Below are 47294 nucleotides of genomic sequence, written 5' to 3' on the forward strand. Positions count from 1 at the left end.
GTCCGGCCGCCACCGCCGGCCGGTCCCCGGCCACGCCCTCCCGCCCCCAGGCCGCCCCACCCCGCTCCCGCGCCACCTCCAAGAGCGCGCGTCCCCGCCCCCTTCCGCGCTCCCGCGCCACCCGCCTCGCCATCCCGTACCTCGGCATCGACGCCCCGATCATGGACCTGCGCCTGGACGCCGAACGGCGGCTGCCCGCACCCCCGGAGGACGATCCGAAGCTGGTCGGCTGGTACGCGGAGGGCCCGACGCCCGGCGAGCAGGGAACCGCCGTAGCCGTCGGCCACCTCGACACCGACACCGGACCGGCCGTCTTCGCGCCCCTGTCCGAACTCGAACGCGGCCGCCAGGTGGAGGTCCGCCGCGCCGACGGGCGGATCGCCGTCTACACCGTCGACGCCATCAAGACCTACGACAAGGCGCACTTCCCCGACCGCGAGGTGTACGGCCCCCGGGGCCGCCCGGAGCTGCGGCTCATCACGTGCGGCGGCACCTTCGACCGCGAGAAGGGATACACCGGCAACCTCGTCGTCTTCGCCCACCTCACGAAGCTCCGCGCACCGCACACCCACTGAACGGCGCCGGCCGCGCCCCCGCCTCGACGCCGAGGTGACTCCCGCCGAGCCGAGGGCCGGCGCCACGGAACCTGCCCCCCTCCGGCGCTGAGGCACACCGCCTGAGGCACATCCCCCTGAACCGGGCCGTCCGCCCTCTCGGCTCCACCCGCCCAGGGTCCGATCCGGTCCGCTCTCTTCCCCGGCCGGGCACAGTCCGTTAACTTCCGTGACCCATCCACCCCGTGCGACGCGCGGGGGACGGCCGACCGCGGAGCACCAGCGCCCTAGTGAGCCCCCGGGGACACTCTCATGACACGCGCCATCTCCCTGCACGACGTGAGCAAGGTCCACGACAGAGGCGCCCGCGTGGTGGACCGGCTGTCGCTGGACATCGCGCCCGGCGAGTTCCTGGTGCTGCTCGGGCCCTCGGGCTGCGGCAAGTCCACCGTGCTCAGGATGATCGCCGGCCTGGAGCACATCACCGAGGGGGAGCTGCGGCTCGACGGCGTGTACGCCAACGAGCTGCCGCCCTCGGAACGGGACATCGCGATGGTCTTCCAGAACTTCGCGCTCTACCCGACGATGACCAGCCGCGACAACATCGGTTTCCCCCTGCGCATCGAGTCGCCCGGCACCGATCCGCGTTCGCGGGTGGACGCCACCGCCCGCATGCTCGGCATCGAGGACCTCCTCGACCGTTTCCCCGCCCAGCTCTCCGGCGGGGAGCGTCAGCGCGTCGCCATGGGCCGGGCCATCGCCCGCCACCCCTCCGCCTTCCTGATGGACGAGCCGCTGTCCAACCTGGACGCCAAGCTCCGCAACCGCCTGCGCGCCGAGATAGCGGGCCTGACCCGGGGACTGGGCGTCACCACGGTGTACGTCACGCACGACCAGGCCGAGGCCATGTCCCTGGGCGACCGGGTCGCCGTGCTGCGCGGCGGTGTCCTCCAGCAACTCGACAGCCCGCGCGCGGTCTACGCGCTGCCCCGCAACGTCTTCGTCGCCGCGTTCATCGGCACCCCGCGCATCAACCTCCTGCGCGGCCTGGTCCGCGCCCCGCTCGACGGAGCGATGACGATCAGCCTCGGCAAGCAGGCCCTGCGCCTGCCCGAACCCCTCTCCCCGGACCACAAGTTGCTGCGCGTGCAGCAGGGCCGGGAGGTGATTGTCGGCCTGCGCTCCGAGGCCGTCCGCGTCGGCCGGCTCGCCGACGCGCGTCCCGGCGAGACCCACATCACGGGGCTGGTGGAGCACGTGGAGTTCCAGGGCCACGAAGCGCTCGTCCACTTCAACACCGGTTCGCGTCCCGCCGTCGTACCGGAGCTGGAGGCGCCGCGTCCGCTGCCCCGGCCGCCCCGGCGCCGCCGCCGGGAGAGCGGGGTCCTCGACCGCCTGTGGGGGAGGGCGGGGAAGGCGGGCGGTCTGCGGGCCGGGCCGGTGGTGGTGCTGGACGAGCAGCCCGAGCCGGGCCCCGCCGTGACCTCGCCGGAGGGCAGGCTGCCCGGCGACCTCGTCGTGCGCACCACCCCCGACTTCGACCTGCGGCACGGCATGCAGGTGCCCCTCCTCGTCGACCTCGCCCACCTGTTCGTCTTCGACCGGCACGGTGAACGGATCTGCCCCGCGCCGGCCCGCCTGCCGGACCTCGACGCGTGACACGCCGGGCGTCTCGGCTCCCGGGAAGTGACACCGCCGGGCGTCGCGGCCCCTGGGGGTGACACCGCCGGGTGTCCCGGCTCCCGGGAAGTGACACCGCCGGGCTCCGGTGCCACCGTGAGGCGTCGCACGGAGGGCACCCCTGGTGCCCAAAAACTATCGACGCTAGTTTAGGGCGCGGACGACGAGGACCGCCCGGAGGGAACACGATGAAGGCACACGACGGCATCTACCTCGACGGCGCCTGGCGCCCCGCCGCCGGCCAGGACGTGATCGAGGTCGTCAACCCGGTGGACGAGCAGGTCATCGGCCGGGTTCCGGCCGGCGGCGCCGCGGACGTCGACGCCGCGGTACGGGCCGCCCGCGCCGCCCTCCCGGCCTGGGCCGCGACCCCGCCGGGCGAGCGGGCCGCGCGCCTCTCCGCCCTCCGGGACGTACTGGAGGCCCGCAAGGACGAGATCGCCGAGACCGTCACCGCCGAACTCGGCTCCCCGCTGCCCTTCTCACAGGCGGTCCACGCGGCCGTCCCGATCGCCGTGGCCGGCTCCTACGCCGAACTGGCCGCCACCCACTCCTTCGAGGAGAAGGTCGGCAACTCCACCGTCCTCCACGAGCCGATCGGCGTGGTCGGCGCCATCACGCCCTGGAACTACCCGCTGCACCAGATCGTCGCGAAGGTCGCCCCGGCCCTGGCCGCGGGCTGCACGGTGGTCCTGAAGCCCGCCGAGGACACCCCGCTGACCGCCCAGCTCTTCGCCGAGGCGGTCCACGAGGCGGGCGTCCCGGCCGGCGTGTTCCACCTCGTCACCGGCCTCGGCCCGGTCGCCGGACAGGCCCTCGCCGAACACCCCGGCGTCGACCTGGTCTCCTTCACCGGCTCCACGGCCGTGGGCAAGCGGATCGCCGCGACGGCCGGCGCCGCGGTCAAGAAGGTGGCCCTGGAGCTCGGCGGCAAGTCCGCCAACGTCATCCTCCCGAGCGCCGACCTCGCCCGGGCCGTCAACGTCGGCGTCGCCAACGTGATGTCCAACTCCGGCCAGACGTGCAGCGCCTGGACCCGGATGCTGGTGCACGCGTCCCGGTACGACGAGGCCGTCGAGCTGGCCGCGGCGGCCGCCGCGAAGTACGGCGACCGCATCGGACCCGTCGTCAGCGCCCGGCAGCAGGCACGGGTGCGCGGCTACATCGAGAAGGGCGTGGCCGAGGGCGCCCGGCTGGTCGCGGGCGGCCCCGAGGCGCCGCGTGAGCGGGGCTGGTTCGTCAGCCCGACCGTCTTCGCCGACGTGACCCCGCAGATGACGATCGCCCAGGAGGAGATCTTCGGCCCCGTCCTGTCGATCCTGCGCTACCAGGACGAGGAGGACGCCCTGCGCATCGCCAACGGCACGGTCTACGGCCTGGCCGGAGCGGTCTGGGCCGGCGACGAGGCGGAGGCGGTGGCCTTCGCCCGCCGGATGGACACCGGCCAGGTCGACATCAACGGCGGCCGCTTCAACCCCCTCGCCCCCTTCGGCGGTTACAAGCAGTCGGGCGTCGGCCGGGAACTCGGCGCGCACGGCCTCGCCGAGTACCTCCAGACCAAGTCCCTGCAGTTCTGAGGAGCCTCCCGTGGTCCGTGCCGCCGTCCTGCCCGCCGTGGGCGCCCCTCTGGAGATCACCGAGATCCACCTGCCCGACCCCGGCCCCGGCCAGGTCCGGGTCCGGCTGACCGCCGCCGGGGTCTGCCACTCCGACCTGTCCCTGTCCAACGGCACCATGCGCGTACCGGTTCCGGCCGTCCTCGGCCACGAGGGCGCCGGCACCGTCGTGGCCGTCGGCGAGGGCGTCACCCACCTCGCACCCGGCGACGGCGTCGTCCTGAACTGGGCGCCGTCCTGCGGTCGTTGCCATGCCTGCGGGCTGGGCGAGGTGTGGCTGTGCGCCAACGCCCTCAGCGGGTCCGCCGACGTGTACGCCCGCGGCGCCGACGGCACCGACCTCCACCCCGGTCTGAACGTCGCCGCGTTCGCCGAGGAGACCGTCGTCCCCGTCTCCTGCGTGCTGCCCCTGCCGGAGGGCATCCCCCTCGTCGACGCGGCCCTGCTCGGCTGTGCCGTCCTCACCGGCTACGGCGCCGTCCACTACTCCGCCCGGGTCCGCGGCGGCGAGACGGTGGCCGTGTTCGGGGTCGGCGGAGTCGGCCTGGCGACCCTCCAGGCGGCCCGGATCGCCGGCGCGTCCACGATCGTCGCCGTCGACGTCTCCCCGGAGAAGGAGGACCTGGCCCGCGCGGCGGGCGCCACCGACTACCTCGTCGCCTCGGAGAACACCGCCCGCGAGATCCGCGCGCTCACCGGCAAGCAGGGCGTCGACGTCGCCGTGGAGTGCGTGGGCCGGGCGGTCACCATCCGCACGGCCTGGGAGTCGACCCGCCGCGGCGGCCGCACCACGGTCGTCGGCATCGGCGGCAAGGACCAGCAGGTCACCTTCAACGCCCTGGAGCTCTTCCACTGGGGCCGCACCCTCTCCGGCTGCGTCTACGGCAACTGCGACCCGGCCCGCGACCTCCCGGTCCTCGCCGACCACGTCCGGGCGGGCCGCCTGGACCTGGGCTCCCTGGTGACCGAGCGCATCGCCCTGGAGGGCATCCCGGCGGCGTTCGAGAACATGCTGGCGGGGAAGGGAGGACGGGCGCTGGTCGTCTTCTGACCCCCGCCCCGCCCGCCGCGGCGACGCCCGCCCCGCCCGCCGCGGCGACGCCCGCCCCGCCCGTCGCGGCGGCCCCCATCCCGCCTGGTCGCTTCGCCCCGCGCCGCCCCACCCCTCGCGCAGAAGACTGCTCTCCCACAAGCCTCGTGCACGACCGTTGACCCCATACCGTCCGGTCAGTATGTTCCCGGGAACGTCCCCAACGCACCCACCGGAGTGTGCACGTATGGACACGGTCCCCTCCGCTCACCCCGTCCCCACCACCGCGCCGGCGGCTCCCCACCGCCGGCGCGTGGCCACCGCCGCCGCCCTCGCCTCGGCGGTGGAGTGGTACGACTACTTCGTCTTCGGCATCGCCGCGGCCCTCGTCCTCGGCGACCTGTACTTCCCGGCGGGCAGCTCCACCGCCGGTGTCCTCGCCGCCTTCGCGACCTTCGCCGTCGGGTTCCTCGCCCGTCCGCTCGGCGGCATCGTCGCCGGGCACCTCGGCGACAAGCGCGGCCGCAAGCCGATGCTGGTGCTGGCGCTCACCCTCATGGGCGTGGCCACGACCGGCATCGGCCTGCTGCCGACGTACGACACCATCGGTGTCGCCGCCCCGGTGCTGCTCGTCGTCCTGCGGGTCGTCCAGGGCGTCGCCGTCGGCGCCCAGTGGGGCGGGGCGATGCTGCTGGCCACCGAGTACGCCCCCGAGGGCAGGCGCGGCCTCTACGGCAGCGTCGTGCAACTCGGCGTCCCCATCGGGGTGGTCACCGCCAACACCGTCTTCCTGCTGGCCGGCGCCTTCACCACCGACGGCGCGTTCACGGCCTGGGGCTGGCGCGTGCCGTTCCTCATCGGTCTGTTCGTGCTCGTCCTCGCCTGGTACATCCACACCCGCGTCGAGGAGACCCCCGCGTTCCGGGAGGCGGAGCGGGCGCTGGCCGAGAAGGAGAAGGCCGAGCAGGGCTCACCGCTGCGCACGATCCTCCGTGACCACCTCGGCACCGTGCTGCTGGCCGGCGGCTCCTTCGCCGTGAACACCGCGACCTTCTACATCCTCATCACCGGCGTCCTCGACTACACCACCCGCGAACTCGACATGGAGCGCGGCGCCGTCCTCACCGTCTCCCTCTGCGTCAGCCTCACCCAGCTCGTCCTGATACCGGCCGCCGCCGCCCTCTCCGACCGGGTCGGCCGCATCCGGATCTACGCCCTCGGCGCGGCCGGCATCGCCCTGTGGGCCGTCCCGCTGTTCCTGCTGATCGACACCGGCTCGCTGCTGTGGCTCGCCGTCGGCACCTTCGTCGCCAGCTGCTTCCTCAGCATCATGTACGGCCCCCAGGCGGCCCTGTTCGCCGAGCTGTTCACGCCCGAGATGCGCTACACGGGCGCCTCCCTCGGCTACCAGATCGCGGCCGTGGGCGGCGGCGGCCTCGCGCCGTTCGTGATGGTGCTGCTGCTGGAGACGACCGGCACGTCGATGGCGGTGTCCGCCTACATCATCGGTCTCTCCGTGATCGCGCTCGCCTCCATCAAGGTGCTGGCGGACCGGGCGCGTAACCGCTGACGGCCCTCACGGCGTCGACCGCCGGGTCTGCCCGGGCCGTCGCTCCCCCGCGACGACCCGGGCCGCCCGCGTCCGCGAGCGGGACACCGCCACGCCCGCCAGGCACAGCGCCCCACCCACCAGCGTGAGCAGTCCCGGCACCTCGCCCAGCGCAAGCCACGACATCAGCACGACCAGCGCGGGCACTGCGTACGTCGTCGCCCCCATCCGGCTCGCGGTCGTCCGGGCCAGGGCGTACGCCCAGGTCGTGAAGGCGAGCGCGGTCGGGAACACGCCCAGATAGACCATGTTGAGCGTCGCCAACACCGGCGCGTCGGCGGCCTCGCGCACCAACTGCCCGGCGAAGGGCAGACACACCACCGCCCCGACCAGACACCCGAACGTCGTCACCTGCAACGCGCTCGCCCGGGCCAGGGCGGGCTTCTGCGCCACCACCCCACCCGCGTACGCGACCGCCGCCAGCAGGCACAGCACCACCCCGAGGACCGAGGAACCACCCCCGCCCGACATGGACAGCCCCACCGTCACCGCGCCCGCGAACGACACCGCCATCCCCGCCAGCAGCCGCGGCGGCATCGCGTCCCCGAGCAGCCGCGCGCCGAGCAGGGCGATGAGGAGCGGCCCGATGTTCACCACCAGGGCCGCCGTGCCCGCGTCGACCTGCTGCTCACCCCAGTTCAGGACCACCATGTAGAAGCCGAACCACAGCAGCCCGGACACCGCGATCCCGCGCCAGGCCGGCCGCGGCGGCCACCCCTCCCGCCGTACGAGACAGATCACCCCCAGTGTCAGGGCCCCGGCCAGCAGCCGGCCGAGGGCCAGCGCACCCGGGGAGTACACGGAACCGGCGCTGCGGATGGAGACGAAGGCGGAGGCCCACAACACGACCGTGACCGTGGCCGCGCCCGCGGCGAGCAGCTCCGTGCGACGGGGGGAGTTCATCATGCTCCTGAGGTTGGGTAGGAACCGGAACGAGGGCTCGCGGATTTCGGACGGGGGAGTGGGGGCGCGCTCTACCGCAGCGCCGCTCCGTCGATCCCCAGCAGTTCGGCCAGCGCGCGCTCGCCGAGCGCGGTGACCCGCACCGCACGCTCGGAGCCGATGCGCACGCACCACCCCGCGCCGAGGGCGTGCCGGCACAGGGCCGCGCCCGCGACCCCCGCGAGATGGGGACGGCGTTCGGTCCAGTCGAGGCAGGCGCGGGCCAGCGGGCGCCGCCCCCCGCGGTCGAGGCCGATACCGGCGTCCGCGAACCACCGCACCCCGGCCTCCGTCAGCGCGAACCCGGTGTCCTGGACCAGTAGCCCGCGCCTGGTCAGCGCGTCGGTGACGGTGATGCCGAGCCGTCCGGCGAGATGGTCGTAGCAGGTGCGCCCCCGGGCCATCGCCGACCCGGCGCTCGACTCACGCAGGTTCCGCGGCGGCCGTACGACCTCCACCGGCCCGACCTGGGCGGCGAGGTCCTCCACCAGCTGCGCGACCCGGGCGTCGGCGAGCCGTACGTAACGGTGCCGTCCCTGCCGTTCCTCGGCCAGCACCCCGCCCGCGACGAGCTTGCCGAGGTGCTCGCTCAGCGTCGACGCGGCGACACCCGCGTGCCGGGCCAGCTCGCCGGCGGTCCACGCCCGTCCGTCGAGCAGGGCGAGCAGACAGGCGGCGCGCGTCTCGTCGGCGATCAGTCCGGCGAGACGGGCCAGCAGGGGTGCCCGGGGATCCTTGGCCGTCATGCCTCCCAGCATGGGACAGCGACGGTTCGGCGCGGACCGAACCGTCCCGGCGGGCCGTCCCGCGCACCCCGACGCGGGCCCTCTCACCCGTCCTGCACCGGCGGCGCCCCGGCCCGCCGCGCACCAGCGCCCCGACCCGCCACGCCCTGCGCGGGCCGCCTCACCTGCTCGTACTGCTGCGCCAGTCCGTCCAGCAGTGCCGCGAGCCCCGTCTCGAAGGCGCGCTCGTCGACCTTCTCCTGCTGTTCGGCGAGCAGATGGGCCTGGCCGAGGTGCGGGTAGTCGGCGGGGTCGTACGCGCTCGCGTCGCCCACGAAACCGCCCGCGAACGAGCCGAGGGCGGAGCCCATGATGAAGTACCGCATCAGCGCGCCGATCGAGGTGGCCTGCGCGGGCGGCCAGCCGGCGTCGACCATCGCCCCGTACACCGCGTCCGCGAGCCGCAGCGCGGCCGGGCGACGGCCGGGGCCGCGCGCGAGGACCGGGACGATGTTCGGGTGGTCGCGCAGGGCGGCCCGGTAGGAGACGGCCCAGTCGTGCAGCGCGGTCCGCCAGGGGCGGCCGTCCTCGAACATCGACAGGTCGACCTGGGCGCTCACCGAGTCGGCGACGGCCTCCAGGATCTCGTCCTTGGTCCGGAAGTGGTTGTACAGCGAGGGCCCGCTCACCCCCAGCTCGGCGGCGAGCCTGCGCGTCGACACCGCCGCCAGACCCTCCGCGTCCACGAGGGCGCGGGCCGTCTCGACGATGCGGTCGGTGCTCAGGAGGGGCTTGCGCGGTCGGGCCATGGCGCACATAGTAGGGCTGCGCCAGAGAAACTAGCAGTGCTAATTTAACGGGTGCCCAAGGAGTGCGGCGTCCGCGGTCCGCTCGGCCGTGCTCTTCGTTCCGCTTCGTTCTTCTTCGTTCTCTTCGTCTTCTGTGGGGTGACGCGTCATGCATCTGGGGCTCAGTGACGAGCAGGAGGCCGTGCGCCGGCTCGCCCGGGACTTCGTGGACCGCGAGATCACCCCGCACGCCGTCGCCTGGGACCGCGCCGAGGAGGTCGACCGGGGCATCGTCAAGAAGCTCGGGGAGATCGGCTTCCTCGGCCTGACGATCGACGAGGAGTACGGCGGCTCCGGCGGTGACCACCTCGCGTACTGCCTGGTCACCGAGGAACTGGGCCGCGGGGACTCGTCCGTGCGCGGCATCGTCTCGGTCTCCCTCGGCCTGGTCGCCAAGACCGTCGCGGCCTGGGGCGACGAGGAGCAGAAGCGGCGCTGGCTGCCGGGGCTCACCTCCGGCGCGTACGTCGGCTGCTTCGGCCTCACGGAGCCCGGCACCGGCTCCGACGCGGGCAACCTCTCCACCCGCGCGGTGCGCGACGGCGGAGACTACGTCCTGAACGGCACCAAGATGTTCATCACCAACGGCACCTGGGCCGACGTCGTCCTGCTGTTCGCCCGCTCCACCGACGCCCCCGGCCACAAGGGCGTCTCCGCCTTCCTGGTGCCGGCCGACACCCCCGGCCTGACCCGGCGCACCCTCCACGGCAAGCTCGGTCTGCGCGGCCAGGCCACCGCCGAGCTGGTCCTCGAGGACGTGCGGGTGCCCGCCTCCGCGCTGCTCGGCGAGGAGGGCAAGGGCTTCTCCGTCGCGATGTCGGCCCTCGCCAAGGGGCGGATGTCGGTCGCGGCGGGCTGTGTCGGCATAGCCCAGGCCGCCCTGGACGCGGCCGTGCGGTACGCGGGCGAGCGCGAGCAGTTCGGGAAGACCATCGCCCGTCACCAGCTCGTCCAGGAGCTGATCAGCGACATCGCGGTCGACGTGGACGCGGCCCGGCTGCTGACCTGGCGGGTCGCGGACCTGATCGACCGCGGGCTGCCGTTCGCCGTCGAGTCCTCCAAGGCCAAGCTCTTCGCCTCGGAGGCGGCCGTCCGTGCCGCGAACAACGCCCTCCAGGTTTTCGGGGGCTACGGCTACATCGACGAGTACCCGGCGGGCAAGCTGCTGCGGGACGCGCGCGTGATGACCCTCTACGAGGGCACCAGCCAGATCCAGAAGCTGGTCATCGGGCGGGCCCTGACGGGCGTCTCGGCCTTCTGAGTAGCCATCTGAGTACGTGCGCGGATGTGGTGCGGGCCACGTCCGCCGAGGCTTGGCCCCATGAGTGACACACCGGTCAAGCAGCAGAGTACGGCCGCGTTCTACGGCCAGGCCGTCGCCTCCTTCGCCATCGCGATGGCGGCCACCTCCGTCGGCATCTACCAGCTGAACACCGACGCCTGGGTGCGCGCCTTCCTCGCGATCGCCGTCCTGTACCTGGTGACGTCCGCCTTCACCCTGGCGAAGGTGATCCGGGACCGCCAGGAGGCCGGGCACATCGTGAGCCGCGTGGACCAGGCCCGCCTGGAGAAGCTGCTCGCCGAGCACGACCCGTTCGAGAAGCTCTGAGTCGATCCTCGGCCGGGCGGCCCGCCCCCCGTGCGGCCCGTGCCGACAGGCACTCTAAGCGGGCGCTCACCTTCGGCGGTATGGTGTAGCTCCTGTACCGAGAGGGGCGAACGAGCGATGAGTACGGCGGAGGAGACGGCCGGCGGCGAGATCGAGCCGTGGGAAGAGGTCACCCCTGACGCGGCCCGGCGACTGCTCGTCGCCGCCGTGGAGGCCTTCGCCGAGCGCGGCTACCACGCGACGACGACCCGCGACATCGCCGGCCGCGCGGGCATGAGCCCGGCCGCCCTCTACATCCACTACAAGACCAAGGAAGAACTGCTCCACCGCATCAGCCGCATCGGCCACGACCGTGCGCTGGACATCCTGCGCACGGCGGCCCGCGGCGAGGGCACCGCCGCCGAGCGGCTCGCCGACGCGGTGAGCTCCTTCGTCCGCTGGCACGCCGGGCGCCGCACCACCGCGCGGGTCGTGCAGTACGAGCTGGAGGCCCTGGGCCCGGACGCCCGCGCCGAGATCCTCGCGCTGCGCCGGCAGGTCGACGCGGAGGTGCGCGGGATCATCGAGGAGGGCGTGGCGAGCGGGGAGTTCCAGGTCCTGGACGTGCACGGGACGACCCTGGCCGTGCTGTCCCTCTGCATCGACGTGGCCCGCTGGTTCAACGTCGACGGTCCCCGCACGCCCGAGGAGGTCGGCGAGCTGTACGCCGACCTCGTGCTGCGGATGGTGGGCGCGGCGAAGTAGCCGTACCGCCGCTCGAAGGGCTCAGAGGTAGTAGCGGGACACGGACTCCGCGACGCACACCGGCTTGTCCCCGCCCTCGCGCTCCACGGTGAAGGCGATGGTGACCTGGATGCCGCCGGTGACGTCGTCGACGCCGGTGATCGTGGCGGTGGCGCGCAGGCGTGAGCCGACCGGGACGGGCGAGGGGAAGCGCACCTTGTTCGTCCCGTAGTTGACGCCCATCTTCACGCCCTCGACCGCGATGAGCTGCGGTCCGAAGAGCGGGAGCAGCGACAGGGTCAGGTATCCGTGCGCGATGGTGGTGCCGAACGGCCCCCCGGCGGCCTTCTCCGGATCGACGTGGATCCACTGGTGGTCACCGGTGGCCTCCGCGAAGAGATCGATCCGCTTCTGGTCGATCTCCAGCCAGTCCGTGTACCCCAGCTGCTCGCCCACCGCCGCCCTCAGGTCGTCGGCGGACGTGAAGATCCTCGGCTCTGCCATGTCTGCGGCCTCTCTCCGGTCACGAAGTGCCTCTAAGCGACTGCTTAGCATGCTAGGGACGGGGAGTCCTGTCAACGGACCGGGGTGCCCGGCCCGGGATGGGTAGGCTTCGAGGGGTGCCCCAGATCCCAGAGAAGATCCACGAACTCACGGTCGGCCAGCTCGCCGCCCGCAGCGGCGCCGCCGTCTCCGCCCTTCACTTCTACGAGTCCAAGGGCCTGATCAGCAGCCGGCGCACCCCGGGCAACCAGCGCCGCTACTCCCGCGACACACTCCGCCGCGTCGCCTTCGTCCGCGCCGCCCAACGGGTCGGCATCCCCCTCGCCACGATCCGCGAGGCCCTCGCCCAACTCCCCGAGGAACGCACCCCGACCCGCGAGGACTGGGCCCGCCTCTCCGAGACCTGGCGCGCCGAACTGGAAGAGCGCATCAAGCAGCTCAACCGGCTCCGCGACCACCTCACCGACTGCATCGGCTGCGGCTGCCTCTCCCTCGACACCTGCATCCTCTCCAACCCGGACGACACCTTCGGCGAACGCCAGTCGGGCTCCCGCCTGTTGGTGGAACGCAAGCCGCAGAGCCGGACCGGCACCCGTCCGGGGCCGGAACCACGCCCCGCGGACCGCTACTCCTGAATCCGCCCCCTCTCGCCCTCGGGCCACGGGCTCACGGGCCCGCGCGAGCCGGGCATCAGCCCGTCGAAAGGCGTGCGCGCCGCCCGGGGTGACGGGGTCCCCTGCACCGCGCCGCCCGGGGTGAGGGAGTTTCCCCTGCACCGCGCGCCCGGGGTGGAGGGGGCCCCTCCACCGGTTCCCCTCCACCCCGGGCCACCGCCTACTCGTACTCCGTCCCGCCCTTGCGCGTCAGATAGGCGGGGCTCACCGCCTTCGCGATCGCCCGCCCCCCGGTCACCGCGCTGTACCGCTCCACGGCGGGCCGTATCACCACGCCCTCCCGCAGATGCAGCTCGCGCCCGGACACCGTCTCCCGTCCGCTCGCCAGCTCCAGCACCCGCGCCGCGTCGTACGGCCCCTCGAACAGCCTCGGCACCAGCAGAAGTTCACCCCGCAGTACCTCCGCCGCGTCCAGCCACCGCACCGCGCCCCCGATCTCCGCGGAGACGTCGAAGACGGCGTAGCCGAGGGTGTCCCGGCGCCCGTCGGCGCCGTACGTCAGGTCCTGCACCCCGGCCCCGTACACCTCACCGAAGATGCCGACCCGCCGCGCGCCGAGCCGCTCGGCGACCCGCGCCGCCACCTCCGCGACACCGTGTCCGCCGACGGCCCGCCAGTACAGGTTCCGCGCATCCTCCTTCAGCGCCAGCGACTTCGCGCCGAAGCCCTTCGAGGAGACGTACACCCGCCCCTCGTCGGCGACGTACGTCAGCAGGCACGCCGACCCGTGCAGCTTCTCGGTCAGCACCACCGGCTCGCCGGGCGCGAAGATGCCCGGATAGCGCTGGATGTTCTCGATGTCGACCCACGGCAGCAGATCGGGCGCCGCCTCGACCTCCCCGCTCATCGTCGGCGGGATCGGCGGCACCCACTTCGTGATGCCGAGCCGCTCCGCGAAGTCGGTCCCCTCCGCCGCCGCCCGCACGAGGTCGACGTCCGCCAGGGCCTTCGGCCGGCACACGATCCCCTGGGACAGCTCGCCCCGCAACCGCACCGCCTTGACCCGGTCCGCGTGGCCGCCCGCCAGCCGCCCGGTCAGCCCCAGCTCCTCGATCAGCCCGGCCGGGAGCACCGCCTGCTCGGGGATGTAGACCGCGGCCTCACCGGTGCGGTAGGCGCCCTTGGCGACGACGGCCCGGTACAGACCGACCTGGGCCAGTTCGAGGGCGTCGGCGTTGGGGTGTTCATGGACGGTCAGCACTTCGGCGGTGACGCGCAGCGTCGACATGCGGGGCTCCTTCAGGACCTCAGGGATGTCTCATCGCCCCCCACTGTCCGGACGGGAAAGAGGTGGAGCGACCCGATTAGCGGCTGATAACGTCACGCTCTTCGGCCGGTGGCCCCGCCGCCGCGCACCGGAGTCCTGACGGGACGATGCCCATGCCCAGCCCCGGCCTCGCCGCCGCGCTCGCGGACCTCGACACCGTCTTCAACGGCTTCGCCAGCCCGGACGAGACCCCGTGCCCGCTCTGTCATCTCCCCGAGGAGACGGCGTATCTGCGCACGCCGTACACCCGGATCCCCGTCGACGTGGTGAACCGGTACCTCTACGAGGCGCCGGGCCACTTCGCGGACCACGCCGCCGCGATGCGCCGCCTGCCGCCGCAGGGCGCACGGGTGATGGTGGAGGGCGGGCTGCACGGTGTCGGCTGGGGCCGGCACGGGCTGTCGAACGTCGACTGGCGGACCTGGCCCGCCGAGCAGGCCGCCGCCGTCGAGGCGTTCGTGCTCGCCTGGTGGGAGGAGGTCCTCACGGCGCCTGAACCGCCGTACCCGGCGCACCACATCGTCGAGACGTGCGCGATGATCCTGCGCGGCCTCACCCCGCTCCTCGAGCGGTGGCGGCCGGGCCCGGCCGCCGACGCGCATCTCCTGACCTGCGTGGACTGGTGGATGGACGACCTGCTCATCGACAAGTCGCCGTTCAGCTGGTTCGTCCACGGCAGCGAGACCGCCCTGCCCGAGCTGCGCGCCTGGCTCTCGCGGCACGCCCCCGCCCGGCTGCGCGCCCTGGGTGAGACCGATCTCGCGATCCGCGCCGGACTCCTCGCCCTGCCCTACGACGACCGCTGGGCGCACCCGTACTGGTACAGCGCCTCCGCCACCAACTGAGCGTTGGACCCGGCCCGTCGTCCGTCCGGCAGGAGCAGGGTGTCCTCCAGGCCGATCCGGGTCGCCAGGCCCAGCCGCCCCGCCAGCCGCAGCACGGGCCAGGTGCCCCCGTCCTCACCGTGCAGCAGCACGGGCCGGCCCTGCGCGGAGCCGAGGCCGGCGAGCAGCGCCCGCGCCGACTCCTCCGCCGTGTCCCCGCCCCTGTCCGTCACCTCCGCCAGCACCCGCAGCACCTTCGGCGCGTACGGCGAGACGGCGAAGCGGGCGGCCCCGTCCGTCCCCGACCAGATGCCCGCCTCCACCCCCACCCCGAGGTCGAGCAGGGCGGCGGCGAGTTCCTCCGCGCCGGGCTCGTGCCAGTTGACCGAGGCGTGATCGGGCAGGACGGTCCACGCGCGCACCCGTGCCACACGGGCCGCCGGGTCGGGCTCGGCCCAGGCGCCTGTGGTCACCCCGACCGGCACCGCCACCCGCGCCCGTATCGCCTCCAGCGTCGCCGCGACCACGCGCGGCGAGAGCGTGTCCCGCCCGCACGGTGTCCTGGGATGGACATGGATCTCCGTGGCCCCCGCCGCGACGGCCTCCGCCGCCGCCCGGGCCAACGCGTCCGGTGACAGCGGCACCACCGCCCCGTCGGCGGCCGTCCGCGTCCCGTTCAGACAGACCTGGACCATGACCCGATGGTGGCACCCCCCACTGACAACGGCCCCGCCACCGGACGCACCAGGCACAACGGCACCGCGCCGTGACGGAACGGCACGTGGCCACGGCGGGACAACACCGCACCACGGCGCGACAACACCGCACCACGGCGCAAAGGCACCGCGCCTACGGCGCGACAACGTCCGGCCACGGCGAAACGGCACCTGGCCACGGCGTGAAGGCACCGCGCCACGGTGGAACGGCCCCTGGCCACGGCGCGAAACTCCGCACTCACAGGGAACGACTCCGCGCTCACGCGGAACAACACCGCGCTCACGCGGCGAAACAGGGGGTGCGGCATCCCCGGCGCACCCCCGTCGTACTCTCAGGCCGACATCAACAGCTGTCCGCGCCGGGCGTACGCCAGCGCCTCCGGCGTGAGCACGGGCCGCGGTACGAGTATCCCGCAGTCCACGCAGACCGGACCCGCCGACGGCTCGTGGTCCAGGTCGTACTTCCAGACCAGCCGCTCCCCGGCGCACACCGGGCAGCCGGAGCCGGGCTCGCGCTCCAGCGCGGCGATCAGCCGGCGCAGTACCTCGGCCAGCGGCTCACGGGGGTGGACCCGCGGGTCGTCGCACCACGCCACGCCGAAGCCTCCCCAGGTCAGCCGGTGCCAGTCGTCCACACTGCCCGGCCTGCGCAGCCCGTCGTGCTTCTCCTTCCTGCGGCGCTCGGCGAACTCGACCTCGTAGGCCAGCCACACCGCGCGCGCCTCCTCCAGCTCGTCCAACGCGGCCACGAGCCGCGCCGGGTCGGGGGAGCGGTCCTCGGGGCCGAACCCGGCCCGCGAGCAGAGATGGTCCCAGGTAGCCCTGTGCCCGTAGGGGGCGAACCGCTCAAGGCACTTGCGCAGTGAGTACCGCCGCAGCGCCAGATCGCACCGCGGGTCGCGTACCTGTCTCGCCAGACTCCGGAAACCGGCCATCGCCTTGCACCTCCGTCACATCTGCACCTGTACTTCGGTCACTTCGGCGTCATCGCGCGGACTTCGCACGACGTCGCCGAATAGACGTATCGACACGCGATTCGGCTCCCTTCGGCTCCATCCGATGTCCGATGCCGTCCATAAGCCGGATGAGGCGACTCCCAAAAGTGACGCATGTTCATCTTCAATCCCGGGGATACCGGCGGTAACCTTCCGGCCACCCCCGTCGCTAGGAGTTGCCGATGCCACGGCGAACCCCACGCACCGCTCCCGACGAACTGAGAACTCCCGGCAGATTCCCCGGGTTCCTGAAGAGCGCATCCGTATGCGCCCTGATTGCCGGTCTTTTGACGCCACTTTCCCAAGGGGCGGCCGCGGCCGAGGTCACAGCGGTGAACGACTACTGCGGCAACCAGTGCTCCGACATCCTGCCGCCCGGCCAGAACGGCAACGCGACCCTCGCCCAGATCCTGCTGAACCAGGCCTTCGGCACCCAGCCCGCGCACGCCGCGGACCAGCTCGGCCCCTACGCCAACCTCGCCAAGGGCTATTCCACGCTCACCCACTCCACCCTCAACACCTTCTTCAACGACGCGTCGTTCGGGGTTCCCGCGGATCAAGTCGCCTCCACCGTGAAGCCCGCCGGCCGCGGCGACGTCACGATCGTCCGCGACAAGAAGACGGGCGTCCCGCACATCACCGGTACCACCAGGTACGGCACCGAGTTCGGCGCCGGCTATGCGGCGGCCGAGGACCGGCTGTGGCTCATGGACGTCTTCCGGCACGTCGGCCGGGGACAACTCACCTCCTTCGCGGGTGGCGCGGCATCGAACCAGGGCCTGGAACAGCAGTTCTGGCGCAACGCGCCGTACACCGAGGCCGACCTCCAGGCCCAGATCGACAGCGCCGTCGCCACCAACGGCGCCCGCGGACAGCAGGCGCTGGCCGACGCCGACGCCTACCTCGACGGCATCAACGCCTACATCGACGCCTCCGACAGCGGCCGCTACTTCCCCGGTGAATACGTCCTGACCGGCCACAAGGACTCAATCACCAACGCGGGGACCATAGAACACTTCAAGATCACCGACCTGGTGGCGCTGGCCTCCGTGGTCGGCGCCCTCTTCGGCTCCGGCGGGGGCGGCGAGGTCAACAACGCGATCTCCCTGCTGGCCGCGCAGGAGAAGTACGGCGTCGAGGAGGGCACCAGGGTCTGGGAGTCCTTCCGCGAGCGCAACGACCCCGAGGCCGTCATGACCCTCCACGACGGCCAGAGCTTCCCCTACGCCGTCCGGCCCGAGAACCCGCAGGGCCGGGCGCTGCCCGACCCGGGCTCGGTGGTCGCGGAGCAACTGGTCTTCGACCGCACCGGCAGCGCGGCCACCGCCTCCGCGACGACCGCCTCCGCCACGGCCGCCACCGCCGCCGTCAGCTCCGCGAGGCGCGGCATGTCCAATGCCCTCGTCGTCAGCGGCGACCACACCGCCGGCGGCCACCCGATCGCCGTCTTCGGCCCGCAGACCGGCTACTTCGCCCCGCAGCTGCTGCTGCTCCAGGAACTCCAGGGCCCGGGCATCAGCGCCCGCGGAGCCTCCTTCGCGGGCCTGAGCATGTACGTCGAGCTCGGCCGCGGCCAGGACTACGCGTGGAGCGCCACCACCTCCGGCCAGGACGTCATCGACACCTACGCGGTCGAGCTGTGCCAGGACGACCACCACTACCTGTACCGCGGCACCTGCACGGCGATGGAGAAGGTCGAGCAGAAGAACGCCTGGAAGCCGACGACCGCCGACGGCACCGCGGCCGGCTCCTACACGATGCGGGCCTGGCGCACGAAGTACGGTCCCGTCGAGTACCGCGCGACGGTCGGCGGCAAGAAGGTCGCCTACACCACGCTGCGCTCCTCCTTCCTGCACGAGGTCGACTCCATCATCGGCTTCCAGATGCTGAACGACCCGGACCACGTCAAGGGCCCGGAGACCTTCCAGAGCGCGGTGCAGCACGTCAACTACACCTTCAACTGGTTCTACGCCGACTCCGAACACACCGCCTACTACAACAGCGGCGACAACCCGGTCCGCGCGACCGGCGTCGACGCCGAGTTCCCGGTGTGGGCGCAGCCGGCGTACGAGTGGCGGAACTGGGAGCCGGCGACGAACACCGCCGCGTACACGCCGGCGTCGGCGCACCCCCACTCCATCGACCAGGACTACTACATCTCCTGGAACAACAAGCAGGCCAAGGACTACACGGCCGCGCCCTGGGGCAACGGGTCCGTGCACCGCGGCAACCTCCTCGAGACCCGGGTGCGGAAGCTGGTCCAGGCCGGCGGCGTGACCCGGGCCGCGCTGGTGAAGGCGATGGCGGACGCGGCCCTCGCCGACCTGCGCGCCGAGGACGTCCTGCCCGACCTGCTGAAGGTGATCAACAGCTCGCCGGTCACCGACACCACCGCCGCGTCCGCGGTGAGCAGGCTCCAGGCCTGGCTGACCGCGGGCGGCAGACGCACCGAGACCACGGCCGGTTCGAAGACGTACGCGAACGCCGACGCGATCCGCATCCTCGACGCCTGGTGGCCGCTGCTGGTGAAGGCCCAGTTCGAACCCGGCCTCGGCAGCGCGCTGTACACCGCCTTCACCGCCAACCTGCCCGTCGACGAGTCCCCGTCCGCCGCCCACGGGCCGACCGGCGCGCATGCCGGAAGCGCCTTCCAGTACGGCTGGTGGAGCTATGTCGACAAGGACATCCGCGCGGTGCTGGGCGAGCCGGTGCAGGGACCGCTGGCACGGACGTACTGCGGCGGCGGCAGCCTCAGCGCCTGCCGGGACGTTCTGATCACCACGCTGAGGGAGGCGGCCGGCAAGACCGCGGCCCAGGTCTACCCCGGGGACGACCTGTGCGCGGCGGGCAACCAGTGGTGCGCCGACTCGATCGTCCACCGCACCCTCGGCGGCATCAAGCACGGCGCCATCAGCTGGCAGAACCGGCCCACCTACCAGCAGGTCGTGGAGTTCACCTCACACCGGTGAGCCCGCGCCGCGGCGGGCCGGCTCCTCAGCGGACGCGGCCCGCCGCGAGCACCACCCGCGCCAGTTCGGGGTGCACGATGTCGCTGTGCGCCCCGGACGGGGCCCCGCCCCGCCGGACCACCGCCGCCGCGTCGACGTTCACGCACCCCGACGTGGGCAGCGGGCGGGCCAGCGCCTCGGCGAGCGTGCACGCGCGCGTACCGGGCACCGCCTGCACGCCGTCGTAGCCCAGCGCCCCCCACTTCGCGCCCAGCAACCTGCCGACCCCGAACGCCTCGGTCAGACCCCGGGCGTCGCCCGCCATCCGGGAGGCCAGCGGGTACATCGTGCCCAGCGCCGAGTCGTGCCGGGAGTGACAGCACACCAGCGGCCCGTCGACGCGGTTCTGCTGGCCCTGCAGCACGCCTCCCGCGCGCGGGTCGTGCGGCAGCCGGGCGGCGAACGCGTAGTGCGAGAAGGCCGCCTGGAGCAGCGTCACCGACTTCACCGCGCGCACCCCCTCGGGCAGCCCGCGCAGCGCGAACGACACCAGCCGGCCGCCGAAGCTGTGCCCCACCAGATGCACCCGCACCCGCGGCACCGCGCCCGCCAGCCGGCCGACCAGCGGCCCGAGCCCCCGCTCACCGACCGTGCCGGCCCGCCGCTTCATGGCGTAGTACGTCGCCTGCCGCAGCAGCTCGTGCGCGCCGTCCCAGGGATTCGGCAACCCGACCCCGGCCACCTGCCGCGGGTCCTCGAGGCGGGCCAGCGCCCCCGCGAACTCCTCGCACACCTCCGCCGCGGACCCCGAGAACATCCGCGGATCGTCCTGCGGCACCCCCTCCGCCACCGTGTCCGCCGCGAACAGCGCCTGCGGGCCCGGTGGCACCACGTCCACCAGCAGCCGTACCAGCCGCCGGAACTCCTCCAGTTCGGCCTCCTCGGACGGCCGCTGCTCCAGCATGCGCGCGATCTGCTCGACCACCGTGGCCCGGCCCGGGAACGTCTCCAACAGCGCGTGCCGCGTGTCCTCGTCGAGCGCCGGACGCCGGGCCGGTCCGGCCGCCACGGACCGCGGCAGATCGGGGACCGGCTCGTCCGAGAACCGCATCGACGGCCACACGATCCCCACGTACCCGATCCTCGCCGCCGGGACGAGGCCGGGGACCGGCGCGAAGAATCGGCTGTAGAGCCGAGTCGCGCCCGAGCGGTCGTTGTTCCAGCCGTGCGCGAAGAGGACCAGGTCCCGCACCCCGCGCCGGGCCACTCCGGCCAGCAGCCGGTCCCGCTGCGCGCCGTCGACGTCCCCGTCGGCGTCGAAGGTCACCTCCCAGTAGGGAGTCACGCTCATCGCCGGATCCGCCATCACAGGCCCCCTGTCCCCCGCAGTCGTGCGCCGAGTGGGCGCATCGTCCTGCGGACGGCGGGAGTTGACCAGACGTCACGGCTCATTCGTACAGCAGGTACTCCCGCCGTACCCGCCCGAACGCGGCCAGTTCCTCCCGCCAGCCCGCCACGACCTCGTCCACGTTCGCGCCCGCGTCGATCGCCGTGCGCACCCGCGCGGAGCCCGTGAGCCTGTCGATCCAGTGGTCGGAGCGCCAGGCGAAACCGCTCCAGACCCGCTTGGCGGTCACCAGGAGGGCCACACCGGTGCGGACGGGGTCGTAGGCGTCCCGGTCGTGGACATGGATCTGCACCCCGCCGACGGTCCTCCCCCGGAACTTCGAGAAGGCCGGCGCGAAGTACGCCTCCCTGGCGTGCGCGCCCGGCAGCCCGAGACCGTTGACGGCGGCCGCCCACCGCCCGTCGATGCCCTCCGCGCCGAGGAGTTCGAACGGCCGGGTGGTGCCCCGCCCCTCCGACAGGTTCGTGCCCTCGAGGAGACAGGTCCCCGCGTACACCAGGGCGGTGTCGGGCGTCGGCATGTTCGGACTCGCCGGCACCCACGGCAGCCCCGTGGCGTCGTACCACTGCGACCGCCGCCACCCGGTCATCCGTACGACGTCCAGCTCCACCGGCGCGGCCAGGAACTCCCCGTTGAACAGCCGGGCCAGCTCCGCGACCGTCATCCCGTGTGCCTGTGCGACCGGCTGCCGCCCGACGAAGCTCGCGAACTCCCGGTGCAGCACCGGCCCCGAGGCCGCCCGCCCGGTCACCGGATTCGGCCGGTCCAGCACCACGAACCGCTTGCCGGCCAGCCGCGCCGCCTCCATGCAGTCGTACAGCGTCCAGACGTACGTGTAGAAGCGGGCGCCCACGTCCTGGATGTCGAAGACGACCGTGTCGACGCCGGCCGCGGTGAAGACGTTCGCGAGCGGCTGACCGCGCTTGAGGTACGTGTCGTGGACGGGCAGCCCGGTCGCCGGGTCGTCGTGGCGGCCCTCGGAACCGCCCGCCTGCGCGGTGCCCCGGAAGCCGTGCTCGGGGCCGAGGACGGCGACGAGGTTCACCCGGTCGTCGGCGTGCATCACGTCGACGACGTGGCGTACGTCCCGGGTGACGCCGGTGGGGTTGGTCACGATGCCGACGCGTGCTCCGTCGAGGAGGGCGTATCCGTCGTCGGCGAGCCGCTCGAAGCCGGTGCGCAGGCGGCCGCGGTCCTCGGCGGCGGAGGGGGAGGCGGTGGAGGGGGAGGCGGTGGAGGGGGAGGCGGTGCAGGCGGGGAGGGGCGCGACGGCTGTGGCCGCGAGCAGGGCTCGTCTGGACAGGCGCATGAGGGGATGTGTGCCGCGATGACCCTTCCCTGCAACATACCGACCGGTTAGTCTGACGCGGACGGGGGAGCCGCAACCGTCTCGAAGGGGACCGAAGGTGGGAGCCGTGCAGGGTGCCAACGTAGTCGTCACCGGAGCGGGAGGGGGCATAGGCGCCGCCCTGGCCCGCCGCTTCGCCGCGGAGGGAGCCCGGGTCGTCGTCAACGACCTGGACGCCGACCGGGCGAAGTCCGTCGCCGAGGAGATCGGCGGTGTCGCGGTCCCGGGTGACGCCTCCGCGATCGTCGACGAGGCCCGTGACGCCCTCGGCGGCACCGTCGACGTCTACTGCGCCAACGCGGGCGTCGCCTTCGAGGGCGGCGACGCCGCCGAGCCGCTCGACGAGAAGGCCTGGACGCTGTCCTGGGACGTCAACGTGATGGCCCACGTCCGCGCGGCCCACGCCCTGCTCCCGGACTGGCTGGAGCGCGGCAGCGGCCGGTTCGTCTCCACCGTCTCCGCCGCGGGACTGCTGACGATGGTCGGCGCCGCCCCCTACAGCGTCACCAAGCACGGGGCGTACGCCTTCGCCGAGTGGCTGTCGCTGACCTACCGCCACCGCGGGATCAAGGTCCACGCGATCTGCCCCCAGGGCGTGCGGACCGACATGCTCGCCGCCACCGGCACCGCCGGCGACCTCGTGCTCAGGCCGACCGCGATCGAGCCGTCGGCCGTGGCGGAGGCCCTGTTCCAGGGCATCGCGGAGGACCGCTTCCTGATCCTGCCGCACCCCGAGGTCGCCGGGTACTACCAGGCGCGGGCCGCCGACCCAGACCGCTGGCTGAGCGGCATGAACCACCTCCAGCAGAAGTGGGAGGCCGCCCGGTGACCGCCTCGCGCTACGCCGCCCGGCCCTGGCTGGCCCTCCTCGACGAGGCCCAGCGCGCCCCGGTCGACCCCGCCGACTCCCTGGTGCACGCCCTGCGCCGGGCCGTCGCCGAGGCCCCGGACCGCACCTTCCTCACCTACTTCGACGGACGGCTCACCTACCGCGAGGTGGACGAGCTCAGCGACTCCGTCGCAGGCCACCTGGCCGCCCGCGGCCTGGAGCGCGGCGACCGGGTCGCCGTCCTGCTGCAGAACTCGCCGCACTTCGTCCTCGCCGTCCTCGGCGCCTGGAAGGCGGGCGCGACCGTCGTCCCCGTCAACCCGATGTACAAGTCGGGGGAGGTGGGCCACGTCCTGCGGGACGGCGAGGTCGCCGCCCTGGTCTGCGCCGACCGGGCCTGGGAGTCGTACCTGCGCGACACGGCCGCCGGCTCACCGGTGCGGATCGTCCTCACCGGCTGCGAGCTGGACTTCCAGACCCGCGACGACGCGCGCGTGCTCACCTTCGAGCGGCTCCCGCAGGCGCCGGACGCCGACGACCTCACCGCCGTCGCCCGCGCCGGCCACCAAGCGCCCGAGGACCGTGCCCCGGCCGCCTCCGACATCGCGCTGATCAGCTACACGTCGGGCACCAGCGGCACCCCCAAGGGCGCCACGAACACGCACGCCAACATCATGTTCAATGTCGAACGGCAGAGCACCGGCCTGCACCTGCCCGAGGCGCCCGTCTACTACGCGCTCGCGCCCCTGTTCCACATCACCGGCATGGTCTGCCAGCTCGGCGCGTGTCTGAACAGCGCGGGCACGCTCGTCCTGACGTACCGCTTCGAGGCGGGCGTCGTCCTGGACGCCTTCGCCGAACACCGCCCGCACTACACGGTCGGCCCGTCCACGGCCTTCATGGCGCTGGCCGCCCACCCGGCTGTGACCCGGGACCACTTCTCCTCCTTCGTGCACATCTCCTCCGGCGGCGCCCCGCTGCCGCCGGCCCTGGTGGAGAAGTTCCGGGCGGACTTCGGTCCCTACATCCGCAACGGCTACGGCCTCACCGAGTGCACCGCCCCCTGTGCCTCCGTCCCGCCGCACCGGGAGGCACCGGTCGACCCGGCCAGCGGGACCCTCGCGGTCGGTGTGCCCGGACCCGACACGGTCGTGCGGATCGTCGACGACCGGGGCGCGGAGGTGCCCTTCGGCGAGCAGGGCGAGATCGTCGTCCGGGGACCGCAGGTGGTGCCCGGCTACTGGCGCCGCCCCGACGCCACCGCCGAGACCTTTCCCGACGGCGAACTGCGCACCGGCGACATCGGCTTCATGGACGAACAGGGCTGGCTGTACGTCGTCGACCGCAAGAAGGACATGATCAACGCGTCCGGTTTCAAGGTGTGGCCGCGCGAGGTCGAGGACGTGCTGTACACCCACCCGGCGGTACGCGAGGCGGCCGTCGTCGGTGTGCCCGACGGCTACCGGGGGGAGACGGTCAAGGCGTACATCAGCCTGCGCCCGGGCTCCGACACGGACCCGGATGAACTCGCGGTGTACTGCAAGGAGAGACTGGCCGCCTACAAATATCCGCGACAGGTGGAGATCCTGCCCGACCTGCCCAAGACGGCGAGTGGGAAGATCCTCCGTCGGGAACTGCGTTCCCGCACGCACGACAGCCAGTGAGGCATACCGAAAGGCAGGTGGCGGCAGTGCCCAGGACGACGGACGGCGACGGGACCCCCGTGCCGCAGCGGCTGCTGGCCGCCGCCACCCGGCTCTTCGCCGAGCAGGGCTACGACCGCACCTCGGTGCAGGAGATCGTCGAGGCAGCCGGCGTCACCAAGGGGGCGCTGTACCACTACTTCGGCTCCAAGGACGACCTCCTGCACGAGGTGTACGCGCGCGTGCTGCGCGTCCAGCAGGAGAGACTCGACGCCTTCGCGGGCGCCGACGAGCCCATCGAGAAGCGACTGAGGGACGCGGCGGCCGACGTCGTCGTCACGACGATCGAGAACCTCGACGACGCGTCCATCTTCTTTCGCTCGATGCACCACCTGAGCCCCGAGAAGAACAAGCAGGTCCGCGCCGAACGCCGTCGCTACCACGAGCGCTTCCGCGCCCTCGTCGAAGAGGGCCAGGAGGCCGGCGTCTTCTCCACGGCCACCCCTGCCGACCTGGTCGTCGACTACCACTTCGGCTCGGTCCACCACCTGTCGACCTGGTACCGCCCCGACGGCCCGATGAGCCCGAAGGAGGTCGCCGACCACCTGGCCGACCTCCTGCTCCGCGCGCTGCGCCCGTAGAACTCGCCCACCCCGTCCGGCGTCCCCCGGCCCATCCGCCCGCCCCAGCCCCGTCCGGCGTATCGCGTCCCGTCCGGCGCATCGCATCGCGTCGGGAGGATCGCACCCCGTCCGGTGCATCTCAGCCCGTCCGCGTTTGAGGACGAGGCCCGTTCAGGGCCGAAGCGGGGGTCTGGGGGCGGCAGCCCCGGGGTCGGGTCGGGAAGGGGCGGCGGGGGCGAAAACCCCTCGCGCGCCACACCGCGGTCACAGGGCCGCCGGCGGGGACCCCGCGGGGGTAAGGGGCCGTGGGGAACCGGTCGAAGGGACGGCGGGGCCCCTCGGGCACCCCGCGGCCGCAGGGGCGGCGGGGACACCCCCGCGCGCTCCACGGTCAAGGGGCGCGCGCAGACCCCCGCACGCCCCATTCCTCACACGTACTTCTTCAGCTCCCGCCGCGCCAGCGACCGCTGATGCACCTCGTCCGGCCCGTCGGCGATCATCAGCGTCCGCGCCCCGGCATACAGCTCGGCCAGCGGGAAGTCCTGGCTGACACCGCCCGCACCGTGCAGCTGGATCGCCCGGTCGATGATGTCGACGACAGCGCGGGGCGTGGCGATCTTGATCGCCTGGATCTCGGTGTGGGCGCCCCGGTTGCCGACCGTGTCCATCATCCAGGCCGTCTTCAGCACCAGCAGCCGCAGCTGCTCGACCGTCACCCGCGCGTCCGCGATCCAGTTGTGGACCACGCCCTGCTGCGCCAGCGCCTTGCCGAAGGCGTCGCGGGAGACGGCCCTGCGGCACATCAGCTCGATGGCCCGCTCCGCCATGCCGATCAGCCGCATGCAGTGGTGGATCCGGCCGGGTCCCAGCCGGGCCTGCGCGATGGCGAAGCCACCGCCCTCCTCGCCGATCAGGTTCGTCACCGGCACGCGCGCCTGGTCGAAGATCACCTCGGCGTGACCGCCGTGGTAGTGGTCCTCGTAGCCGAACACCTTCATCGCGCGCGTGACGGTCACGCCCGGGGTGTCGCGCGGCACGAGCACCATGGACTGCTGGCGGCGGATGTCGGCGCCGTCCGGGTCCGTCTTGCCCATCACGATGAAGATCGCGCAGTCCGGGTTCATCGCCCCGGAGATGTACCACTTGCGGCCGGTGATGACGTAGTCGTCGCCGTCCCGCTCGATGCGCGTGGTGATGTTCGTCGCGTCGGAGGAGGCCACCTCCGGCTCGGTCATCGCGAACGCGGAGCGGATCTCCCCGGCCAGCAGCGGCTCCAGCCACTGCTTCCGCTGCCGCTCGTCGCCGAACTGCGCGAGCACCTCCATGTTGCCGGTGTCGGGCGCCGCGCAGTTCAGCGCGGTGGGCGCCAGCTGCGGGCTGCGGCCGGTGATCTCGGCCAGCGGCGCGTACTGGAGGTTGGTCAGCCCGGCGCCGTACTCCGAGTCGGGCAGGAAGAGGTTCCACAGGCCCTGCCGGCGTGCCTCGGCCTTCAGCTCCTCCACCACCGCCGGGGTGTCCCACGGCGAGGCGAGCCGGGCGCGCTGCTCCTCGGCGACCGGCTCGGCCGGGTACACGTACTCGTCCATGAAGGCGAGCAGCTTGGCGCGCAGTTCCTCGGTGCGCGCGTCGAACGCGAAGTCCATGGCCGTCAGCCTTCCTGAAGAGTGGTCAGTCCGTGTGCGATGAAGACGGGAACCAGGTCACCGATGCGGTCGAAGCCGCGGCCGACGGTCTGCCCCAGGGTGTAGCGGTAGTGGATGCCCTCCAGGATCACCGCGAGCTTGAACCACGCGAACGCCGTGTACCAGGAGACGGCCGAGACGTCGCGCCCCGAGCGGGCTGCGTACCGCTCGATCAGTTCGGCCGGTTCCGGGTGTCCCGGGGCCTCGGCGGTCGTGGACACGGGGGAGTCGGGCATCCCGAGCGGCATGCTGTACATCACCAGCAGGCCCAGGTCGGTGAGCGGGTCGCCGAGCGTCGACATCTCCCAGTCGAGGATCGCCCTGATCCGGTCGTCCTCGCCGATCAGGACGTTGTCGAGCCGGTAGTCGCCGTGCACGACGGCCGGGGCGGGGGAGGAGGGCAGCCGCCGTCCGAGCGCCGCGTGCAGCTCCTCGACGCCGGCCAGTTCGCGGTTGCGGGAGGCGTCGAGCTGCTTGCCCCAGCGCCGCAGCTGGCGGTCGAGGAAGCCGTCGGGGCGGCCGAAGTCGCCGAGGCCCACCTCGGCGGGGTCCACCGCGTGCAGCTCCACGAGCGTGTCCACCAGGGACAGCACCGCGCCCCGGGTGCGCTCCGGGCCGAGCGGGGCCAGCTGGTCGGCCGTCCGGTAGGGGGTGCCCTCGACGAACTCCATCACGTAGAAGGGCGCCCCGAGCACCTCGTCGTCCTCGCAGAGCAGCACCGGGCGCGGCACCGGCACGCTGGTCGGGTGCAGGGCGCTGATCACCCGGTGCTCGCGCCGCATGTCGTGCGCGGTGGCCAGGACATGACCGAGCGGCGGCCGCCGTACGACCCACTTCGTCGTGCCGTCCGCGACCTCGTACGTCAGGTTCGACCGTCCGCCCTCGATCAGCCGGCCGGTGAGCGGGCCGCGGACCAGACCGGGGTGCTCACGGTCGAGCAGGGTGCGCAGCCGGTCGAGGTCGAGTCCTGGCGGGTGGTCGGGGCTCATGCGTCGCTCCTACGGACGGGTGTACGGGACTCGCTCCATGATGCCGACCGGTCGGTATGTCGTCCAGTGGCGGCGCCCAACGTGATCGGGGCCACCCTAGAGCGACGGCTCCCCGGGCTGAACCCGGGGAGCCGTCGGTAAACGTCGTTTCGGCCGCGCCGCTCGGGCCGCCGCGCGGAGGCGGGCCGGGCCGACGGGGAGGACGGGGACGGATCAGTGGTCGTCCCAGTGTCCGTCGTGCTCGGCGTGCCGGTGGCCGTCGTGCAGGAAGTCGACGTGGTCGCCGTGCCGCACGCGCGCGTGCCCGCAGTCCTCGCCGTGCCGGTGCTCGTGCCCCTCGTGGGCGACGTGCCCGCCGGCCTCGCACTCGTCCCAGTGGCCGCCGTGCTCGCGGTGCAGATGCCCGTCGTGGGCGTAGTCGATGTGGTCGCCGTGCGGAACCTCGGTGTGTCCGCACTGCTTGCCGTGGGTGTGGGAGTGGGCTGTGTGCTCCTGGTGGACGGTGGTCATGGTGCTCACCTTCGGGGGTACGGGGATGACGACGGACAGGCCGCCACGCGATCGGCACACGTCCGGGCATCCGGGCTTGCGTGGCGTTCGAGTACCCCGGAGGGTCGGTGGCATGAAGGGCATCAGCTACAGCCGGTACGGCGGCCCCGAGGTCCTCGAGTACGGAGAGGTCCGCGACCCCAAGGTCGGCCCCGACTCGGTGCTGGTCAAGGTGCGGGCGGCGGCCGTCAACCCCGTCGACTGGAAGTGCCGCGAGGGTCGTCTCGACGGGAGTGTCGACACCGTCTTCCCCGTGGTCCCCGGCTGGGACGTCTCGGGCGTCGTGGTCCGGCCCGGTCCGTCCGTGACGGAGTTCTCGGTCGGCGACGAGGTCATCGGCTACGTCCGCGAGGACTTCCTCTGCCGGGGCACCTTCGCCGAGTACGTCGCCGCCCCGGTGCGCACCCTCGCCCGCAAGCCGCGCAACCTCACCTGGGAGGAGGCCGCCGGCCTGCCCCTGGTGGGCCTCACCGCCTACCAGGTGCTGTGCAAGGTCCTCCAGGTGAAGCGCGGCGAGACCGTCATCGTCCACGCGGCCGCGGGCGGCGTCGGCTCGATCGCCGTGCAGATCGCCCGCCACTTGGGCGCCCGGGTGATCGGTACGGCGAGCGAGACCAACCACGACTTCGTACGCTCCCTCGGCGGCGAGCCCGTGACGTACGGCGACGGCCTGGCCGAACGGGTGCGCGGCCTCGCCCCCGAGGGTGTGGACGCGGCCTTCGACACGATCGGCGGCGACACCCTGAGGACCTCCGCGAACCTGCTGGCCCCCGAGGGCCGCCTGGTCTCGATCGCGGACCCGGACGCCGTCGACTACGGCGGCCGCTACCACTTCGTCCGCCCCGACCACGAGGACCTCACCCGGCTGGCCGAACTGGCGGAACAGGGGGTGGTCTCCGTCCACGTCTCGGAGACGTACCCCCTGGAGCGCGCCGCGGACGCCTACCGGTCGAACGAGGAGGGACGGACCCGGGGCAAGATCGTGGTGACGGTGGAGTGGGACGACGGGACGGACACACAGGCGACGGGCTGGTAGCAGGAGGCGGGGACCCGGGCGAGGGCCCGGTGGGAGGCCGGCCGCTAGACGATCAGCGCCGCCGCGCACACCGCCGTCGCCACCGCGCACAGCACCGCCGCCGTGGCGTGGCGTGCGGGGAGGGCCGGGGGCGCGGCCGTCGAGGCGAGGACGCGGATCCGGTGCTGGGCGAGGAGCAGGAAGGCCAGCCAGAGGGCGCAGCACAGCGCGCACACGGTGATCCCGGCGGCCGACGCCCCGCCGTGCAGGGCGGCCTTCACGGCGAGTACGGCCGCGACGGTGCTCGACAGCGTCGTACGCCGCCAGGCGAGCCGGGTCCGCTCCGGCTGGAGCCCGGGGTCGCGCTCGCCGCTCACCCCTCCCACCCGAACAGCACCACCAGGACCATGGCGACGGCCACCACCGCGACGACGAGACTCAGCAGCGCCGGGAACCGGGACACCGGCAGGTCCTCGCCCCGCCGCATCGCCCGCTCGCACCGCACCCAGTGGTTCACCGCGCGCAGGGAACACAGCACGCCCGCCGCCAGCAGCGCGAGCGCGAGCCCGACCCGCCACCCCCAGCGCAGGTCCGGCAGGAACTGGTCCACCGCGAACCCGCCGCCGATCAGGGCGAGCGCGGTCCGCAGCCACGCCAGGAACGTGCGCTCGTTGGCCAGCGAGAACCGGTAGTCGGGCGTCCGCCCCTCCTGCCGAACCCCCTCGGGCACGAACCACAGCCGGACGTTCCGCACGAACTCGCTCACGCGCGAGACCCTACCCGGCGGCCGGCGACGGGGCGTTGTCAGTGCCGCCCGCTACGGTGCGTGACATGGAGACTTCGGAGGTTCCCGTCGCACTGGCCGGATACGCGATGCCCGGCCACGGCATCGCCCCGGCCGAGCACCTGCTCGACCTGCCCGGTTTCTGGCCGGCGTACTTCGGCCCGGTCTGGCACGCGTTCTCGGACGACCCCGGGCTGTTCGGCGCGGACACGGCGGACGTCGACGCGGCGGCGGAGGCGCTGTACGACGCCACGCGGACATGGCCCGCCTACCGCATACCGCTGCCCGGCGGTCATGTGCTGTGGATCGTGCACCGCGACTTCCCCGACGACGGGGGCACGGACTACCTGCTCACCGGCCCGGACCGGCCCCGGGAGGAGCGCCTGGCGTCGATCGAGGGGCACTACGGCGGCCCGGGACTGTCCTGGCCGGACCTGCTCGCGGCCGCCGCGTCGGCCCCGGCGGACGCCGAAGGCGTGCGCGATCCGGATCTGCGGCTGCTCCTGCTGCTCCCCGCGTTCGGAGACGCCGACACGCCCGTCGAGGAGGCGGTGGAGCGGATATCCGCCGCGCTCGGGTCCGTCGGCGTGGACGCCGAGGCCGCGCCCGAGGCGGCCGAGCGGCTGCTCGACCACCCCTTCTGGGAGAGCACCTTCTGGGCGGAGCCGGGCGGCAGCCCGCTCAGCGGCGGCACCGGCGCCCCACGGCCGCTGCGCCGGGCGCTGCTCAGCCCTTCGCCCGGTACGCCCTGAGCCGCTCGTACGCCGCCAGCCCGTCCGGCACCCACGCCCACTCGGACAGGCGCCGCTCGACCTCCTCCTCGGGCAGGAAGCCGTGCCAGGCGACCTCCTCCACCTGGGGGCGCACGGGCAGCTCGCAGCGCACCTCGTACACCGCCGACCACCAGGACCGGCCGGCGCCGTCGTCGTAGAGGAACTTGAAGAGGAACTCCGGGCGGGGCAGCCCGTTCACGCCGAGTTCCTCCTCGGCCTCGCGCAGGGCCGCGTCGTCGTAGGCCTCACCCGCGCCGACCACCCCGCCGACGAACATGTCGTGGAGGGAGGGGAAGACCAGCTTGGTCGGCGTACGGCGGTGGACGAAGATCCGGCCGTCCGCGTCCCTCGCCTGGATGAACACACACCGGTGACGCAGCCCCGCCGCGTAGGCCTCGCCCCGCGGGGACTGTCCGACCACCCGGTCGTTCTCGTCGACGATGTCGAGGATCTCGTCAGCAGCGCTCATGCGCCCATCCAAGCAGGGGCCGGGGAGGGCGCACGCAGGGCCCGGGCGGCGCACGTCGCCGTGCCCACCACCACGAGCCCCTCCCTCACTGCGGCTGCAGCTGCCGCACCCGCTCCGGCTCCCGCGCCGTGGCACCCCGGGGCATCGCCGGATGCATGCCGAGCAGCACGATGCCCGCGACCACCGCCGCGAGGCCCGCCGCCTCCCAGGTCAGGGCGCCGGCGTCGGTGCGCAGCCGGTCGCCGAGGAAGCCGACACCGCAGATGATCCCGGCGAGCGGCTGGGCCGCGGTCAGCGCGGGCAGCGACAGGCGCAGCGGCGCCGTCTCGAAGGCGCTCTGCACCAGCACCAGCCCGGTCACCCCGAGGGCGAGCACGGCGTACGGCTGCCAGCCGGTCAGCAGCTCGACGAGGCCACCCTCGGCCAAGCGTTCACCGCTGACCCGGGTCAGGGCGTCCTGGACGCCGTAGAGGAGTCCGGCCGCCAGGGAGAGCAGCACCGCGCCGGAGGACAGCCGCGAGCGCCGCTTGGCGAACGCCGTCAGCAGCAGCGCCAGCCCGACCATCGCACCGATGATCAGCCAGTGCCGCAGCGGATCGTCGAGCGCCGTGCCGCCGCGCGGCTCGCCCGCCACGATGAACGCCGTCACCCCGCCCGCGAGCAGGAGCAGGCCCGCCCACCCCTGACGGCCCAGGGGCTGCTTGCACTGGTGCCGGGAGAGGGCGAGCGCGAAGAGCAGGTTCGTCGCCAGCAGCGGTTCCACGAGGGAGATCTCGCCGTGGCCCAGGGCGATCGCGCCCAGCGCCATGCCCGCCACCATCAGCCCGATGCCGCCCAGCCAGCGCGGCACCCGCACCAGGTCGAGCAACAGCCGGGGCGAGAGGAAGTCACCGAGGGGCGCCTTCTGGGCCGCGCTCTGCTGGAGGACGAATCCGAAACCCAGGCAGCAGGCGGCGCTCACGGCGAGAACCAGAACCAGAACCGACACGCTGCGTACCTCGATCGTCGGGTCGGACCACGGAGGGGGCGGTGGCCGACTGCGGTGTCCCAACGCCCCCGGAGCGCTGGGAGTGCCCGGAGAAGGTGTCCGGGCAAGAACCCGGAACCGGGCGGCTGACGCGGTCGCGGCACCCGACGGGCCCGGCGCGGAGGCCGGAAACGCGGGGCGACCAACGGCCATGCTCCGCGACCCGGCGGGGCCGCGCCATGGCGTACGCCACACCGGTGCCCCGCGCACCCGGCCCACCAGCGGCGGGACGCGGCCAAGTGCCCGGGGAGGGCGGGCAGTTGACACCTGTCATGTGACCCCGGCTCTTGACGGTGGGCGCCGGCTGAGGATTTGCTGTGAGTGATCGGCCGATCGCGAGCCGATGTCAGGCCCGTCATCGAGGAGGATGAGGAAGTCCCGCGGTGCCCCCATCCCCGCTTCCCCTCGACCGAGGCCGAGGCCGAGGCCGAGACCCGGACCTGGTTCGAGGCCGAGACCCGGACCCGGACCGGGACCCCGAGCGCGCGGCCCGCCCGCCCGACGCGGACCCCGGCGCGGCTCTCGACGACGCCGCACTCGCCGCGGCCCGCGCCGCCCTGGCGCAGGGCCGCTGGCAGGCCGCCCGCTCCCTGCTCGCCCGCACCGCCGACGACTGGGACCGCCGCGGCCACCGGGTCACCGTCCTCGCCCTCGAGCCCTACGCCGCCGCCTGGGCCCGTGAGTGGCAGCTCACCGAACCCGGCTCCGCCGACGCCGCCGTCCTGCTCGCCCTCGCCCTGGTCCGGCGCGCCCTGCGCGGCAAGGAAGACCCCGCCTGCGCCCGCGCGGCCTGCCGGGACGCCGCCGCGTCGGCGCCCGCCGACCCCACGCCCTGGCTCGGCCTGCTGATGCTGGAGCGCGAGGGCGCCGCCGACGCCGTGCGGATCTTCGAGGAGATCAGGGCCCGCCACCGTGACCACCACCACGCCCACCACCTGATGGTCGCCCTGCTCGCCGAGCGCCGCGCCGACGCCGGCCCGGACGCGCTGCACGAGGTCTACGACTTCGCCGCCTGGGCCGCCGAGCAGGCCCCCGCCGACTCACCGCTCGCCATCCTCCCGATCGTCGCCCACGCCGAGCGCTACCGCGCCCTGGCCGCCCGCGGCTTCGCCCCCGCCGACCCGGCCACCGCCGCGCACTGGCGCGACCACCGGGCCCGGGACGTGATGAAGGCCGCCTTCGACTGGTGGCTGGAGTGGGAGCACGACGACCACCCCCGCCGGCTGGTCGACCTGAACTACCTGGCCCACGCCAAGGTCTGCGAGGGCCGGCCCGCCGAGGCGGCCGCCCTGTTCCACCGCATCGGCGACCACGCCACCCCCGCACCCTGGTCGTACCCGGACCGCGACCCGTACGCAGCCTTCCGCGCCGCCCGGGACGGAGCCCTCGGCGGCAGATGACCGCCGCCCGCTGGAGAACCACCGGGAAGTGATGACGGAAATCCGACGGCGACCCCGGTTCCCTGGCCCCGCCGGGCCCCGAGTGCTCGAATGGACCCGTGCATCCCGAACCGACCGAGGGACGCGGCGCTCCCGTGGGCCGCCGCGTCTTCCTCGGCACCCTCGGCCTGGGCGCCCTCGGCGTGATCGCCGCGCCCACGCTCCAGCGCGGCCTGGAGGACTTCCTCGGCGGCGTCGCCGGCACGGATCCCACCGGCCTGACCGGCCTGCTCCCCAACGGCGGCGGCTTCCGCTACTACTCGGTGGCGTCCTCCGTCCCCCACAAGAACGCCGAGACCTACCGCCTCACCGTCGACGGCCTGGTCGACCGCCCCACCACCTACACCCTGGCCGACCTCAGGGCGCTGCCCCAGACCCGCCTGGTCAGGGACGTGCAGTGCGTCACCGGCTGGCGGGTGCCCGAGACCGCCTTCGAAGGCGTGCGCCTGTCCGCGCTGCTCGACGCGGCCGGAGTGCGCGCACGGGCCGGCGCCGTCCGCTTCACCTGCTTCGACGGCACCTACAGCGAGAGCCTCACCCTCGCCCAGGCCCGCCGCGCCGACGTCCTGGTCGCCCTGCGCATGCGGGACGAGGACCTGGGCCACGACCACGGCGGCCCGGTCCGCCTCTACGTCGCCCCAATGTACTTCTACAAGTCCGCCAAGTGGCTCTCCGGCATCACCGTCACCGAGAAGGTCCGCCCCGGCTACTGGGAGAAGCGCGGCTACGACGTCGACGCCTGGGTGGGCCGCTCGAACGGACGGGACGATGAGCCTACGAGCTGAGGCCGCGCCGGCCACGACGGGGATCCGCCGGTTCAGCCGGGCCGAACGGTGGGTGCACCGTACGACGGCCCTGCTCATGGGTGTGTGCGTGGTGACCGCGGCCTTCCTCTACGTCCCCGAGCTCGCGCGGCTCGTCGGCCGGCGGGAGCTGGTGGTCCGCGTTCACGAGTGGGCCGGCCTCGTCCTGCCCGTGCCGGTCCTCGCGGGCCTCGCCTCCCGCGCCTTCCGCGCCGACCTCGGCCACCTGAACCGCTTCGGCCCGCACGACCGCCGCTGGCTGCGCGCCGTCCTGCGCCGCGACCGGCGGCGGGAGTCACGGCCGGCCGGCAAGTTCAACGCGGGGCAGAAGATCTACGCGGCCTGGATCGCCGGGGCCACGCTGGTGATGCTCGGCACGGGGCTGCTCATGTGGTTCACCCACCTCACACCGATCGTGTGGCGCACCAGCGCGACCTTCGTCCACGACTGGCTGGCCCTGACCATCGGCGTCGTCCTCGCCGGGCACATCGGCATGGCGCTGGGCGACCCGGAGGCACGGCGGGGCATGCGGACGGGGTCGGTGAGCCGGGAGTGGGCACGGCGGGAGCACCCGCTCTGGCGCGGGTGAGGTGATCGGCTGGTGAGGCGGGGCCGGTGAGGTTGTCGCGACCCCCTGCCGAGCGATGTCGCCATGACGCCGCCCCGGTCGTCGGTGACGAGGCCGTCCCCCGCCTCCCGCAACCCACCGGCGCGCCCCCGCGACGAACACCGCCGAAGCCCAGCGGTCCGTACCGGCGCAAGGAGGGGCCGAGGTCCAACGGTCCGTACCGGCGCTCAGCAGGAGCCGAAGTCCAGCAGCACCTTGCAGGAGCGGCCCCGGTCGGCCGCCGGCGCGAACGCCGCCTCCGCCTCCCGCACCGGCATGACCGCGCTGACCAGCCCGTCGACGGCGTCCTCGGCCGCCAGCAACTCCAACGCGTCGTCGAACTCCGTGTCGAAGCGGACCGCCCCCCGCAGCTCGATCTCCCGGCTGACCACCAGGTTCCCCGCGAACAGACTCCGCCCCGGCGGCAGCATTCCCAGCTGCACCACGACCCCGCCCCGCCGCACCCGCCGCAGACAGGTGTCCAGCCCGGCGGCCACGCCCGACGCCTCGACGGCCACGTCCACCTCGTTCGGCCACCCCGGATCCGCCGGATCGTCGGCGCGTACGACGGTGTCGGCGCCGGCGGCACGCGCGTGGCCCAGTGCCGCGGGCCGCAGGTCCGTCACCGTCACGCGGGCGGCGCCGGCCGCCCTGGCCGCCGCGACCGCCAGACAGCCGATCGGCCCGGCACCCGTGACCAGGACGTGCCGGCCGGCCACCGGCCCGGCCCGCCGCACCGCGTGCAGGGCCACCGCCAGCGGCTCGGCCGGCGCCGCCCGGCGCGGGTGCAGACCGTCCGGCAGTGGCCGCAGCTGCTTGCGTGCCCGCGTTGTTGACCAGGATGTCGAGCGGGCCCACCCCCTGTTCGACCTCCGCGATCCCGGCCGCCACCGCCACGCCGTCGGTGACGTCGAAGGCGGCCGTGTGCACCCGGTCGCCGGGCAGGTCCGCGGCCGCCCGGTCGAGGCGCTCGCCTTCCCGGCCGTGGCAGGACCACGGTGCAGCCGACCTCCGCCAGACCGCGGGCGAGCGCCAGGCCGATGCCCCGGCTGGAGCCGGTGACCAGGGCGGTGCGGCCGGCGATGTCGAACAGGGGGTGACTCATCGCCGTACTCCTAGAGGATCAGCGACAGGAGCAGGACCACACCGCCGGCGACGACCGAGATGATCGTCTCCATGACGGACCAGGTCTTGACGGTCTGGCCGACGCTCAGCCCGAAGTACTCCTTCACCAGCCAGAACCCGGCGTCGTTGACATGGCTGAAGAAGAGCGAGCCGGCGCCGATGGCGAGGACCAGCAGGGCCGTGTGCGTGGTCGACATGTCGGCCGCGAGCGGAGCGACCAGGCCGGCCGCCGAGACCGTCGCCACCGTCGCCGAACCGGTCGCCAGCCGGATCGCCACCGCGATCAGCCAGGCCAGCAGCAGTGCCGGGATCGACCAGTCCTCGGAGATCTCCAGGACCATCTGTCCCACACCGGAGTCGATCAGCGTCTGCTTGAAGCCGCCGCCCGCGCCGACGATCAGCAGGATGCCCGCGATCGGCGCGAGTCCCTTCTCGACGAGCCGCGACATCCGCTCCCTGGAGAACCCGGCGGGCCGGCCCAGTGTGAAGAACCCGACGAGCACGGCGGCGAGCAGGGCGATGAGCGGGGAGCCGATGACGTCGAAGACGCGCTGCACGGTGTTCTCGGGGTCGTCCACGACGATGTCGACCAGCGCCTTGGCCAGCATCAGCACGACCGGCAGCAGGATGGTCGCCAGCGTGGCACCGAAGCCGGGGCGCCGGTCCAGCTCCTCCGAGGGCCGCTGGGGGATCATCCGCTCCGGGGCGGGCACGTCCACCCAGCGGGCGGCGACCCGTGAGAACAGCGGACCGGCTATGACGACGGTCGGGACGGCGACCAGGACGCCCAGCGCCAGCGTGACGCCGAGGTTGGCCTGGACCGCGTCGATCGCCACGAGCGGACCCGGGTGCGGCGGAACGAGGCCGTGCATCACGGACAGACCGGCGAGCGCGGGGATGCCGATCCGCATGAGCGAGTAGTTGCCGCGCTTGGCGACCATCAGCACGACCGGGATCAGCAGCACGACACCGACCTCGAAGAACAGTGGCAGGCCGATCACGGAGGCGATCAGCACCATCGCCCACGGCATCGAACGGCCCCCCGCCTTCGCGAGGATCGTGTCGACGATCTGGTCGGCGCCGCCGGAGTCGGCGAGCATCTTGCCGAGGATCGCGCCGAGCGCGATCAGCACGCCCACACCGGCGACCGTGGAGCCGAGGCCGGTGGTGAAGCTGGCGATGGCCTTGTCCAGCGGCGCCCCGGCGAACGCGCCCAGCGCGAGCGATCCGATGGTCAGCGCCAGGAAGGCGTGAAGCTTGAACTTGGTGATCAGCAGGACGATGACGGCGATGCCCGCCAGCACGGCGATGCCCAGCTGGGCGTGGCCCGCCGAGGTGATCGGCTCGACGGTGTCCGCTGCCAGCATCTCGACGCTGAGTCTGGTCACGGGGGTCCCTTACAGGTACGGGGATGGGGAGGGAGGGTGGTGCCCACAGTGGTGTGGGGGGTGTTACGCGGTCGGCTCGGGAAGCGCCGTCAGGGCCGACGCGGCCCGTCGGGTGATGTCCTCGGGGCTGCCCGCCACGTCCACGACGACCCCTGCCTCGTCCTCCTGGAGCGGCTGGAGCGTGGCGAACTGGGAGTCGAGCAGCGCGGTCGGCATGAAGTGCCCCTGCCGGTGCGACATCCGGTCCTCGATCAGCGAGCGGTCGCCCGCGAGATGGACGAACACCAGGTCCGGCGCGGCGGCCCGCAGCCGGTCCCGGTACGACCGCTTCAGCGCCGAGCAGCTGGCCACCCCGCCGAGCCCGGCCCGCCCGTGCGCCCACGTGCCGATGGCGTCCAGCCACGGCCACCGGTCCTCGTCGGTGAGCGGGGTGCCGGCCGACATCTTGGCGATGTTGGCCTGCGGGTGGAAGTCGTCGCCCTCGGCGTACGGAACGCCGAGCCGGGCCGCGAGCAGGGGACCGATGGTGGTCTTCCCGGTGCCCGCGACGCCCATGACCACGACGACATGGGGGGTACTCATCGCTGCCTCGCTGTCTGCTGTCCTCGTCGACACGTGATGTCGAGCCACTGAAACCTATTAGGTACGACTAATTCAAGAGTCTGTGGCAAATAAGTCTGACTTTTTGGCGCGGTGACGTACCCCGTACGCTGAGTGGCATGACCACTCCGGGCCGGGGTCTGCACGGCCATGTACTCGACACCCTCGGCCCCGCGATCACGGCGGGCGAGTACCCGCCGGGCAGCGTCCTGCGCACCGACGAACTGGCCCAGCGCTTCGACGTCTCCCGCTCGGTGATGCGCGAGGCGGTCCGCGTCCTGGAGTCCATGCACCTCGTCGAGTCCCGCCGCCGGGTGGGCGTGACGGTACGCCCGAAGGCCGAGTGGAACGTCTACGACCCGCAGGTCATCCGCTGGCGCCTGGCCGGCGCCGACCGCCCCCACCAACTGCGTTCCCTCACCGTCCTGCGCTCGGCGGTCGAGCCGGTCGCGGCCGGCCTGGCGGCGAAGCACGCCACGGCGCAGCAGTGCGCCGAGCTGACCGAGTGCGCGCTCGGCATGGTCGCCAACTCACGCGGCCACAAGCTGGAGGAGTACCTCGTCCACGACGTCGCCTTCCACCGCGTGATCCTCACGGCCTCCGGCAACGAGATGTTCGCCCGCCTCGGCGGCGTCGTCGCGGAGGTCCTGGCCGGCCGCACCCACCACGAGGTCATGTTCGAGGACCCCGACCCGGCCGCCGTCACCCTCCACGTCCAGGTCGCGGAGGCGGTCCGCGAGGGCGACGCGGACCGCGCGGAGAAGCTCACCCGGGAGATCACGGTGGGCGCGCTCCAGGAACTGGACATCCTGGCGCCGTAGCGCGCGGATCTACGCCGGGAACTCCCCGTCGACGTACACCCAGGCCCCGTCGACCCGCTCGAACCGGCTCCGCTCCCGCAGCGCGCCACCCCGGTAGGAGGCCCGGAACTCCACCACCCCCGTGGTGTGGAACGCCGACCCGTCGACGGCGTCGAGGATCTCCAGCCCGGTCCACCGCATCCCCGGATCGAGGTCGAGCCGCCCGGGCCGGGTCCGCGGATGCCAGGTCCGCAGCAGATACGCCGCGTCCCCCTTCACGAAGGCGCTGTACCTCGACCGCATGAGGGCCTCGGCGGTCGGCGCGGCCGCGGCGCCGGAGTGGAAACGGCCGCAGCAGGCCTCGTACGGCTTCGGCAGCCCGCACGGGCAGGAACGGGTGGTCATGGCCGCCATTGTGCTAGACGGCCGCCCGTGCCTCGGGCAGCGGGAGCGGCGGCAGCGCCGTCCCGTACAGCCACGCGTCGAACACGTCGTCCAGCGGCTCGGGCGCGAAGCGCGCCGCGTGGGCCGTGAACGTCGACGTCGTCACCGACCCGCCCCGGTGCAGCGAGAGCCAGGCGCGCAGCATGCGGAAGAAGGCGTCGTCGCCCATCGCGCAGCGCACCGCGTGCACGGTGAGCCCGCCGCGCTCGTAGAGCCGGTCGTCGAACATCGCCTTGCGGCCCGGGTCGGACAGCAGCAGGTCCTGGGGCAGCGAGGACAGCAGGCGGTGCGCCGCGGCGGCCAGTTGCTGCGCCGTACGCCCGCCCGAGCGCTCCGACCACAGCCACTCCGCGTACTTGGCGAACCCCTCGTTCAGCCAGATGTGCCGCCAGTCCGCGAGGGAGACGCTGTTGCCGAACCACTGGTGCGCCAGCTCGTGCGCCACCAGCCGCTCCGAACCCCGCGCCCCGTCCAGGTGGTTGGAGCCGAACAGCGACAACCCCTGGGCCTCGACCGGGACGTCGAGCTCCTCCTCGGTCACGACGACCGCGTACTCGTCGAACGGGTACGGCCCGAAGAGCTGTTGGAAGAGGTCCATCATCCCGGGCTGGCGTGCGAAGTCCCGCGAGAACTTTGGCAGCAGATGCGCCGGGATGTGCCCGTGCTGCGGCACCCCGCCCGGACCGGGGTCGCCCAGCAGCACCGTCTGGTACCTGCCGATCACCAGCCCGACCAGATAGCTCGACGTCGGCGCCGACTGCTCGTACACCCAGGTCGTCGTCGACGCCTTGGTGGTTCGCGTCAGCAGCCGCCCGCCGGTCACCACCGCGTACGCCGACGGCGTCGTGACCGAGATCTGGTACGACGCCTTGTCGGCGGGCCGGTCGTTGCACGGGTACCACGAGGGCGCCCCGACCGGCTGGCTCGCCACCAGCGCCCCGTCGCCCAGCTCCTCCCAGCCGATCCCGCCCCACGGGCTCCTGACCGGTTGGGGGTTGCCCGACCAGTGCACCTCCACGGTGAAGGCGGCCCCCGCCCGCAGCGGCTTGACGGGCCGGACGCGCAGCCTGCCGCCCCGGTGCGTGTAGTGCGGCTGCCGGCCGTCGACCCGGACCCGGCCGATCCGGAAGTCGGCCAGGTTCAGCTGGAACTCGGTGAGCGGAGCGCCTCCCGCGATCGCGTTGATCCGCGCGGCGCCCGAGAGCCGGTTGGGGCCGGGCCGGTAGTCCAGCGTGAGTTCGTAGCGGTGCACCCGGTACCGGGGATCACCGTTGGCCGGGAAGTACGGGTCCGGCCCCACCGACTGCTGAACTGCCACTGCCGCGTCCGCTCCCTGCGCCGTGCCGCCACGCCCCTCCGGTGCGCCGCCCACCGGGTCCGAGCGGCCGGCGTTCAGGGACGCCATGCCTCGATCGGGTTGCCGAGCCAGCGGGTGTCGTCCGGAACGGACTCCGCGGCCATCACGAGCGACGCGGGACCCAGGGTCGTCCGGGCCCCGACCGTGCTGCCGGGCAGCACGATCCCGCCAGGGCCCAGCGTGGCGCCCTCACGGAGGACCACAGTATCCGTCCGCAAGATCCGGTCGTGGAAGAGGTGGGTCTGCAGCACACAGCCGCGGTTGACCGTCGCCGCGTCTCCCAGCGTGACCAGGTCCGTCTCCGGCAGCCAGTAGCTCTCCACCCACACGCCCCGGCCGATCCGGGCCCCCAGCCCGCGCAGCCACGCCGTCATCACCGGCGTGCCCGGCACGGCCCCGGCCAGCCACGGCACGGCCACCACCTCGACGAAGGTGTCCGCCAGCTCGTTGCGCCACACGAAGGAGCTCCACAGCGGATGCTCCCCGCTGCGGTGCCGCCCCACGAGCAGCCACTTCGCCGCGACGGACAGGGAGGCCGCCGCGCCCCCCGCCGCGAGCAGCACCACCCCCGACAGGGGTGCCGCCCACCCGCCCAGCGCACACAGCGCCGCCACCGTCAGCACCGCGAGCCCCGCCGAGCAGAACACCGACACGATCCGGCACAGCTCCACCACGGCGCGCGCCCACAGCAGCCGCGCCGGCGGCTCGTACGTCCGGCTCCGGTCGCCGCCGGCCGCCGCGCGCGGCAGCCGCACCGGCGGCAGCCCCAGGTAGGAGCTGCCCTTCTTCGCCTTCTTCGGCGTCGCCGACAGCACCCCGACCAGACCGCCGTCCGGCACGCTCCGCCCCGGCGCGGTCATCCCGGAGTTCCCGAGGAACGCCCGCCGCCCGATCTCCGCCCGCCCGATCCGCACCCAGCCGCCTCCCAGCTCGTACGGCGCGGTCAGCGTGTCGTCGGCCAGGAACGCGCCCTCGCCGACCGTGGTCAGGCTCGGCAGCGCGAGCACGGTCGACACCTCGGCGCCCCGCCCGATCCGCATGCCCAGCAGCCGCAGCCACACCGGCGTGACCAGCCCGGCGTACAACGGGAACAGCGTCTCCCGCGAGCGGTCCATCAACTGCGTGACCGTCCAGGCCTGCCAGCCGATCCGGCTGTGCGTCGGGTACGTCCCCTCGCGCAGCCCCGCACTCAGCAGCCGTACGGCGACCAGGAGCAGCAGCGCGTACGCCAGCCCGTAGGCGAGCGTGGCCGGGACGAGCGCGAGCGCGGCACCCCGCAGCGGCGCGTCCGGGGTGAGGAGCGGGTACGCCACGAGAAGCGCGGCCCCGGCCGCCACCACCGGCAGCAGGGTCAGCCCGAACCCCGTCACGCCGTACATCGCCCGCCAGCCGGCGCCCCGGTCCGGCCGCTCCTTAGGCCAGGCGCGCTTGGCCTTGCCCAGCTTGACCGCGGGCGCGCCCGCCCAGCGCTGGCCGGTCGGGATCTGTCCGGTGACGGCCGAACCCGGCGCCACCTCGGACCGCTTGCCGACGCGGGCGCCCGGGAACAGCATGCTGCGCGTGCCGACGACGGCGTGCGCACCGACCCTGACCGGCCCGATCTCCAGCCGGTCGCCGTCCAGCCACCAGCCCGACAGATCCACCTCGGACTCGACGGCCGCCCCCCGGCCCAGCCTCAGCATGCCGGTGACCGGCGGCAGCGCGTGCAGATCGGCGTCCGGCCCGATCCGGGCGCCCAGTGCCCGGGCGTACCGCTCCAGCCAGGAACCGGTCAGCGAGGTGGCCCCGCTGCACTCCGCCAGCCGCTCCGCGGCCCACAGCCGCAGATGGACGCTCCCGCCGCGCGGATACCGCCCCGGCCTCACACCCCGCAGCAGCAGCCGCGCCCCGCCCGCGCCGAGCGCGATCCGCCCGGGCGGGCTGAAGAACAGCAGGGATCCGGCGGCCACCAGCGCCCACGGCGCGCTCGGCAGCCACGCGTAGGCGGGCAGGACGTTGCCCAGGGCGGCCAGGACCACCGTCCAGCGCAGACCGACCAGCGTGAACAGGGGCACGAGCGCGAGCAGCTGGATCGCCTGAGCACGCCGCGGCACGGGCCCGATCGTGCGCCGGGCGCCGTCGTCCTGCGCCGACTCCTCCAGCCGGCGGGCCAGCTTGCGCAGGGTGGGCTGCTGGTAGACGTCCAGGACGGCGGCGCTCGGGTAGCGGGTGCGCAGCCGGGTGGTGAGCTGCGCGGCGGCCAGGCTGCCGCCGCCGATCGCGAAGAAGTCGTCGGAGGCGCTCGCGACGGGCATGCCCAGCACCCGCGTCCACTGCTCGGCGAGCCAGGCCTCGGTGCCGTAGAGCTGCGCCGCGGGAGCCTCGACCCCGTCGAGGGGCCAGGGCAGGGCGTCGCGGTCGACCTTCCCGGACGTACGGGTCGGCAGGTCGTCGACCGGCGCGAGCAGCGGTACGAGTGCGGCCGGCAGCTCGGCCCGCAGCTTCTCCACCGCCGCGGCCCGGTCCCAGCCGTCCTGGGTGACGACGTAGCCGACGAGGAGCTGGTTGCCGCTGCGGGCGGTCCGAACGGCGGCCGCCGCGCCCGCGACCCCGGGCAGCGCCCGCAGGGCCGCGTCGACCTCGCCCAGCTCGATCCGCCGCCCGCCGAGCTTGATCTGCTCGTCGGCCCGCCCGAGGAAGACCAGCCCCTCGGGCTCCGCCCTGACCAGGTCACCACTGCGGTAGGCCCGCTCCCAGCCCAGCGACTCCAGCGGCGCGTACTTCTCCGCGTCCTTCTCGGCGTCGAGATACCGCGCGAGCCCCACGCCCCCGATCACCAGCTGCCCGCTGCCGCCCATCGGCACCGGTTCCCCGGCCCCGTCGACGACCGCCAGCTCCCACCCCCGCAGCGGCAGCCCGATCCGGACCGGCTCCTCCCCGCCCATCAGGGACGCACAGGCCACCACGGTCGCCTCGGTCGGCCCGTAGGTGTTCCACACCTCCCGCCCCTCCGTCACCAGCCGCTGCGCCAGCTCGGGCGGGCACGCCTCCCCACCGAAGATCAGCAGGCGTACGTCGTTGAGGGTCTCCGGCTCCCACAGGGCCGCCAGCGTCGGCACCGTCGACACGACGGTGATCTCCTGCTCCACCAGCCAGGGCCCCAGGTCGGCACCGCTCCTGACCTGCGAGCGCGGCACCGGCACCAGACAGGCGCCGTACCGCCAGGCCAGCCACATCTCCTCGCAGGACGCGTCGAAGGCCACCGACAGCCCCGCCATGACCCGGTCGCCGGGTCCGATCGGCTCCTCGGTGAGGAAGAGCGCGGCCTCGGCGTCCACGAAGGCGGCGGCACCGCGGTGGCTGACGGCGACGCCCTTGGGCTTCCCGGTGGAGCCGGAGGTGAAGATGACCCAGGCGTCGTGCTCGACACCGGGCCGCCCGGCCGGGACGGCGGAGCGCCCGTGGACGGTCAGTTCGTGGCCGCTCCCGACGACGGCCCGCACCGCCGCCTCCCCGAACACCAGCTCGGCCCGCTCGTCGGGATCCTCGGCGTCGACGGGTACGTAGGCGGCTCCGGCGGCCAGGACGGCGAGGATCGCGACGTAGAGATCATTGGTCCCGGACGGCACCCGCACCCCCACCCGGTCCCCGAGCCCGACGCCGGCGGCGGCCAGCTTCCGCCGCAGCCTCTCCACCTCGGCGGCCAGCGCCCGGTAGGTCAGGCAGACCGTGCCGTCGTCCAGGGCCGGCTCGTCCGGGCAGGAGCGCACGGACGCGTCGAAGACGTCGACGAGCGTGCGCGGGGAGGCGGCGGGGCCCCCGGAGAAGCGCGCGGTGCCGCCGGGTCCGCGGACGTCGTCCTCGTCGAGCAGGCCGAGAGCGCTGCCCTCGTCAATGGCCGTCATCGGGTCCTCGCCTCTCGATCCCGGAGACCTCCGGGGCGCCGGCGGGCCCGCAGCGTGCCTGGGGTTGTCCAGCTCCAGCATCCGTAACAAGCCGGAAATTTTAGTACGACGCCCGGTGCGGAGCCTCGGTCCAGCGAGCCGGCGAGCCCGTCCGAGGCGCCGGAGGACGCCCGTCCGGGGCGGTGACCTGGCGATCTTCGGGACGGGGAGAGATGCCCCACACAATGAGCGAGGGCCGCGACCCGTGGTCGCGACCCTCGCTCATCTCGTGTGTCCGAGGGGGGACTTGAACCCCCACGCCCGATAAAGGGCACTAGCACCTCAAGCTAGCGCGTCTGCCATTCCGCCACCCGGACAAGGTGTCTGTCGTGCGGGGTTTCCCTCGCGGCGACGACGTAAACATTACCAGGCTTTCGGCAGTGCCCGATCACGGGTGGTCGGCCGGGCGTCGCATCCGGCGTGAACGGCGTGTGACGGGCCGGGACCGCTCTTGGGCGCGGGCGGCGGGCGGGGGGAGGATGAGGGGGACCACCAGCAGTGACAGTGGGAGGAAGCAGCGTGAGCGCGACGGACGACACGGCCAGGGGCGTCACCGGCGAGGACGAGGTCGTGGACCTCTGCCGCGAGCTGATCCGGTTCGACACCAGCAACTACGGCGACCACTCGGGCCCGGGTGAGCGCGAGGCGGCCGAGTACGTCGCCGAGAAGCTCGCCGAGGTGGGGCTGGAGCCCAGGATCTTCGAGTCGCACCCGGGTCGCGCCTCCACGGTGGCCCGCATCGAGGGCGAGGACCCGTCACGGCCCGCGCTGCTCATCCACGGCCACCTGGACGTCGTACCGGCCAATGCGGCCGACTGGACCCACGACCCCTTCTCGGGGGAGGTCGCCGACGGCTGCGTGTGGGGGCGCGGCGCCGTCGACATGAAGGACATGGACGCGATGACGCTGGCGGTCGTGCGGGACCGGCTGCGCTCCGGGCGCAGGCCTCCGCGTGACATCGTCCTCGCCTTCCTGGCAGACGAGGAGGCCGGCGGCACGTACGGCGCCCGGTACCTCGTCGACCGCCACCCCGAGCTGTTCGAGGGTGTCACCGAGGCGATCAGTGAGGTGGGCGGGTTCTCGTTCACGGTGAACGAGCAGCGGCGGCTCTATCTGATCCAGACGGCCGAGAAGGGCATGCACTGGATGAAGCTGACCGTCGCCGGCACCGCCGGGCACGGCTCGATGATCCACCGGGACAACGCGATCACCGAGCTGTCCGAGGCCGTCGCACGGCTCGGCCGGCACACCTTCCCGGTACGGGTCACCAAGACGACCCGGGCGTTCCTCGACGAGCTCGGCGACGCGCTCGGCACCGAGCTGGACCCGGAGGACATGGAGTCGACCCTCGCCCGGCTCGGCGGTATCGCCAAGCTGATCGGCGCGACCCTGAGCAACACGGCCAACCCGACCCAGCTCGGCGCCGGCTACAAGGTCAACGTCATCCCCGGGGAGGCCACCGCGCACGTCGACGGGCGCTTCCTGCCCGGGCACGAGGAGGAGTTCCTCGCCGACCTCGACCGGATCCTCGGGCCGAAGGTGCGGCGCGAGGACGTGCACTCCGACAAGGCCCTGGAGACCTCCTTCGACGGGGCGCTGGTGGAGGCGATGCAGTCCGCGCTGCTCGCCGAGGACCCGACCGCCAAGGCCATCCCGTACATGCTCTCCGGGGGCACGGACGCCAAGTCCTTCGACGACCTCGGCATCCGTGGCTTCGGCTTCGCGCCGCTGAAGCTGCCGCCGGAGCTGGACTTCGCCGGGATGTTCCACGGGGTCGACGAGCGGGTGCCGGTGGACGGGCTGCAGTTCGGCGTGCGGGTGCTCGACCGGTTCATCGACGCCTCCTGAAACCCCTTACAGGGTGCGAAAGTGCCCCGAATCGCCCGCTGAAACGACACCTCACTATTCGCCAGCATGTGCGGGCGCGACTGGGAAGAGTGAATGCGACGATAAGCGCGTAGCCTCATTAATTGCTCCTCGTTACTGGTGATGCGATCCGCTGATTGGGATCGCTTTTGCCAACGAGGAGGAATAATGATCAAGAAGGTCGTCGCTGCTGCGGTTGCCACCGGTGGACTCGTTCTCGCGGGTGCGGGCATGGCCGTCGCCGACTCCGGTGCCCAGGGTGCCGCCGTGCACTCCCCGGGCGTCGCTTCCGGCAATGTCGTCCAGGTGCCCGTGCACATTCCCGTGAACGTCTGCGGCAACACGATCTCGGTGATCGGGCTGCTGAACCCCGCCTTCGGCAACGTCTGCCTCAACAAGTGACGTCACCCCGCTGAGGGGTCGTCCACACCGTCGGGCCCCGCGCGCGCGCCCTGCGCTCCGGGGGCGCCCGGTCTTTTGAAGTGACATCGCGCGAAAGCCGAAGGTAAAACCGAAGAAGTAGAATTGCCCGCAGTTAT

The 47294-nt window shown here is 73.2% G+C and carries 43 protein-coding genes, 1 tRNA gene and 2 pseudogenes (1 of these 46 running past the window's edge); 22 read left to right on the forward strand and 24 right to left on the reverse strand.

All coding sequences use genetic code 11. From position 1 onward, the window contains the following. The 5 genes from ACIBBD_RS20395 to ACIBBD_RS20415 all read left to right on the forward strand — a co-directional run. Nucleotides 1–575: the final stretch of a class F sortase gene (locus tag ACIBBD_RS20395; RefSeq protein ID WP_399420851.1), read on the forward strand. Its footprint begins 577 nt before the window's first position; the window shows 575 of its 1152 coding nt (coding positions 578–1152); its start codon lies beyond the left edge, outside the window; the stop codon is at nt 573–575. Nucleotides 576–866: 291 nt separating this feature from the next. Continuing rightward, the gene (locus ACIBBD_RS20400) at nt 867–2213 is read left to right on the forward strand and encodes an ABC transporter ATP-binding protein (protein WP_399420852.1); all 1347 of its coding nucleotides are present in this window, start codon (nt 867–869) and stop codon (nt 2211–2213) included. Nucleotides 2214–2422: 209 nt separating this feature from the next. Further along, nucleotides 2423–3811, forward strand: coding sequence for an aldehyde dehydrogenase family protein (locus ACIBBD_RS20405; protein ID WP_399420853.1), 1389 nt, complete (start codon nt 2423–2425; stop codon nt 3809–3811). Nucleotides 3812–3821: 10 nt separating this feature from the next. After that, nucleotides 3822–4901: a Zn-dependent alcohol dehydrogenase gene (locus tag ACIBBD_RS20410; protein ID WP_399420854.1), complete on the forward strand. Its 1080-nt coding sequence runs from the start codon at nt 3822–3824 to the stop codon at nt 4899–4901. 226 nt (nt 4902–5127) lie between these two features. Next, on the forward strand, nt 5128–6450 hold the full coding sequence (locus tag ACIBBD_RS20415; RefSeq protein WP_399420855.1) for an MFS transporter: 1323 nt from the start codon (nt 5128–5130) through the stop codon (nt 6448–6450). Nucleotides 6451–6456: 6 nt separating this feature from the next. Here ACIBBD_RS20415 and ACIBBD_RS20420 read toward each other — a convergent pair whose 3' ends face one another. The 3 genes from ACIBBD_RS20420 to ACIBBD_RS20430 form a co-directional block, all read right to left on the reverse strand. Then, complete coding sequence (locus ACIBBD_RS20420; protein ID WP_399421027.1) at nt 6457–7392, reverse strand: DMT family transporter; 936 nt, start codon at nt 7390–7392, stop codon at nt 6457–6459. 71 nt (nt 7393–7463) lie between these two features. Then, the gene (locus tag ACIBBD_RS20425; RefSeq protein WP_399420856.1) at nt 7464–8177 is read right to left on the reverse strand and encodes an ArsR/SmtB family transcription factor; all 714 of its coding nucleotides are present in this window, start codon (nt 8175–8177) and stop codon (nt 7464–7466) included. Between the two features lie 83 nt (nt 8178–8260). Beyond that, nucleotides 8261–8965: a TetR/AcrR family transcriptional regulator gene (locus tag ACIBBD_RS20430; protein WP_399420857.1), complete on the reverse strand. Its 705-nt coding sequence runs from the start codon at nt 8963–8965 to the stop codon at nt 8261–8263. Nucleotides 8966–9113: 148 nt separating this feature from the next. Between ACIBBD_RS20430 and ACIBBD_RS20435 the strand changes: the two genes are divergently transcribed. The 3 genes from ACIBBD_RS20435 (at nt 9114) to ACIBBD_RS20445 (ending at nt 11357) form a co-directional block, all read left to right on the forward strand. Next, the gene (locus ACIBBD_RS20435; protein ID WP_399420858.1) at nt 9114–10265 is read left to right on the forward strand and encodes an acyl-CoA dehydrogenase family protein; all 1152 of its coding nucleotides are present in this window, start codon (nt 9114–9116) and stop codon (nt 10263–10265) included. A 60-nt stretch (nt 10266–10325) separates the two neighbouring features. Beyond that, nucleotides 10326–10613 carry a YiaA/YiaB family inner membrane protein gene (locus ACIBBD_RS20440; protein ID WP_391646607.1) on the forward strand — a complete coding sequence of 96 codons (288 nt, stop codon included), beginning with the start codon at nt 10326–10328 and terminating at the stop codon, nt 10611–10613. Between the two features lie 117 nt (nt 10614–10730). Next, on the forward strand, nt 10731–11357 hold the full coding sequence (locus ACIBBD_RS20445; protein ID WP_399420860.1) for a TetR/AcrR family transcriptional regulator: 627 nt from the start codon (nt 10731–10733) through the stop codon (nt 11355–11357). Between the two features lie 21 nt (nt 11358–11378). Here ACIBBD_RS20445 and ACIBBD_RS20450 read toward each other — a convergent pair whose 3' ends face one another. Then, nucleotides 11379–11840, reverse strand: coding sequence for a MaoC family dehydratase (locus ACIBBD_RS20450; RefSeq protein WP_399420861.1), 462 nt, complete (start codon nt 11838–11840; stop codon nt 11379–11381). A 116-nt stretch (nt 11841–11956) separates the two neighbouring features. On the opposite strand from ACIBBD_RS20450, the gene soxR reads away from it, so the two are divergent. Further along, nucleotides 11957–12475: a redox-sensitive transcriptional activator SoxR gene (gene soxR, locus ACIBBD_RS20455; RefSeq protein WP_399420862.1), complete on the forward strand. Its 519-nt coding sequence runs from the start codon at nt 11957–11959 to the stop codon at nt 12473–12475. A 199-nt stretch (nt 12476–12674) separates the two neighbouring features. On the opposite strand, the gene ACIBBD_RS20460 is transcribed toward soxR, so the two are convergent. After that, nucleotides 12675–13742: an RNA ligase (ATP) gene (locus ACIBBD_RS20460; protein WP_399420863.1), complete on the reverse strand. Its 1068-nt coding sequence runs from the start codon at nt 13740–13742 to the stop codon at nt 12675–12677. Between the two features lie 152 nt (nt 13743–13894). Between ACIBBD_RS20460 and ACIBBD_RS20465 the strand changes: the two genes are divergently transcribed. After that, complete coding sequence (locus ACIBBD_RS20465) at nt 13895–14626, forward strand: hypothetical protein (RefSeq protein WP_399420864.1); 732 nt, start codon at nt 13895–13897, stop codon at nt 14624–14626. Here the strand turns inward: ACIBBD_RS20465 and ACIBBD_RS20470 are convergent. Further along, complete coding sequence (locus tag ACIBBD_RS20470) at nt 14572–15300, reverse strand: 3-keto-5-aminohexanoate cleavage protein (protein WP_399420865.1); 729 nt, start codon at nt 15298–15300, stop codon at nt 14572–14574. The genes ACIBBD_RS20465 and ACIBBD_RS20470 overlap by 55 nt on opposite strands. Nucleotides 15301–15653: 353 nt before the next feature. Next, a complete protein-coding gene (locus ACIBBD_RS20475; RefSeq protein ID WP_399420866.1) occupies nt 15654–16256 on the reverse strand; it encodes a hypothetical protein in 603 nt (200 codons plus the stop codon). A gap of 242 nt (nt 16257–16498) precedes the next feature. Between ACIBBD_RS20475 and ACIBBD_RS20480 the strand changes: the two genes are divergently transcribed. Then, complete coding sequence (locus ACIBBD_RS20480; protein WP_399420867.1) at nt 16499–19285, forward strand: penicillin acylase family protein; 2787 nt, start codon at nt 16499–16501, stop codon at nt 19283–19285. Nucleotides 19286–19310: 25 nt separating this feature from the next. Here ACIBBD_RS20480 and ACIBBD_RS20485 read toward each other — a convergent pair whose 3' ends face one another. Next, nucleotides 19311–20630 (reverse strand): serine-threonine protein kinase, encoded by a 1320-nt coding sequence (locus ACIBBD_RS20485; protein ID WP_399420868.1) that lies wholly within the window; start codon nt 20628–20630, stop codon nt 19311–19313. Between the two features lie 82 nt (nt 20631–20712). Next, nucleotides 20713–21981: an exo-beta-N-acetylmuramidase NamZ domain-containing protein gene (locus tag ACIBBD_RS20490; protein ID WP_399420869.1), complete on the reverse strand. Its 1269-nt coding sequence runs from the start codon at nt 21979–21981 to the stop codon at nt 20713–20715. 97 nt (nt 21982–22078) lie between these two features. Here ACIBBD_RS20490 and ACIBBD_RS20495 point away from each other — a divergent pair, with 97 nt between their 5' ends. From ACIBBD_RS20495 to ACIBBD_RS20505, 3 genes are read left to right on the forward strand one after another with little or no spacing between them, the layout of a single operon-like run. Beyond that, nucleotides 22079–22849: an SDR family oxidoreductase gene (locus ACIBBD_RS20495; RefSeq protein ID WP_399420870.1), complete on the forward strand. Its 771-nt coding sequence runs from the start codon at nt 22079–22081 to the stop codon at nt 22847–22849. Continuing rightward, nucleotides 22846–24513 (forward strand): class I adenylate-forming enzyme family protein, encoded by a 1668-nt coding sequence (locus tag ACIBBD_RS20500; protein WP_399420871.1) that lies wholly within the window; start codon nt 22846–22848, stop codon nt 24511–24513. Before ACIBBD_RS20495 ends, ACIBBD_RS20500 begins: the two co-directional genes overlap by 4 nt. 26 nt (nt 24514–24539) lie before the next feature. After that, nucleotides 24540–25133 (forward strand): TetR/AcrR family transcriptional regulator, encoded by a 594-nt coding sequence (locus tag ACIBBD_RS20505; RefSeq protein WP_399420872.1) that lies wholly within the window; start codon nt 24540–24542, stop codon nt 25131–25133. Nucleotides 25134–25543: 410 nt separating this feature from the next. On the opposite strand, the gene ACIBBD_RS20510 is transcribed toward ACIBBD_RS20505, so the two are convergent. From ACIBBD_RS20510 to ACIBBD_RS20520, 3 genes are all read right to left on the reverse strand, one after another. After that, a complete protein-coding gene (locus tag ACIBBD_RS20510) occupies nt 25544–26758 on the reverse strand; it encodes an acyl-CoA dehydrogenase family protein (protein WP_399420873.1) in 1215 nt (404 codons plus the stop codon). A 5-nt stretch (nt 26759–26763) separates the two neighbouring features. Beyond that, a complete protein-coding gene (locus ACIBBD_RS20515; protein WP_399420874.1) occupies nt 26764–27786 on the reverse strand; it encodes a phosphotransferase family protein in 1023 nt (340 codons plus the stop codon). Nucleotides 27787–27999: 213 nt separating this feature from the next. Then, nucleotides 28000–28296, reverse strand: coding sequence for a hypothetical protein (locus tag ACIBBD_RS20520; RefSeq protein WP_399420875.1), 297 nt, complete (start codon nt 28294–28296; stop codon nt 28000–28002). A 112-nt stretch (nt 28297–28408) separates the two neighbouring features. On the opposite strand from ACIBBD_RS20520, the gene ACIBBD_RS20525 reads away from it, so the two are divergent. Beyond that, on the forward strand, nt 28409–29371 hold the full coding sequence (locus tag ACIBBD_RS20525; RefSeq protein WP_399420876.1) for an NADP-dependent oxidoreductase: 963 nt from the start codon (nt 28409–28411) through the stop codon (nt 29369–29371). Between the two features lie 44 nt (nt 29372–29415). On the opposite strand, the gene ACIBBD_RS20530 is transcribed toward ACIBBD_RS20525, so the two are convergent. Together ACIBBD_RS20530 and ACIBBD_RS20535 are read right to left on the reverse strand one after the other, a co-directional pair. Then, nucleotides 29416–29736 carry a DUF202 domain-containing protein gene (locus ACIBBD_RS20530; RefSeq protein WP_399420877.1) on the reverse strand — a complete coding sequence of 107 codons (321 nt, stop codon included), beginning with the start codon at nt 29734–29736 and terminating at the stop codon, nt 29416–29418. Beyond that, complete coding sequence (locus ACIBBD_RS20535; protein WP_399420878.1) at nt 29724–30116, reverse strand: YidH family protein; 393 nt, start codon at nt 30114–30116, stop codon at nt 29724–29726. Before ACIBBD_RS20535 ends, ACIBBD_RS20530 begins: the two co-directional genes overlap by 13 nt. Before the next feature lie 65 nt (nt 30117–30181). Here ACIBBD_RS20535 and ACIBBD_RS20540 point away from each other — a divergent pair, with 65 nt between their 5' ends. Then, entirely contained in the window at nt 30182–30886 is a 705-nt protein-coding gene (locus ACIBBD_RS20540; RefSeq protein WP_399420879.1) for a hypothetical protein, read from the forward strand. On the opposite strand, the gene ACIBBD_RS20545 is transcribed toward ACIBBD_RS20540, so the two are convergent. Further along, nucleotides 30861–31376, reverse strand: coding sequence for an NUDIX hydrolase (locus ACIBBD_RS20545; protein WP_399420880.1), 516 nt, complete (start codon nt 31374–31376; stop codon nt 30861–30863). The genes ACIBBD_RS20540 and ACIBBD_RS20545 overlap by 26 nt on opposite strands. Before the next feature lie 85 nt (nt 31377–31461). Further along, nucleotides 31462–32364, reverse strand: a complete 903-nt coding sequence (locus tag ACIBBD_RS20550; RefSeq protein WP_399420881.1) for a DMT family transporter — start codon at nt 32362–32364, stop codon at nt 31462–31464. Nucleotides 32365–32786: 422 nt separating this feature from the next. On the opposite strand from ACIBBD_RS20550, the gene ACIBBD_RS20555 reads away from it, so the two are divergent. The 3 genes from ACIBBD_RS20555 (at nt 32787) to ACIBBD_RS20565 (ending at nt 35234) form a co-directional block, all read left to right on the forward strand. Further along, on the forward strand, nt 32787–33803 hold the full coding sequence (locus ACIBBD_RS20555; protein ID WP_399420882.1) for a hypothetical protein: 1017 nt from the start codon (nt 32787–32789) through the stop codon (nt 33801–33803). A gap of 98 nt (nt 33804–33901) precedes the next feature. Next, nucleotides 33902–34627 carry a molybdopterin-dependent oxidoreductase gene (locus ACIBBD_RS20560; protein ID WP_399420884.1) on the forward strand — a complete coding sequence of 242 codons (726 nt, stop codon included), beginning with the start codon at nt 33902–33904 and terminating at the stop codon, nt 34625–34627. Next, nucleotides 34611–35234 (forward strand): cytochrome b/b6 domain-containing protein, encoded by a 624-nt coding sequence (locus ACIBBD_RS20565; RefSeq protein WP_399420885.1) that lies wholly within the window; start codon nt 34611–34613, stop codon nt 35232–35234. Before ACIBBD_RS20560 ends, ACIBBD_RS20565 begins: the two co-directional genes overlap by 17 nt. Before the next feature lie 206 nt (nt 35235–35440). Here ACIBBD_RS20565 and ACIBBD_RS20570 read toward each other — a convergent pair. From ACIBBD_RS20570 to ACIBBD_RS20585, 4 genes and pseudogenes are all read right to left on the reverse strand, one after another. Continuing rightward, nucleotides 35441–36067: pseudogene (locus ACIBBD_RS20570) on the reverse strand (zinc-binding dehydrogenase); the annotation flags it as partial. Next, a pseudogene (locus tag ACIBBD_RS20575) lies at nt 36060–36357 on the reverse strand (SDR family NAD(P)-dependent oxidoreductase); the annotation flags it as partial. The pseudogenes ACIBBD_RS20570 and ACIBBD_RS20575, both read right to left, overlap by 8 nt. 10 nt (nt 36358–36367) lie before the next feature. Then, complete coding sequence (locus ACIBBD_RS20580) at nt 36368–37765, reverse strand: GntP family permease (RefSeq protein WP_399420886.1); 1398 nt, start codon at nt 37763–37765, stop codon at nt 36368–36370. A 63-nt stretch (nt 37766–37828) separates the two neighbouring features. After that, nucleotides 37829–38347: a gluconokinase gene (locus ACIBBD_RS20585; RefSeq protein ID WP_399420887.1), complete on the reverse strand. Its 519-nt coding sequence runs from the start codon at nt 38345–38347 to the stop codon at nt 37829–37831. A gap of 137 nt (nt 38348–38484) precedes the next feature. Between ACIBBD_RS20585 and ACIBBD_RS20590 the strand changes: the two genes are divergently transcribed. Beyond that, nucleotides 38485–39186, forward strand: a complete 702-nt coding sequence (locus tag ACIBBD_RS20590; RefSeq protein WP_399420888.1) for a FadR/GntR family transcriptional regulator — start codon at nt 38485–38487, stop codon at nt 39184–39186. 9 nt (nt 39187–39195) lie between these two features. Here the strand turns inward: ACIBBD_RS20590 and ACIBBD_RS20595 are convergent, their stop codons facing one another. The 4 genes from ACIBBD_RS20595 to ACIBBD_RS20610 form a co-directional block, all read right to left on the reverse strand. Beyond that, nucleotides 39196–39570 carry a YchJ family protein gene (locus ACIBBD_RS20595; RefSeq protein WP_399420889.1) on the reverse strand — a complete coding sequence of 125 codons (375 nt, stop codon included), beginning with the start codon at nt 39568–39570 and terminating at the stop codon, nt 39196–39198. A gap of 13 nt (nt 39571–39583) precedes the next feature. Further along, nucleotides 39584–40927 (reverse strand): M1 family metallopeptidase, encoded by a 1344-nt coding sequence (locus ACIBBD_RS20600; RefSeq protein WP_399421028.1) that lies wholly within the window; start codon nt 40925–40927, stop codon nt 39584–39586. A 74-nt stretch (nt 40928–41001) separates the two neighbouring features. Beyond that, on the reverse strand, nt 41002–44850 hold the full coding sequence (locus ACIBBD_RS20605; RefSeq protein ID WP_399420890.1) for a Pls/PosA family non-ribosomal peptide synthetase: 3849 nt from the start codon (nt 44848–44850) through the stop codon (nt 41002–41004). 271 nt (nt 44851–45121) lie between these two features. Next, a tRNA-Leu gene (locus ACIBBD_RS20610) sits at nt 45122–45206 on the reverse strand. Between the two features lie 202 nt (nt 45207–45408). On the opposite strand from ACIBBD_RS20610, the gene ACIBBD_RS20615 reads away from it, so the two are divergent. Then, entirely contained in the window at nt 45409–46737 is a 1329-nt protein-coding gene (locus ACIBBD_RS20615) for a M20/M25/M40 family metallo-hydrolase (protein WP_399420891.1), read from the forward strand. Nucleotides 46738–46923: 186 nt separating this feature from the next. Next, nucleotides 46924–47157, forward strand: coding sequence for a chaplin ChpH (gene chpH, locus ACIBBD_RS20620; RefSeq protein ID WP_399420892.1), 234 nt, complete (start codon nt 46924–46926; stop codon nt 47155–47157). Nucleotides 47158–47294 lie beyond the last annotated feature (137 nt).

This window comes from Streptomyces sp. NPDC051315 (assembly GCF_044455165.1).
Taxonomy (GTDB): domain Bacteria; phylum Actinomycetota; class Actinomycetes; order Streptomycetales; family Streptomycetaceae; genus Streptomyces.

What these genes read in the sequence shown, in the direction of transcription:
- ACIBBD_RS20440 (WP_391646607.1), top strand. Translation starts at nt 10,326, where the DNA reads ATGAGTGACACACCGGTCAAGCAGCAGAGTACGGCCGCGTTCTACGGC.
- ACIBBD_RS20595 (WP_399420889.1), bottom strand. Translation starts at nt 39,570, where the DNA reads ATGACCACCCGTTCCTGCCCGTGCGGGCTGCCGAAGCCGTACGAGGCC.
- ACIBBD_RS20590 (WP_399420888.1), top strand. Translation starts at nt 38,485, where the DNA reads ATGACCACTCCGGGCCGGGGTCTGCACGGCCATGTACTCGACACCCTC.
- ACIBBD_RS20470 (WP_399420865.1), bottom strand. Translation starts at nt 15,300, where the DNA reads ATGGTCCAGGTCTGTCTGAACGGGACGCGGACGGCCGCCGACGGGGCG.
- ACIBBD_RS20565 (WP_399420885.1), top strand. Translation starts at nt 34,611, where the DNA reads ATGAGCCTACGAGCTGAGGCCGCGCCGGCCACGACGGGGATCCGCCGG.
- ACIBBD_RS20405 (WP_399420853.1), top strand. Translation starts at nt 2,423, where the DNA reads ATGAAGGCACACGACGGCATCTACCTCGACGGCGCCTGGCGCCCCGCC.
- ACIBBD_RS20420 (WP_399421027.1), bottom strand. Translation starts at nt 7,392, where the DNA reads ATGAACTCCCCCCGTCGCACGGAGCTGCTCGCCGCGGGCGCGGCCACG.
- ACIBBD_RS20480 (WP_399420867.1), top strand. Translation starts at nt 16,499, where the DNA reads ATGCCACGGCGAACCCCACGCACCGCTCCCGACGAACTGAGAACTCCC.
- ACIBBD_RS20435 (WP_399420858.1), top strand. Translation starts at nt 9,114, where the DNA reads ATGCATCTGGGGCTCAGTGACGAGCAGGAGGCCGTGCGCCGGCTCGCC.
- ACIBBD_RS20465 (WP_399420864.1), top strand. Translation starts at nt 13,895, where the DNA reads ATGCCCAGCCCCGGCCTCGCCGCCGCGCTCGCGGACCTCGACACCGTC.
- chpH (WP_399420892.1), top strand. Translation starts at nt 46,924, where the DNA reads ATGATCAAGAAGGTCGTCGCTGCTGCGGTTGCCACCGGTGGACTCGTT.
- ACIBBD_RS20605 (WP_399420890.1), bottom strand. Translation starts at nt 44,850, where the DNA reads ATGACGGCCATTGACGAGGGCAGCGCTCTCGGCCTGCTCGACGAGGAC.
- ACIBBD_RS20520 (WP_399420875.1), bottom strand. Translation starts at nt 28,296, where the DNA reads ATGACCACCGTCCACCAGGAGCACACAGCCCACTCCCACACCCACGGC.
- ACIBBD_RS20515 (WP_399420874.1), bottom strand. Translation starts at nt 27,786, where the DNA reads ATGAGCCCCGACCACCCGCCAGGACTCGACCTCGACCGGCTGCGCACC.
- ACIBBD_RS20475 (WP_399420866.1), bottom strand. Translation starts at nt 16,256, where the DNA reads ATGGCCGGTTTCCGGAGTCTGGCGAGACAGGTACGCGACCCGCGGTGC.
- ACIBBD_RS20490 (WP_399420869.1), bottom strand. Translation starts at nt 21,981, where the DNA reads ATGCGCCTGTCCAGACGAGCCCTGCTCGCGGCCACAGCCGTCGCGCCC.
- ACIBBD_RS20400 (WP_399420852.1), top strand. Translation starts at nt 867, where the DNA reads ATGACACGCGCCATCTCCCTGCACGACGTGAGCAAGGTCCACGACAGA.
- ACIBBD_RS20430 (WP_399420857.1), bottom strand. Translation starts at nt 8,965, where the DNA reads ATGGCCCGACCGCGCAAGCCCCTCCTGAGCACCGACCGCATCGTCGAG.
- ACIBBD_RS20510 (WP_399420873.1), bottom strand. Translation starts at nt 26,758, where the DNA reads ATGGACTTCGCGTTCGACGCGCGCACCGAGGAACTGCGCGCCAAGCTG.
- ACIBBD_RS20585 (WP_399420887.1), bottom strand. Translation starts at nt 38,347, where the DNA reads ATGAGTACCCCCCATGTCGTCGTGGTCATGGGCGTCGCGGGCACCGGG.
- ACIBBD_RS20415 (WP_399420855.1), top strand. Translation starts at nt 5,128, where the DNA reads ATGGACACGGTCCCCTCCGCTCACCCCGTCCCCACCACCGCGCCGGCG.
- ACIBBD_RS20450 (WP_399420861.1), bottom strand. Translation starts at nt 11,840, where the DNA reads ATGGCAGAGCCGAGGATCTTCACGTCCGCCGACGACCTGAGGGCGGCG.
- ACIBBD_RS20540 (WP_399420879.1), top strand. Translation starts at nt 30,182, where the DNA reads ATGGAGACTTCGGAGGTTCCCGTCGCACTGGCCGGATACGCGATGCCC.
- ACIBBD_RS20425 (WP_399420856.1), bottom strand. Translation starts at nt 8,177, where the DNA reads ATGACGGCCAAGGATCCCCGGGCACCCCTGCTGGCCCGTCTCGCCGGA.
- ACIBBD_RS20485 (WP_399420868.1), bottom strand. Translation starts at nt 20,630, where the DNA reads ATGGCGGATCCGGCGATGAGCGTGACTCCCTACTGGGAGGTGACCTTC.
- ACIBBD_RS20545 (WP_399420880.1), bottom strand. Translation starts at nt 31,376, where the DNA reads ATGAGCGCTGCTGACGAGATCCTCGACATCGTCGACGAGAACGACCGG.
- ACIBBD_RS20445 (WP_399420860.1), top strand. Translation starts at nt 10,731, where the DNA reads ATGAGTACGGCGGAGGAGACGGCCGGCGGCGAGATCGAGCCGTGGGAA.
- ACIBBD_RS20460 (WP_399420863.1), bottom strand. Translation starts at nt 13,742, where the DNA reads ATGTCGACGCTGCGCGTCACCGCCGAAGTGCTGACCGTCCATGAACAC.
- ACIBBD_RS20525 (WP_399420876.1), top strand. Translation starts at nt 28,409, where the DNA reads ATGAAGGGCATCAGCTACAGCCGGTACGGCGGCCCCGAGGTCCTCGAG.